Source organism: Streptomyces cavernae (genome assembly GCF_004023625.1).
In the GTDB taxonomy this organism is placed as follows: Bacteria; Actinomycetota; Actinomycetes; order Streptomycetales; family Streptomycetaceae; genus Streptomyces; species Streptomyces cavernae.
Genome location: NZ_RPDJ01000032.1, coordinates 57420 through 115090, shown reverse-complemented (window position 1 = coordinate 115090; position 57671 = coordinate 57420). Strand labels below are relative to the sequence as shown.

Below are 57671 nucleotides of genomic sequence, written 5' to 3'. Positions count from 1 at the left end.
GAGCGCGGCGTCGTCCATGGCGTCGAGCTCGGCCCCGGTCATCAGCCTCGGCTCCCGGTCGGGCCGCGGCTGCAACTCGCCGGCGATCGCGGTGGCGGTGCTGGGGTGGTCTCCCGTGATCATGACGATGCGTACCCCCGCCTGGGCCAGCCGGTTGACGCTCTCGGCGGCGGTGCCCCGGACCGGATCCGCCAGGCCGAGCAGCCCCAGCAGGCACAGCCCGTCCACGTCCGCGTCCTCGAGGTGTGCACCGTGTCCGTCGGGGCCGCCGTCGGCGGGGCCGTCGCGGGTGCCGGTGGGCGGTACGCGTTCGGCGACCGCGAGGACCCGCAGTCCACGCCGGGCGTGCGCTTCGATCTCCTGCTCGATGCGTTCGCGCAGGTCCGCGCCGAAGGACACGACGACGCCGCCGCGGCGGATCTGTGCACAGCGGGCGAGGACGACTTCCGGGGCGCCCTTGACGACAAGCCGCCGTTCGCCGTCGGAGTGGCCGAGCACGGCGTGGTAGCCGCGTCCCGGCTCGAAGGGCAGCTCCGCCGCCCGCTCCCAGGACGCCGAGGGCAGTTCGGCCGCCTGTGCCGGTGTGGTGCCGAGCCGATCGCCGGCGGTGGCGATGGCACGGTCGGTGAGGTGGCTGAGGCCGGAGGCCGGGCCCGGCGGACCCGCGAGGACCGCCGTGGCGACCACGCGGCGCAGCGCCGGGGTGAGCCGGTCGGGCGGCTGCCGGTCCTGGCTGTCGGACACCTGACGGAGGCTGATCCTGCCCTCGGTGAGGGTCCCGGTCTTGTCGAAGCACAACACGTCGGTGCGGCCGAGCGCCTCGATGGTGGGGGCGCTGCGGACGAGGGTGTTGCGGGTGGACAGCCGTCGTGCCGCGGCCAGTTCGGCGACGGTGGCGACGAAGGGCAGCCCCTCGGGAACGGCGGCGACGCACAGGCTGACCGCGGTGCCCAGAGCGGCACCCAGCGGCCGTCCGCGCAGCAGGTCGGCCGCGAAGAGGACGACGCCCGCGGCGATGGACAGCGGCAGGAACCAACGGCCCAGGGCCTTCAGACGGTGCTCGACGCCGGTCTCGGAGGGTTCGGCCTCCGGTGCCCCGAGTGCGGCACTCCCCGCCTCCGTGCCGGCCCCGGTGGCGACGACCACCGCGACCGCGCTGCCGGCCGCCACGGTGGTGCCCTCGTAGAGCATGGAGCGCCGGTCCGCGACCACTCGGGCCGACGTCGGCTGGGGGGACTTCGCCACGGGCTGGGATTCGCCGGTGAGGCTGGACTCGTCCGCCTCCAGGCCCCTCGCGTGTATCACCCGGCAGTCGGCCGGCACCGCGTCGCCGGAGTGCAACTCGATCACATCGCCGCGCACCAGGTGCTCGGCGGTGGTCTCCTTGGTGCCGTCCCGGCCGGCCCGGCGCAGCCGTACCCGGGCCGAGGCCGCCTCGACGAGCCGGTCCGCCGCACGGTCGGCCCCCACCCGCTGTGCTCCGCCGACCAGCGCGTCGACGCCGAGGACACCGCCGATGAGTACCGCGTCCACCACGGAGCCGAGGGCGGCCGCGACCCCGCCGCCGATCGCGAGGACGGGAGTGAGCGGGTTGGCCAGTTCCTCGACGACCCGGCCGGCCAGGGTGACCGCGCCGGTGGGCCCGTTGCCTGTCTCCAGACGGCGGCGCCGCGTCGCCTCAGCCTCGTCGAGCCCCCGGGCCGAGGTACCCAGCCGCGCCACCACCTGACGGACCGTCATGGCGTGCCAGGGGGTGTGCTCCACGGCGGCCGGGACCGGCCGGGCGCGCAGTGTCCACCCCGCCCACAGGCCCGCCGCGGTCCCGGCCGTGGTCACGGCGTCGGCCACCAGGCGGGCGCGGGTCCAGGCGCCCGGGAGGGGGACGGCGAGCGCGAGGCCCGCTGCCGCGAGGGCCCCGGCCGCCTCCATCCGTGCGACCAGCAGGCTCAGCCGGCGTGCCTCGGGCACGGCGCCGAGCAGCAGGTGCGCGAGCTCGGGCGGGCCGGCGACGTCGCAGTCCCACGGCACTCGGCGGCCACCGGCCGTCACCCCGACGCCGAGGTCCGCCCGCGCCAGGGCACGTTCCGCCCGGGTCGCGACCACGGCCACCCCCCGTCCGTCCGCCTGGAGGGACCGGACCAGCGCGGCGGTGCGGGTGCCGCCGGTGGGTGCGGCCTCGTCCAGCCCGAACCGGCGGTGCAGTCCCTCCGGGCCTCCCACGAGCAGTACCCGGCCGCAGTCGCGGGCGGCCCGCACCAGGGGCTCGGCCAGTGGGTGCAGTTCCGGCACCAGTCCGGTGACGGCGACGGGCGTGCCGTATCGGATGACGAGCAGAACTCTGGCGCCCTGCTCGGCCCAGCGCCGGGCCAGGGCCGCCGTCTCCTCGGGCAGGGGCTGCTCGGGCGGGATCCCCTGGGGCAGGGGCTGCTCGGGCGGGATCTCCCGGGGCAGGGCCCGCTCTGACGGGATCCCCCCGGGCGATGGGGCGCCGGCCGCGGTTCTGCCGGGGGCCGAGTCCGAAGCCGGGGCGAGCGGGCGCAGGAGCCAACCGTCGGCTTCCTGGGGGCGGGCCAGGTCGGCGTCGTCGATCAGCTCGTGGATGCGTGCGTGGAGCTCGTCGTCGTCCGGCCCTCCGCCCCCCTCGTCCTGCTCGGCGGCCGGTCCCGGTGGGCCGCCGGCCGGCGTGGTGCGCTCCAGCATCCCGACCGTCCACCGGCCGGTCGCCAGCATCCGGGCGTCCAGGACCACCGTGTCGAGGCGGTCGAGGCGGCGCAGCGCCTCCGGTCGCAGCACCAGCGCCCCGCGTTCGGACGCGGTCCGTGACACGGCCGCCGCGAACGCCTCCCGACCGAACCTGGGGCCCCGGGGCGTGCCCGCGATCAGCAGGGCGAGGGCCCGGTCATGGCTGAGCGGCCCGGCCACCGTGAGCCCGTACGCGGCGAGCGCCACCGGGACCGCCATTTTGGCGTACCGCTCGCCGGCCCCCGGTGGGAGCGCCGCGGGCCGCTCGAAGGCCGGCAGGGCGTCGTGCCGGTACGCCGCCTCACGGGTGCCCAGCCGCCGCGCCCAGTCCTGCCAGGTGGCGTTGCGGGCCCGTACCTCGGCGTACCGGGCACCGGCGAGGACGGCGGACACCGCGGTGCCGACGGGCCGGAAGGTCAGGGTCGTGGCGAGAAGGCCGGCCGTGCCCCAGACGCGGTCCGTGGCAGCGGCGCCGAACCGACGGGCGGCACTCTCCCGCAGCCACGGAGTGGCCTCCGTGATCTGGACCGTGGCCGGAACGAGCGGGGACAGTCCGCGCAGCCGCGCGGCCCGGCCCACCACCGCGACGCCGAAAGCCGTCAGGCCGACAACGAGCTGGAAGGCCGCGCCGATGGTCGCCCGGGGGTCGCCGGGGGAACCGGCCGCTCGGGGCCGGCGCTCCTCGCCCGCACCCGGGCGCCCGTCCGTTGCCCGTCCCGCCGCCGGCTCCGCAGCCGCCGTGTCGGCTTCTGCGACGAGACGTACGACGCCCGCCACGTCGGTCGTGGCGGGGGCGCAGCCGACGTACACACAGCCGAGCGTGCCGTTCACCTCGGCCCGCGCCACCCCGGCCACGTCCGCGGTGAGCCGGGTCTCGAGCTCGCGTGCCGCCCGTGCCGTTCCCGGTCTGCCCAGATGGCGGGTCTCGATCTGCACGCCTCCGGGGGCTTCCCAGAACCGGGGGGTGCGCGACGGCAGGAACACCCCGAGCGCTCTCACCCCGGAGGGAAGCGCGCTCACCGCTCGCAAGGACGTCCGGACCGCTCCCACGGAAGTCCGGACCGTCCTGGCCGGCAATGACCCGATCACACGGCCTCCGCGATGGAGGACAGGGGCAGAGGGGGTGACGCCATGTCATGAGGGCGTCTTGAAGGCGCTCAGTCCCGGACGCCGAGGGGCTCCGGACGCCGAGGCTCAGGACGCCGACGTGGCACGACGTGCTCCGTAACCAGTATGACCGTGGCACGTGGTGCCGTCCTGCTGAGACCGGCCGGAGCCCTCGGAAGCGCGCTCCGGCCGGTGATCCGGGCCGCGGTGGGAGTCGATCGTGCGGCGACCGCCGGCCCGTCGCGCGATGGATGCCGGCCCGCGCAGGACGGACCGTCAGGCGGCGGTACGCGGCCGTCAGCCGAAGCGGCCGGAAATGTAGTCCTCGGTGCGCTGGTCGGAGGGGTTGGAGAAGATCCGGGCGGTTTCGTCGTACTCGACCAGCCTGCCGTGCCGCACGCCCGCCTCGTCGATGTCGGAGGTGAAGAACGCGGTGCGGTGCGAGACGCGGGCGGCTTGCTGCATGTTGTGGGTGACGACGATGATGGTGAACTCCTGCGCAAGGTGCTCCATCAGGTCCTCGATCTTCGCGGTGGCGATCGGGTCGAGGGCCGAGCAGGGCTCGTCCATCAGGATCACCTCGGGTTTGACCGCGATCGTGCGGGCGATGCACAGCCGCTGCTGCTGACCGCCGGACAGGGCCAGCGCGGAACGCTTGAGACCGGCCTTGACCTCGTCCCACAGCGCGGCGTGGGTCAGTGTCTCCTCGACCAGGTCGTCCAGGTTGCCCTTGAAGCCCCCGACCCGCGGCCCGTAGGCGATGTTGTCGTAGACGGACTTGGGGAACGGGTTGGGCTTCTGGAAGACCATGCCGATGCGCCGGCGGACCTCGATGGGGTCGACGTCGCGGCCGTACAGGTCCTCGTTGTGGTAGCGGATCTTGCCGGTGACGCGGGCGGTGGGGATGAGGTCGTTCATCCGGTTGAAGCAGCGGATCATGGTGGACTTGCCGCATCCGGACGGCCCGATCATCGCTGTGATCTGACGGTTCTCGATGGTCATGTTGACGTCGCGGACGGCTTCGTGGTCGCCGTAGAAGACCGACACACCACCGACCTCGAAGACCGGGACGCCGCTGGGCGGGCGGGCGTCGCGGAAGGCGACCCGGGGGGTCCTGCTGTCCGCCGGGCGGTCGGGGGCGGTGGCGGCCGGGCGGGCTCGCGCCGGGGTGGCGGTCGCCGCCTCGTGCGGGGCGGGGTCCGTACCCTCCACGGGATCGGGTCGGTCGGTCGCGTCGGTCATGGCGGTCACCAGCGGTGGGAGTAGTGGTTGCGCAGCCAGATGGCCAGCGAGTTCATCGCGAGCAGGATCACCAGCAGGACGACGATCGCGGCGGATGCCAGCGAGATGAACTCGGCGCGGGACTGGCTGATCCAGTTGAAGATCTGGATGGGGAGCACGGTGAACGGACTGTCCAGACCGCTCGGGTTGAAGGTGATGAAGGCCAGTCCGCCGAGCAGCAGCAGCGGGGCGGCCTCGCCGATGGCCCGGGACAGGGCGAGGATCGAGCCGGTGGCCATGCCGGGCACGGCGGCCGGCAGGACCTGCCGTCGGATGGTCTGCCACCGGGTGGCTCCCAGCGCCAGGGAGGCTTCCCGGATGGACTGCGGTACGGCCCTGATCGCCTCCCGGGCCGCGATGATCACGGTGGGCAGGACCAGCAGCGAGAGCGTGAGGGACGCCGTCAGCACGGTCTGCCCGAAGCCCATGCCCCGGGCGATGATGCCGAGCCCCAGGATTCCGTAGACGATCGAGGGAACGGCGGCGAGGTTCTGAATGTTGATCTCGACCACGCGGTTGTACCAGCGGTGGGGGTCGGCGTACTCCTCCAGATAGATGGCGGTGAGGATGCCGGTGGGCAGGCAGTACAGGGCGGTGAAGGCGATCACCCAGATCGTGCCCATGACCGCCGACTGGGCGCCGGCGTTCGACGGGTCGATGATGTCGGGGAAATGCGTGAGGATCCGCAGGTCGAGACGGGGCCATGCCTCCACGACCACGTAGACCAGCAGCGAGGCGAGGAAGACCACCCCGACGGCGAGCGACGCCCACAGACCCAGTTGGAACAGGCGTTCCCGCCAGGGAACGCCCCGGCCCTCCAGCCGGCGTCCCTCCGGCAGAGCGGCGGCGGTGTCCTCGTCGAGGAGCCCGGAACCCATTACTCGTACACCTCCCGGTATCTGCGCACCAGGCGGATGCTGACCAGGTTCATCACCAGAGTCATGACGAACAGCAGCGAGCCCACCGCGAAGATCGTCTGGTAGCCCGTGGAGCCGGTCGGCAGGTCGCCGATGCCCGCCGCCGCGATGAAGGCGGTCATGGTTTGCATGCCTTCGAGCGGGTCGAAGGAGAGATTGGGCCGTCCGCCCGCGGCCACCGCGACGATCATCGTCTCGCCGATCGCCCGGGAGATACCGAGGACGACGGCGGCGACGATGCCGGACAGCGCGGCGGGGAAGACCACCTTGGTGGACACCTGCATCCGCGAGGAACCGAGCGCGAAGGCGCCGTCGCGCAGGTCCTGCGGTACGGCGCTCATCGCGTCCTCGGACAGCGAGGCGACGGTCGGGATGATCATGATGCCCATGACGAAGCCCGCCGACAGGGCGTTGAAGACCTGTGGGCCGTCGTCGCCGGGCCAGATGTCCTGCAGCAGCGGGGTGACGGCCTTCAGCGCGAAGAAGCCGTAGACGACGGTCGGGATGCCCGCGAGGACCTCCAGCACCGGCTTGAAGACGCTGCGGACGCGGGGCCGGGCGTACTCGCTCAGATACACCGCCGCGCCCAGCCCCAGCGGAACGGCGACCAGCAGGGCGATGACCGTCACCATCAGCGTGGCGGTGACCAGCGGCAGCACACCGAAGTGCGGCGGTTTGAACAGCGGTGACCACTCGGTGCCGGTGATGAAGTCGCCGAAGCTCACCTTCTGGAAGAACTCGGCGGCCGGCGGGATCAGGGCGATGACGATGCCGACGGTGGTGAGCACCGACACCAGCGAGGCGGCGGCCAGGAGCACCATCACGACCTTTTCGCCGTGACGCGGCTGGGACCGCTTCAGAAAGCCGGAACTTCCCGCGGCGGCCCGCTCGCGCCTCCTGGGCCCCGTCATGACCCTTGTTGCTCCTTCAGCCGCTGCAGATCGTCCTTCAGCTGGGTGTTCTGCTGAGGGTTGAGCGGCACGAACAGGGCCTTCTCGGCGATCTCGGCGTTGTTCTCGACGTAGTAGTCCACGAACGCCTCGACCTCGGGCTTGGCCATCGAGGAGGCCTTCGGGTAGATGAACAGCGGCCGGGACAGCGGCTTGTAGGTGCCGTTCTGGACGGTCTGCGCGGTGGGCTCGACACAGCCGTCACCGCCGTCGATCTTGACGACGTTCAGCTCGTCCTTGTTCTCCTCGTAGTACGACAGACCGAAGTAGCCCATGCCGCCCCGGGACCCGGCGATGCCCTGCACGACGACGTTGTCGTCCTCGCTGGGGCTGTAGTCCGTGCGGGAGGCGCCCTCCTCACCGTTGATGGTCTCGGTGAAGTAGTCGAAGGTGCCCGAGTCGGTGCCGGGGCCGAACAGCTCCAGTTCCTCGTCCGGGAAGTCGGGATCGACCTGGTTCCAGTTCTTGATGTCGGAGCCCGGTTCCCAGATCCTGCGCAGCTGCTCCACGGTGAGGCACTTGGCGAAGTCGTTGTCCTTGTTCACCACGACGGACAGGCCGTCGTTGGCGATCCGGAGCTGCTGGTAGGTGATGTCGTTGTCCGCGCAGGCACGCTTCTCGTCGTCCTCGATGGGGCGGGAGGCGTCAGAGATGTCGGTCTCGCCCGCGCAGAACTTCTCGAAGCCGCCGCCGGTGCCCGAGGTGCCGACGGTGACCCTCACCCCGGGATTCTCTCCCTGGAACAGCTGGGCGGCCGCGCTGGTGAGCGGGGCCACCGTGCTGGACCCGTCCACCCTGACGGTGCCGGAGAGCTGCCGGGCGGCCGCACCGTTGCCGCTCGCGTCCGTGCCGGACGTGCCGCAGCCGCTCACGGCCGGCACCAGGGCCGCGGTCAGGGCCGCGGTCACGGCTGCGGGGGCGGTGGTCCGGCGCAAGGGAGTGCGCATGTTCATGTGACTCTCGATCCTTGTGTCTGCCGGAACACCGGCCTTGCGAATAAGGCTCGAATAGCACTATCCGGACATTTAGATCAAAGTGCGCGTGTATGAAGGGAAGGGGTGATATGCGCAATAAAAACATGAACGGCGTCTTATCGCTTCCGGTGTGCGCTCCGTCGCGGAGACGGTTGCCGAACAATTGTGCGACCGCGGTGCGGCGGGGGTGGTCGTGCGCACGGCCCGGCCACCCCCGCCCTGTCGCCTACTGTCCGGCGACCGTCACCCGTTCACCCCCGTGTAGTGCTTCAGGCTCCACGACCACAGCAGCCGCGACAGGAGGTACAGGCCGAGCCCGATCAGCGGCGACGCCGCCGCCAGCCACATCGGCACACCCAGTGCCGAACCGTGCCCGGTCAGCACACCGGCCGGGAAGTACGCCACGAACGCCAGCGGCAGCCCGAACGTCAGCAGCCACGACAGGGCCTTCGGCAGCACGTTCAGCGGATACGACCCGAACGTGCCCAGCAGCTCCTCCAGCCAGCGACTCCAGTACTGCGCGGCCGGATAGCGCAGCGACGCGGACCCCATCGCCGTGAACAGCGCGGCCTCGACGAGCATCCCGCCGAGCACACCGGCGATCAGGAACGCGATCCGCCCGGCCGTCCACTCCTGCGAGCTGCGGACGAGCGCGCCGATGAACAGCGCCACCGCCACCGTCAGGTCACCGATCGCGTTGGTCGGGAAGAAGGAGAGCTGCACCTGCCGGTGCACCGGCATCGGCCGCAGCAGGAAGGCGTCGATCACACCCTCCTGCACCCGGTACGCCAGCGCGTGCATCCGCCCGAGGAACAGCACGAACAGTCCGTGCGCCATCATCCGCATCGCGGCGATCAGCAGCACGTCCGCGCTGTCCCAGCCGCCCATCCCGGAGAACCGGGTCAGCAGCACCGTCGCGAACACGATCACCGACACCTGCCAGATCGCCCCGATGGCGATCATCAACAGGAACTCGGCGCGGTACTCCAGCTGTGCGCGGAAGTTGAGCTTGGTGATGCGCCACGCGACACGCACGGCGTTCCACGGAGCGCTCCTGTGGTCCATGGACTCAGCCTCCCTGCGACACGACACGTAGGGCGGCCCGGTGCCAGACCAGCCGGGTCACCACCGCCAGCAGCACCACCCACCCGGCCTGCAGGGCGAGTTGGGGACCCGCGTCGGCGAGCGGGATACGGCCCACGTACACCGAGAGCGGCACGTTGAGCGTGGCCTGGAAGGGCAGGAAGGCGCTCAGCGTGACGAACCAGTCGGGGAAGTACCACAGCGGCGCGTACACCCCGGAGAGCAGATTCTGCGCGAAGATCAGGATCAACATGGCCGCGCTGTTGCGCAGGGTCCAGAAGCACAGCTGGTCGATGAGCAGCATGATGTAGTAGAGGACCCACTGGCCGAGCAGCAGCGACAGCGCGAACGCCCCCGCCGCGCCCGCCGAGTGCGGCGGCTGGACCACACCCACGGCCAGGCACACCGCGTAGCCGGCCGCCGCCCACGCCAGCCCGTACAACTGGTCGCCCAGCGCCCGCAGCGCGTAGTACCGCCGCGGCGAGACCGGACGCAGGAACCAGTACACGATCGTGCCGAAGTGCATGTGCTGCATCACGGTGTCGCGGCCCGCGTACCGGTCCAGCTCCCGCAGCCGGGTGGCCAGCACCGCCAACACGGCGTAGGTGACGGCCTGTTCACGGCTCAGCCCGGCGGTGGTGGGACCCGTGTCGGCGTACAGTCCCCGCCACAGCGCCACGACCAGCACGGTCTGGATGACGAGCTGGACCGCGACACCCGTCATCCTCGGTGGCGTGAGCAGCTCGCCGAGCGGGGTGATGCGTGCGGTGCGCCAGACACCGGGAACGGCCGTCATGAGCCGGCCCCGCCGCGCACCGCGCTCTCCTCGAGGACGTCACTCGCCTCCAGTGCCGCGCCCTGGTAGGCGGCACGCATGACATCCTCCAGGTCGGCCTCCTCCAGGGCGATGTCGGAGACCTCGTACCGTTCGATGACCTGCTTGAGGGCCTGGTGGACGGTGGGCGCATGGGACCCCTCCGGCCCGAACACGACCCTCGGCCCCTCCCGTTGCAGCACCGCGATCCCGGGCAGCGCCGACACCGCGGCCTCCGGATCGGCGAGCGTCGCCCGCACCAGCCAGGTGTCACCGAACTTCCGCTTGATTTCCTCCAGCGTCCCGTCCATCACCAGCCGGCCGTCGTTGATGAGCACCACCCGCTCGGCGAGCCGGCTCACCTCGGTCATGTCGTGGGTGGTCAGCAGCACCGTCCTGCCGCGCTCCTCGACCTGGTGCTTCAGGAAGCCGCGCACCTGTTCCTTGACCACCACGTCCATGCCGATCGTCGGCTCGTCCAGGAACACCACCGGCGGATCGTGCAGCAGTGCGGCGGCCAGATCGCAGCGCACCCGCTGGCCCAGCGACAGGTGCCGCACCCGGGTGTCCCAGAAGGAGGAGAGTTCCAGCAGGTCGTCGAACTCCCTGAGGCGCGCCTTGTGTTCGGCGTCCGGCACGCCGTAGATGTCGCGCAGGATCGCGAACGACTCTCGGGCCGGCAGGTCCCACCACAGTTGGGTGCGCTGACCGAACACCGCTCCGATGTTGCGGGCGTTGCGCTCCCGCTCCCGGTACGGCACCACGCCCGCCACGCTCACCTCGCCCGCGGTGGGCACCAGGATTCCGGTGAGCATCTTGATGGTGGTCGACTTGCCCGCGCCGTTCGGACCGAGCAGCGCCAGCAGTTCGCCCGGCGCGACGGAGAACGTGACGTCCTCCACCGCGGTCTTGGTCACCCACAGCGGGTTGACCAGCGAACGGAGCGTGCCCAGGGCGCCGGGGCGACGGGTCGTGGTACGGAAGGTCTTGGTCAGAGCACGTACTTGTATGTCCCCGGTTATCCGCGTGTCACCGCTCACCTCGAACTCCCGTCCCTTGCATGGCTGGCGCTCCTTCAAGCGGGCGTGAAAAATGTACAGGACGTACAGAAGCTGGGTGTGTGTTCACCCGGATCTCCCTCAAAACGGCCGCTCTGCGCGTGGCCGCCCCTCAGCCTGCCCTAATTCCCTGCCAATTCGCACGCGTGATTCGCACGACCCCTCGCCCACCCACCGGTCAGCCGGATCAGCCACACGGTCACCAGCAGGCTCGCCCCCGACAACATTGTCAGGAGCCAGGGCACCGCCCGGATCCCGGACGCCTCGATACCCGTCCCGAGCAACGGCGGAGCGGCCACCCCGCCGATCATCGACGCGGCGATCACCCAGGCCCCCGCCCGCCCGGCGCCCGGCAACGCCCGGTTCAGCCACGGCAGTCCGGTCGGGAACACCGGCGCGATGAACAGCCCCACACCCGCGTACGCGTACGGGGCCGCGGCCGGCACCAGCGCCAGCAGCAGGCACGCCGTCATCCCGGCCGCGCACACCGTCAGGATGCGCTCGGGCGAGTGCCGCAGGGTGAGGGGGACGACGAGGAAGCGGCCGACCGTCAGCATCAGCCAGTACACGGAGGTCGCGGAGGCCGCGACGGCCGTGCCGTACCCGACCGTCTCCAGATGGGTGGGCTCCCAGCCGCCGACACCCGCCTCCACCCCCACATTGAGGATGTAGAGGACGAGGAAGCCGAGGAGGATCCGGGAGAAGCCCAGCGAGGAGCGGGAAGCACGGGCGGCCCCGGCTGTCTGCGGGTCCTTCTTCGACTCGTCCCGCACACCGCCCGTGCACAGGATCAGCGCCCCCGCGAGCACCGCACACGCGCCGAACGCGTACGCGTAGTGCCCGGGCCCCGTCCACGCTACGACCGCGGGCCCCAGCACGGCACCGATCCCGAAGTGCGCGTTGAGGACGTTGAGCATCGCGGTGGACCGCTCGCCGAAGCCGACCGCGAAGAGCTGGTTGAGGCCGTAGTCGATACCGCCGAAACCGAGCCCGCCGAGGAAGGCGGCGGCGAGTGCGAGCGGCCAGCCCGGCGCCAGCGCGAAGCCCGCCGCACCCAGCGCCATCAGGGCGTAACTCGCCGCCAGCAGCGCCCTGTTGCTGATCCTCGCATGGATGGCGTTGAACAGCAGTACCCCGACGACCCCGCCCACGAAGTGCAGACTCAGACCGAGCCCGGCACCCGCGGGGGAGAGGCCGAACTCCTCGCGCAGCCCCGGCACGGCAGGCCCGAACAGCGCCTGGAGCATGCCGATGAGGACGAAGGCCACACATGACGCGACCGTGGCCGGCCGGCTGAAGAGCCGGTCGGCCACGGTCGGGTTCGTTGTGTCAGTCATCCGTCGCGTTGAACGTGAAGGAGAACTCGGCGGGACACGCCCGCAGTTGGTACTGCGGCAGTGCGCCTGGACCGCACGACTGCGATCCGATGCCCTGCTGCCCGTGGTCGAGGTTGACCCACACCGTGTCCCCGGGCACCAGATCCGTCAGGTGCGCAGCGGCGTCCAACTGCTCGGTGGTCCAGCGCCGCGCGGTGAGCCAGAACGCGGGCTCGCCCTCGACGCGCAGGCCGCCGAGCTCCGCCCACCGCACGTCCGCGCGGGCGCCGTTCTCCTGCGGCCGGACGTACGGCGTCTGCATCTCGTCCACCGACGACTCCCAGCGCCCCAGCATCGACGCGGCCTTTGTGTCCGGGTACGCCTCGCCGGGGCCGCCGCCGTACCACTTCACCCGGTCCGCCTCGGCGAGCCCGAAGCGGATGCCGAGCCGCGGCAGCGGCAGCGTCCAGTCGCCCTCCGGGGCCACCGACACCGTCAGCCGCAGCCGGGTCCCGTCGGACGTCCAGCGGTACACCGTGCTGAGGCCCACCTCCCACGCGGCGGGCGCCACCCGGGTGCGTACCGTCAGCGCGTCGTCGGTCAACTCGACGGCGTCCAGGCGGTGCCGCATCCGGTGCAGGCCGAGCTTGCGCCAGAGCAGGCCGTAGCGTGCGTCGGGCTGCCAGGGGGCGCCGTCGTCGTTGTCGGTGGGGGCACGCCACACGTCCAGGCGCAGGCCGGTGACGTCGACGGCGCCGATGGTCTTCAGCGCACCGGTCCGGGCGTCGAAGGAGGCCGGGCCGAGGGTGATCAGCCGCTCGCCGAGCACCGGCCGGTCCCCGGTGGCCGCCCGCGCCGACAGCCGTTGCGCCGCGGGCAGTTGGGCCCAGGCCACCTGGTGGTCCTTGCGGCCCCAGGGGGTGTCCTCGGCCAGCAGCGCCCGGACCGTCCACTGTGTCTCGGCGCCCCGGCCGTCCGGGGGCGGCGACGGGAGCTTCACCTCGGCGGACTCGCCGGGCGCGAGTGCCGGTACCGACAGCGCGCCCGCTTCGACGGTCTTCCCGTCGACCTGGTACGACCACTCGAAGGCGAGATGACCGAGGTCCGCGAAGTCGTACCCGTTGGTGATCCGGAGCGTGGTCCCGTCGGGGCCCTCGCCCTCGCCCTCGATCCGGACCGGCTCGATCACCTTCTTGTACTCGTCCAGCCCCGGCGACGGCCTGCGGTCGGGGAAGACCAGTCCGTCGCAGACGAAGTTCCCGTCGTGCAGTTCCTCGCCGAAGTCGCCGCCGTACGCGAACCCGTACCGCGCGTCCTTGATGCCGTGGTCGATCCACTCCCAGATGAAGCCACCCTGGATGCGGTCGTACGACTCGAAGATCCGCTGGTAGTCGGCGATGCCGCCGGGGCCGTTGCCCATGGCGTGCCCGTACTCGCAGAGGATAAGGGGCAGCTGACGGCGTTTCAGGGTGCCACCGTCCAGGCCCAGGCCGATCCGCTCGACCTCGTCGTGCGGCGGGTACATCCGCGAGTACATGTCCGTGTCGCGGCAGTTCCAGTCGCCCTCGTAGTGCACCAGCCGGGAGCCGTCCCGGCCGTGGATCCACTCGGCCATCGCGGTCAGCCCGCGGCCGGTGCCGGCCTCGTTGCCGAGGGACCAGATCACGACGGACGGGTGGTTCTTGTCGCGCTCGACCATCCGGGCCGCCCGGTCCAGCAGCGCCGGCGTCCAGCGGTCGTCGTCGACCGGGTTGTCGCGCCAGTCCTGCTCGACGAAACCGTGGGTCTCCAGGTCGCACTCGTCGATGACCCACAGCCCGTACTCGTCGCACAGGTCCAGGAAGGCCGGGTGCGGCGGGTAGTGCGAGGTGCGGACGGCGTTGATGTTGTGCCGCTTCATCAGCAGCACGTCCTCACGCATGGTCGCGAGGTCGAGCGCGCGGCCCTTCTCCGGGTGCCACTCGTGCCGGTTGACGCCCTTGAAGAGGACCGCCTTGCCGTTGACCTTGATCAGACCGTCCGCCAGCTCCACGGTCCTGAAGCCGATCCGCAGCGGGATCCGCTCGCCCTCCGTGGCCAATACCCCGTCGTACAGCCGGGGCGTCTCCGCCGTCCACGGCTCGACGGGCACGGTGACCGGCTCACCGGTGGAGACATCGATGTCCAGCTCGGGCACGGTCACCCGCCCGGCACGGTCACCATCCACGTCGACGCGCAGGGTGCCGGTGCCGCCGACATGGTCGTAGGAGGCGTGCACGAAGAAGTCCATGGCGCTGCCCGCCGGGCGGTGCAGCAGGGTGACGTCCCGGAAGATGCCCGGCAGCCACCACTGGTCCTGGTCCTCCAGGTACGAGCCCGCCGACCACTGGTGGACCCGGACCGCGAGCACGTTGCCGGACGGCTTCAGCAGCTGCCCGACCGCGAACTCGTGCGCCAGCCGGGAGCCCTTGAACTCGCCGAGGTCCGTGCCGTTGAGCCAGACGCGGGCGCAGGACTCGACACCGTCGAAGCGCAGGACCGCGCCCCCGTCGTCGAGGGCGGGCCAGTCCTCCGGCAGGTCGAACACCCGTAGGTGGTCACCGGTCGGGTTCTCGGTCGGCACGCGCGGCGGGTCGACCGGGAACGGGTAGAGGTGGTTGGTGTAGATGGGCCCCCCGAAGGCGCCGTCGCCCTGGAGCACCCAGTGGCCGGGGACCGCCACCTCCGCCCAGTGTCCGGCGTCGTAGCCCTCCGCGGCGAAGGATTCGTCCTCGGCGTCAGCCGTCGCCGACAGCCGGAAGCGCCATCTGCCGTTCAGCGAGAGGGACCTGGCATCCGAGGACGCATACCAGGCACGTGGCGGCAGAGCCCCGCTGCCGGGGGACACGTCCTCGACGTAGTCGACGGAAGGGGAGGTGCGGAAAGTCATCGGTCTCCTAGCTCAGCCCTTGATGCCGGTCTGTGCGATGCCCTGCACCAGCCAGCGCTGGAGGAAGAGGAACACGAACACCAGGGGCAGGATGGACACGGCCGTGGCCATGAAGATCATATGGAAGACGACGGTCTGGTTGGTCATGTAGCTGGAGAGCGCGACCTGGACGGTCCAGGAACCCGGGTCCTGGCCGATGACCAGCGGCCACAGGAAGGCGTTCCAGCCGGCGATGAAGGTGATGGTCGCCATCGCCGCGAAGAAGTTCAGCGAGTTGGGCACCACGATGCGCCAGTACGCACCCCAGTAGCCCAGTCCGTCCACGCGCGCCGCCTCCTCCAGCTCCTTGGGGAACCCCAGGAAGTACTGCCGGAACAGGAAGCAGGTGAAACCACTGAACAGCCCCGGAATGATGAGACCCCGGTAGGTGTCCACCCAGCCGAGCGACGACACCAGCACGAAGCTCGGTACGAAGGTCACCGCGGTCGGGACCATCAGGGTGCCCAGGACCGCGTAGAAGACCTTGTTCGCGTGCTTGTACGGGATGCGGGCGAGCCCGTAGCCGGCGAGTGAGCACACGAACAGGACACCGACGGTGTGCAGGGTGGCCACGACCGCCGAGTTCCACAGGGACTGGGCGAAGGGGACCGTCTCGTCGGTGAACAGCTCGCTGATGTTGCCCCACTGGATGTCCGTGGGGAAGAACTTCCAGTTCTCTCCGGTGATCTCGGCGTCGGTGGAGAGGGCGTTGCGGACGAGGATGTAGAACGGGACAAGGAAGAGGAAGGCGGCGACGCCCACGGCGACGTAGAGGCCGGTGGAGCTCATCACGCCGCCGCCGCGCCTGACGCGCGCGGGCTTGTCGGCAGAAGGTGCGGATTTCCGCACCTCGGGCATGGTGGTGGTCACTTGGACTCGTCCCCCCTTCCGAAGCCCATGATCTTGCCCTGGAGCAGGGTCACGGCACAGATCAACACGGTCAGGATGAGGGCTCCCGCGCTGCCGGCGCCGTAGTCCTGGCTCTCGCCCAGGGCCTTGTAGTACAGCTCGACCAGCGGCGGGCGGCCCCACGTGGTCTTCGACAGCAGGTTGAAGAACTCGTCGAAGGCCTGATACGCGGCGACGAGCAGCAGCAGGATCACCGCGGTGGACGTGGCACGCAACTGCGGCAGGGTGATGTGCCGGAAGGTCTGCCAGCCCGGCTTGGCGCCGTCGATGGCGGCGGCCTCGTACAGCTCGTCCGGGATGTTCTGCAGCGCCGCGATGAACAGGATCATGTAGAAGCCGGACTGCAGCCACAGTCGGGCGGTCACGATGACCAGCCAGTACCACGGCGGGTTCGGGTCGATCAGCCAGGCGATGTTGTCGATCCCGAACCAGCCGAGGACCGTGTTCATCAGGCCGAAGCGGACGCCGCTGAAGATGGACATCTTCCAGATCAGCGCGGCGGCCACATAACTCACCGCGGTCGGCAGGAAGAAGACCGAACGGAAGAACGCCCGCATGAAGCGCAGCCGGTTCACCAGCAGGGCCAGGCCCAGTGAGAGCGCCCAGGTGGTGGGCACGATGAACGCGGCGAAGACGGTGAACGTGACGAGCGAGCCGACGAAGTCCTCGTTCGTCAGCATGTACTTGTAGTTCTCGAACCCGACGAACTTGTCGGGTGTGACGGTGAAGCGGGCCTCGAAGAAGCTGAGCCACAGGCTCCACAGGATCGGCGCGTAGACGAAGATCGCCAGACCGATGAGGAACGGCCCGGTGAAGAGCCAGAAGTTGAACGTGGGGCTGCCCCGCAGACCCCGCCGCGGCTTGGCCGATGAGGCCTTCGCCGGGGCGGGGCGCGCGAGGTCGCGCGTCGTGGTCGTCGACATGTCGTGGTCCGTCCCGCGGTCTATCCGAACAGCTTCTTGAGCTCGCGGTTGACGGCCGCGTCGGCCTTGTCGAGAGCCTTCTCCGGGTCCATGTCCTTGCGGACGGCGTTGGCGAAGACGTCCTCGAGGGCGGTGATCATCGCCTGGGTCCAGCCGATGTTGTCGAAGTGCCCGAACTCGGTGAAGAGCTTGACGCCCTCAGCGGCGTTGCCCGACTTCAACTTGGTGGCGGACTGTGCGAGCGAGGTGCGCGGCGGGATGTGGAAGCCGTAGGAGGTGGCCCAGTCCTCCTGGTACTCCTTCTGGTCGATCCACAGCCACTTCACGTATTCCTTGGCCGCCTCGACGTTCTTGCCCTTGGCGTTGACGAACATCGACCAGCCGCCGTTGTAGACCGACTGCTTGCCGGAGTCGATGGTCTTCGGGAACGGGAAGACGCCCCAGTCGTCGCCGAGCGCGTCCTGGATCTGCGGCATGGCCCACATACCGCAGAACTGGATGGCGCACAGGCCCTGGTTGAGCGAGGAGGGGTCCCAGGACTCGGTCGGGGCGCCGAGGAGAAGGTTGCCGCTGGTGAACAGCTTGCGCATCTTCTTGATGCCCTCGATGACGCCGGGCGTGTGGTAGGCGATCTCGTTCTTCTCGTTGAGGGTGTCCGCGCCGGCGGACCAGATCATGGGGTTGATGACCGAGTGCAGGTCGTTGCCCATGTACAGGCCCTTGACCTTGCCGGTGGTGAGCTTCTCCGCGGCCTCCGCCAGCTCGTCGAGCGTGGTCGGCACATCGACCTTGGCCTTCTCCAGCATCGACTTGCGGTAGAAGAAGAACTGCGGGTCGTCGATCATCCGGACGCCGTAGATCTTCCCGTCGACCGTGTGCGACTTGATGTCGGCCGGGTTGAAGTCGTCCTTGACCGGGTCGATGATGTCGGTCAGGTCCGCCACCTGGCCGCTCTTGATCATCTGGATCTGCGGGTGGAACTCGAAGAGGTCCGGCGCGTTGTCGGTGAGCAGGGCCGAGAAGAGCTTGCTCTCGAAGTCCGCGCTGGTGATCCACTGCGTGGTCACATTGGCGTCCTTGTAGGCCTTCGCGTAGCGCTTGATGGCCTGCTCGGTGCCCTGCTCGCCGTACGCGTGGAACATCTGGGTGAGCTGCTTGCCCGAGCCGCCACCGCTCGGCCGGCCGGTGTTGCTGCCGCACGCCGACAGGGCGCCCGCGGCGGCCAGTCCCGCGGCGGCCCGGAATATCGAACGGCGGTCCCAGTTGCTGTTCATTGCCGACATGGTGACGTCCTTGTCTCGAAGTGTGCGGCTGCCGCTCCACGGCTCAGCGGCGAGGTGGCTCAATTGGTGCTGCGGTGCGGGACGTTAACCTTCGGCTAAGGCTTCGGCAAGGGGTTGGACGAAGTCTGCATGAAGCGTTGTACGGCGTTCGGTATGCCGGACGCGGGTGGGGTGCCGTGGCGAGGGCACGGAAACGCGCGGGCCGCCGCACGGCCGCCTGCATTCCCCGACGGTGTGTTATCGAAGGTCTGTCAGCGCACGGTCGACGGCGCGAAGTCCGTGGTCACGGGGACGGCGCGATACGGCTCCGGGCGGACTTGGCGCCCCTCGCGGTGGGGCCGGTGCGCAGCGCGGCGGTTCGGCCCGTGGCCGGTTTGGACGCCTTGCCGGGCTTCTGGCTCACCGACGACAGGGCGCCCTCCAATGCGAACGTCGCGGCCCCCAGGCACACCGGGTCGGTGGGAATGGGGGAGAGGACGATCTCGGTGGCGTCCAGCGGCCGGTGCAGGGCGTGCCGGGCGACGGCCTCGCGCACCTCGGCGAGCAGTGGCTCGCCCAGCGTGGCGGCGACCCAGCTGCTCAGCACGATCACCTCGGGATTGAGCAGATTGACCAGGTCGGCGATGCCGGCGCCGAGATACCGCGCGGTGTCCCGGACCACCGTGAGCGCCACCTCGTCCTGGGCCGCGACCCCGCGCGCCAGGGCGTCGATGGTGGCCGTCTGGTCCTCGGAGTGCAGCAGGGTGCTGTCGGGGGCCAGCTCCCGCAGGTTCAGCATGATCCCGGGCGCGCCCACGTAGGTCTCCACGCACCCGTGGTTGCCGCAGTGGCACGGCCGGCCGTCCAGCACCAGCGTGGTGTGCCCCCACTCGCCGGCGCTGTTGCTCACGCCCCGGTGCAGCCCGCCGCCGAGCGCCAGCCCGGCGCCGACACCGGTGCCCAGGTTCACCACCACGGCGTCCCCCCGGCCGCGTGCGGCGCCGAACCACAGCTCGGCGACCGCACAGGCGCGCAGCGGATTGTCCAGGTGCAACGGGTAGGCGATGTACTCGGCGAGCATGTCCAGCAGGGGCACGTCGTGCCAGTCCCAGTTCGGCGCGTACTCGCAGATCCCGCTCTCGCGGTCCACCTGGCCGGGCACGCTCACGCCGACGCCGAGGACCCGTGCGCCCTCGACCCCGGCCTGGGCGACGACCGAGCCGACGGCCGCCGCGACATGGCCCACCACCTGCTCGGGACGGCTCTCGCCGGGGCGCACGTCCTCGTCCGCGCGGGCCAGCACGTCCAGCGCCAGGTCGAACAGCTCGACCCGGACATAGGTCTCCGCTATGTCGACGCCGATCAACGCGCCCCCCGACGCGTTGACGGCCACCAGGCCCCGTGGCCGGCCGCCCGCCGAGTCCTCGAACCCGACCTCCGTCAGCAGCCCGAGTTCGAGCAGCTCGCCCACGAGGGTGGCGACCGTGGCCAGGCTCAGCCCGGTCGCGGCCGCCAGCTCCTGGCGTGATGTGGGAGACTCGGCGATGATCTGACGAAGCACCTCATATCGGTTCGCGGTGCGGATGTCGCGTGATGTGCGCTTCATCACCGGAGTCTCCCCATCGTCCCTTCGGCCCGCCGCCGACCGGTGACACGGCCGACGGTGCGGCCCGTGGCACGGGTCGTCCCGGCTCCGGTCGCTGGTCGGCCGGGTCCGGGCACGGGCGTCGGGCCCTGGCGAGGCGCAAGGCTATGGCCTGGAAAGACTTTCGACAAGGGGTTAGGAAAGGGGCTGGAGAAAGTCCCCCAGGAAAGCGTTTGTGAAGGTACCGGCCGGGTCGACCTCCGCCACCAGCGCCGAGAAGGCGGCGGCCAGCGGATACCGCTCGCGCAGGTCCGCGAGCGGGACGGCGAACACCTTGCCCCAGTGCGGACGCGGATCGAACGGGGCCAGGGCCGCCTCGACGAGCCGTACGACCGGCAGGACGGCCGCCGCGTCCTCGATCCAGGTGAAGTGGAAGGCGACACTGTCGCGGCCGTACGCCGGGCTCAGCCACTGCGCGTCGGCGGCGACGGTGCGGACCTCGCAGACCCGCAGAACGGGAGCGATCCTCTCCCGGATCCCGTCCAGCGCCCGCAGGGCCTCCATGGCGTACGGGCGCGGCAGCAGGTACTCCGACTGGAGCTCCGCGCCGCTGCTCGGCATGAACTCGGCGCGGAAGTGGGGCAGCCGCTCGTGCCAGGGGCCGGGCGTGCCGAGCTGCTCGGTGCAGTTGACCGCGGGCATCCCCGGCACCGGGTGCACCGGCTCGGTGGCGGCCGGGGCCCGGGGGAAGGCGGGCACGGGCCGGTCGGTGCGGCGCTTCAGCCAGACCTGGGTGAAGCGCGGGGCGCGCCAGTCCGTGAACAGGCTGACGCTGTACGCGAGCCCGGCCACCGTCTCGAAGTCGAGGTCGGCGAGCGGCAGTCCCAGGTGCACGTGCTGGGCGACCTCGAAGTGGGGGACCAGGTCGAGGGTGAGCGCCGTGACCACGCCGAGGGCGCCGAGGGAGGTGACCGCGCCGTCGAAACGCGGGTCGTCGCGGCCGATGACCGTGAGGGACCCGTCCGCGGTGACCAGTTCGACCTCCCGTACGGCGGAGGCCAGTGAGCCGTTGGCGAGCCCGGAACCATGCGTGCCGGTGGCCACCGAACCCGCCACGGAGATGTGCGGCAGCGATGCCATGTTGTGCAGCGCCAGACCGTGCTCGTGCACCCGCCGGGCGAGTTCGGCGTAACGGACGCCGCCCGCGACCCGCACGGTGCGGGCCGCGGTGTCCACGTCGATGACGGGCGGCAGCCCGCTCAGCGACACCAGCATGCCTTCGCTGTCCGCGAGGGTGTTGAACGAGTGCCCGCTGCCGAGCACGCGCACCTTCTCGCTGTCCGCGACCAGCGCCCGCAGGGCGTCCTGCGAGTGCGGCCGGTGCAGCTCCTTCGCCGCGTAGGTTATGTTGCCCGCCCAGTTGGTGATGGGACTCGTCGTCATCCCCGCCGCCCCTCCTCAGGATGTGGTCACCCGGCGCGTCTCATGTTCCTCTATCGCTCGGCGCCCGCTCCCGCCGCGTGCGCCACCGCATTGACCTGCTCACCCGGCCGCACCTAGCGTAGAAACCGTTTGCTATATCCAATTCGCCGAGCCGGAAGGCCACTTCGTTGTCCGAACGTCCCCTGGCACTGTTCGCGACCACCCCGGCGTTCGTGCCCCGGATCTTCCCGCCCGGGGTGCTGGAGCGGCTGCGGGGCGCCGTGGACATCGATCCCGCCCTGGTGGCCGAGGACTTCACCGCCCCCCGGGTACGGGAGGTGCTCGCCGCGGCGGAGGTCCTCGTCACCGGATGGGGCTGCCCGCGGCTGGACGCGGAGGTCCTCGACGCGGCGCCCAAGCTGCGCGCGGTGCTGCACTCCGCCGGCTCGGTCAAGGGCTTCCTCACCCCCGCCGTCTTCGACCGCGGCATCACCGTGTCCTCGGCGGCCGACGTCAACGCGCTGCCCGTCGCCGAGTACACGCTCGCCATGATCCTGCTCGCGGGCAAGGACATCTTCGCCCGCCGCGAGCGCCTGCGCACCGAACGGCGCCACCCCGGCTGGGGCATCACTGACGGCGTCGGCAACTACGGCCGCCGGGTCGGCATCATCGGCGCCTCCCGCATCGGCCGCCGACTGATCGAACTGCTCCGCCCCTTCGACCTGGAACCGGCCCTCTTCGACCCCTACGTCGACGAGTCCGAGGCGACCGCGCTCGGCGTACAGCTGCTGCCGCTCGACGAACTCCTGCGCACCTGCGACATCGTCACCGTCCACGCCCCGCAGACCCCCGAGACCCTGCGTCTCGTCGGTCGCCGGGAACTGGCCCTGATGCCCACCGGAGCGGTCCTCATCAACACCGCGCGCGGCGCCCTGGTGGACCACGAAGCGCTCACCGACGAACTGCGCACCGGGCGGCTGAGCGCGATCCTCGACGTCACGGACCCCGAACCCCTGCCCGCCGACTCGCCCCTCTTCGACCTCCCCAATGCCTTCATCACCCCGCACCTCGCCGGCTCGCAGGGCAACGAACTCGCCCGGCTCGGCCGCACGGTCGCCGAGGAGGCCGAACGGCTCGCGGCGGGACGGCGGCTCGAGCACACCGTCGACGCCGGCGCCTGGGAGCGCATGGCGTGACGTGAGCAGTTCCGCTACGCCGCCGACCGGGGCGGGCCGAGGCCGTCCGGCGTCACCGGCCGGCGGATCGTGTCCGCGTCCGGCGCCGGGTGCGGGGCCGCGGCGTGCGCCGGCTCCTCGTCGTCGAGGAGTTCCGTCGGCCGGGCCGCTGAATCCTGGGGTGGCTTGCGGGTGCGGTCCGCACGGAGGGGTCCGGGTCCGGGGCCCGGGGGTGAGCCGGTCCACGGCCGACGGCCCGGTCTCCGGATCGCGCGCGGCCGGGGCCCGGACCTCGGGGGCCGTGTGGGGTCGGTGTGAGTGGCCAGTCGGCAAGGGTCCGCTGGTCGGTGTGAGCGGCCAGTCCGCCGGGCATGCGTGGTCGGTGTGAGCGGTCCCGTCGGCCGGGTCCGCGTGGTCGGCGTAGGCGGCCAGTCCGCCGGCACAGCATTCCGGCACAGCATTCCGGCGCAGCAGCGGGTGCCCGAGCAGGCGTCCCGGCGTACTGCCGGGGGGCGACCCCGCGCGACCCGCCACGCGGGGCTCGGCCTCTGCGCCGGCAGCTCTCGCTGACCGTGATCCGAGGGCGCACCGGTGCCCGGTCCATCGCCGCACCGGGGCACGGTGCCGCCGGGCAGGCACCGTGCCGGCGGAGCACACCGCGCGGCGCGCAGGGACCCGGCACGGCCGAGTGCCGGGCGGGGACATACGGTGGAGAGTCGACGACTCGGTCCGCAGGCGAGTCGGCCGAAGCGAGTCGGGAGCGAGGAGAACGGGATGGGCAGCCGCACCGCGCTGGTCGAGGATCTGATGGAGCGCTTCCCGCACGTGCCGAGGGAAGCCGTCTTCAAGGAGGACCTGCTCCGGGGAGGCGTGGCCTTCGACCAGTCCGCCCTGAGCGACAACGAGAAAGGCGACGTCAAACCCAAGTCGTACTTCATCTTCTCCTTCGACCACGGCACCCTGCCCGAACTCGGGGAGGCCGCTCTCCGGCGTCCGCCCGAGGAGATCATCCTCACCGGTGGGCCCTACGACCTGCGCCGGACCGTCGTGTCGGTGCGCGTGAACCCGTCCTCGCCCTACCGCGTCGCGGCCGACGAGGAGGGCATGCTCGGGCTCTACCTCGACGGCACGCGCATCGCCGACGTCGGCGTACCACCGATGCCCGAGTACTACCGGCACACCCTCTCCAACGGGAAGTCCGTGATGGAGGTGGCCCCGACCATCCAGTGGGGCTACCTGATCTACCTCACCGTCTTCCGGGTCTGCCAGTACTTCGGCGCCAAGGAGGAGTGCCAGTACTGCGACATCAACCACAACTGGCGCCAGCACAAGGCGGCCGGGCGGCCTTACACCGGTGTGAAGGACGTCGAGGAGGTCCTGGAGGCGCTGGAGATCATCGACCGGTACGACACCGCGAAGACGTCCACCGCGTACACCCTCACCGGAGGCGCGATCACCTCCAAGGTCGCCGGACGCGACGAGGCCGACTTCTACGGGCACTACGCCCGGGCCATCGAGGAGCGCTTCCCCGGCCGCTGGATCGGCAAGGTCGTCGCGCAGGCGCTGCCCCGTGACGACGTGCAACGGTTCAAGGACTACGGGGTGCAGATCTACCACCCCAACTACGAGGTCTGGGACCGGCGGTTGTTCGAGCTGTACTGCCCCGGCAAGGAGCGTTACGTCGGCCGTGACGAGTGGCACCGGCGCATCCTGGACTCGGCGGAGGTCTTCGGCGCGCGCAATGTGATCCCCAACTTCGTGGCGGGCGTGGAGATGGCCGAGCCCTTCGGGTTCACCACGGTCGACGAGGCCATCGCCTCGACCACGGAGGGGCTGCGCTTCTTCATGTCGCACGGCATCACACCCCGCTTCACCACCTGGTGCCCGGAGCCGACCACCCCGCTCGGCAAGGCCAACCCACAGGGCGCCCCGCTGGAGTACCACATCCGCCTGCTGGAGGCCTACCGCGCCACCATGGAGGACTTCGGTCTCTCCTCGCCGCCCGGCTACGGCCCGCCCGGCCCCGGCCGCGCGGTCTTCTCCGTCAGCTCCTTCATGGACAGTCTCCCGGCGGAGCACGCCGACGTGATCCCCGGCTGAAACCGGCGCGCCCCTTCGGCTCACAGGACCCCGGTCGAAGCGGGCGCGTTCCCCGGATAAAAAGTCGGCGGGAAAATCCGGCGGGAATCGATACGTTCCCGCCGTCCGTCCGTACAACATGCCGAGCGCCGTGTCAGGCGGTGCCACCGCGGTGATTCGTGATTCAAGTTACGGCTTGTCAGTTGTGTTGTAACCGTGAAAAGCTCGGGGCCGTCGCGAGACCACCCCCAACTCTCACGTATCAAACGGCGAGTTGACCTTCGCTTGTACGAGTAATACGAGTAAGTCCGAATACGTGGGTATGGGGACACGGGGGCGTCACATGTGCAAGTTGACGAAGACGCATCAGTGAGGAAGCCTGCATGCCCGACCTGCCGACCCCTCAGAACGCCGCCGAGGCAGCACTGCTCTCCGAATGCTGGGACGCGGTTCTCTCGTACGCCGATCTGTGCACGGCCGGTTCCGGTGCCACGAGGCAGCTGGCCACCGAGGCGTTCACCCACGGCATGGTCGAGATACAAGACGCCCGGCTCGAGGCCGAGAAACCCGAACGCGGGCGCCGCACCCCCCATCTGCCCATGATCCCGCTGCTGCTCTCGTCGGTCCGCAACACCGCCGCCGACTGGGAGTCCCGTGGCCACGGCCACCGGCTCGACCCCGAACTGCGGCTCTGGCTCAACTCCGAGAAGGCCGCCCGCTACACCGGACCGCCGCTGCAACGCCCGCTGGCGCTGCGCGGACTGCGCGACATGCAGGAGGCCGATGCGGCGCTGCTGTGGTGGACCGAGGTGGAGGCACTGCCCCTGACCGACGTCGCCCGCAGACTCGGGCTCGACCCCGCCGGGGCCGCGGAGGAACTCGCCCAGGTGCGCGCGGTGTTCCGGGACCGTTGCCACCGCAACCACCTGGACACCCCGCTGGACGCCGAGTGCCGCAAGTACGCCCGGCTGCTGGACGCGTTGACCCGCTCCTCCGGGGCCGAGACACCCGAGGACCTGTCCCGGCACCTCGCCCATTGCGTGGAGTGCGCGGAGGCGGCCGGCTGCCTCCAACTGCACGGCGCCGGACTGCCCGCGGCACTCGTCGGCGGGGTGGTCGGCTGGGGCGGTCTCGCCTACCTCGAGCGGCGGCACCGCGCGGTCGACGCGGGTCTGTCCGGTGGACGCGCCGGCGGCGGCGGGGACCGTGGCTTCAGTGGCCCGGAGCGGAAGCCCTCCGGGCGGATCAACCGGGCCGGGATCCTGGCCGGCGCGGCGGTCGTGTCCGGTCTGGCGCTCGCGGTGTCGCTGGCGCCGTTCAGCGGCTCCGACGAGCCCGCGGGAAGGCAGACGGTCGCCGACCCGGCGCACTCCCCCTCCGACCTGGCACCCATACGCTCCGGCTCCTCCGGGGCGATACCGACCCCGACGCTGAAGCCGCCGGCCACGGCCCGTGTCGAGCCCGCCGACTCCGATCCCGGTCCGGAGGCGCAGGGCAAGTCCTCCACCTCCGTCGACGAGCCCGAGGACGGCGAGACAGGGAGCGGCGACGAGAAGCCGCAACGGTCCCAGTGCAGCGCCCAGTACAAGCTGGTCAACGAATGGCCGGACGGCTTCCAGGGCACGATCACCTTCACCTCCCGACAAGCCCTGACGGACTGGCGCCTGACCTGGAAGTTCCGCAACGGCCAGCAGGTCCAGCAGATCTGGAACGCCGACTTCAGACAGAGCGGCGGCACGGTCACGGCGTCCGCGGCCGACTACAACCGGAGGGTCGCCGCGGGCGGTTCGGTGGAGGTCGGCTTCCTCGCCTCCAAGAACAACGGCAACGCGGCCCCCTACGGGTTCACGCTGAACGGGAAGGGCTGCGCCTAGGGGTGCCGCGCCGACCGGGTGCGATCCGGTGGGACGTACGACCAGGGGTGCGAGTGGGGCCGTCATCCACCCACCCGCCCATCGGTTCAGTCCCTGTCTCACGCCTACTTGATGAGGTCCTTGAGCTTGTAGTAGGCGCCCGCGAAGGGCAGGAACCAGGGAGGGGCTGGTCGTCAAGATCCCCTTCCGCGGGGCGTTCGTCGTAGAGGTCAGTGCTCGCGGCGCCGCGATTTCAACACAGCCGGGCCCGACACGGGATCACGAAGTCAGGTGCCCCGTAATTCGGTGGCGGGGTGCGTGGTCCCCGTCTACAGTGGGCGCCGATCGTGCGGGTCCGGTGCTGCCGGGCCCGCCGCTGTCGCCGAGTATCAGAAGCAGGGAGGTGTGACCGATGGCTGTCGTCTCGCTGAGTGCTGCGCGCGCTCCGAAGCCCATCTCATCCACCTCTGTGGCCGGCGGCTGACCTTTCGCCGCGCCAGGCCACATCCTCGAAGGGCCTGACTTCCCTTGTCTTTCTCCTCCGCAGCTTCGGCTGCCGATGCTCCTTCCGATGCCTGTGATTCTTCCGCTGCTTCCAGCGGTGCCGCTGATCCTGCCGCTTCCGCACAACCCCTCGCCGCCTACGGCTGGGACGACGCGTGGGCGCACGAGTTCGCCCCCCATGTGGCGGAGGGGCTGCTGCCCGGTCGGGTCGTCCGCGTGGACCGCGGACAGTGCGACGTCGTCACCGCCGACGGCGTCATCCGGGCCGACACCGCGTTCGTCACCCCGCACGACCCCCTACGGGTGGTGTGCACCGGCGACTGGGTCGCCGTCGAACCCACCGGCAACCCCCGGTATGTGCGGACGTATCTGCCCCGCCGCACCGCCTTCGTGCGCTCCACCTCGTCCAAGCGTTCCGAGGGACAGATCCTCGCGGCCAACGTCGACTTCGCGATCGTCGCGGTGTCGCTCGCCGTGGAACTCGACCTCGGACGCATCGAACGGTTCCTCGCGCTCGCCTGGGAATCGGGCGCCCAGCCATTGGTCGTGCTGACCAAGTCCGATCTGGTACCGGACCCGGTGACCCTCGCACACCTGGTGCAGGACGTGGAGACGACGGCGCCCGGGGCGCAGGTCCTAGCGGTCAGCTCCAGCCTCGGCGACGGCATCGACGTCCTCACCGCCGTCGTCTCCGGCGGCACGTCCGTACTCCTCGGACAGTCCGGCGCCGGGAAGTCCACGCTCGCCAACGCCCTGCTCGGCGAGGAGGTGATGACCGTGCAGGCCACACGCGACGTGGACGGCAAGGGCCGGCACACCACCACCACCCGGAACCTGCTCGTCATGCCGGGTGGGGGAGTGCTCATCGACACGCCCGGACTGCGTGGCGTGGGCCTGTGGGACGCCGAGTCCGGAGTGGGCCAGGTCTTCTCGGAGATCGAGGAGCTCGCCGCCGACTGCCGCTTCCAGGACTGCGCCCACACCACCGAACCCGACTGCGCGGTCCTCGCCGCCGTGGCGGCCGGCACGCTGCCCGAACGCCGTCTGGACAGCTATCGCAAGCTGCTCCGGGAGAACCAGTACATCGTCGCCAAGACGGACGCGAGGCTTCGGGCGGAGCTGCGACGCGAATGGAAGCGGAGGGGGGCGGAGGGGCGCGCCGCGATGGAGGCGAAACGCGGACGCCACCGGTAGGTCCGGCGGCGGCCGATCCACGCCATGGGCACCCGGCGCCAGGTGGGTCCGGCGGGGGGCAGGGGCTGCCGGTGGGTTCGGCGTCGGGTGGGCGCCTGCCGGTGGGTCGGTGTCGGGCGGGCGCCTGCCCGTGGGTTCGTGGGTTCGGCGTGCGTCTTGGATGCCATCGGCGCGGTGGCGTCCGGCGGCGGCCGATGCACGCCGATGGGCAGGCGGCGCCAGGTGGGTCCGGCGGCGGGCAGGGGCTGCCGGTGGGTTCGGCGTCGGGTGGGCGTCTGCCGGTGGGTTCGGCGTTGGGCGGGCGTCTGCCGGTGGGTTCGGTGGGTACGCCGACGGGCAGCGGTCGCCGGTAGGTGGCGGCCGATCTCCCGGCGCCTCGCCGCGCCTGGTGTTCCCGCCCACCGTCATGTCCGATTCCCGCCAGACCGGCCCCCGCCCCCGGCGCACACTGGAACCGTGATGGACGAGGACACCAGGTACGAGGCCGTGCGCAGCAGGGACTCCCGGTTCGACGGGGAGTTCTTCTTCGGCGTGCGGACCACCGGGATCTACTGCCGGCCGAGCTGCCCGGCGGTGACCCCCCGGCGGCGGAACGTCCGCTTCTTCGCCACCGCGGCCGCCGCCCAGGGCGGCGGCTTCCGGGCCTGCCGCCGCTGCCGTCCGGACGCGGTGCCCGGCTCCGCCGAGTGGAATGTGCGCGCCGACGTCGTGGGCCGCGCGATGCGGCTGATCGGCGACGGCGTCGTCGACCGCGAGGGCGTCGCCGGGCTCGCGCTGCGGCTCGGTTACAGCGCGCGCCAGGTCCAGCGGCAACTCACCGCGGAGGTCGGGGCGGGTCCCGTCGCTCTGGCCCGAGCCCAGCGCGCGCACACCGCCCGAGTGCTGCTGCAGACCACGGACCTGCCGATCACCGAGATCGCCTTCGCGGCCGGATTCGCCAGCGTGCGCCAGTTCAACGACACCATCAGGGCGGTGTACGCGGCCACCCCCAGCGAACTGCGGGCCGCGGCCCCTCGCCGTACCCCGGCCGCGGCATCCACCGCCACGACCTCCGCCCCGTTCACGGGCATCCCGCTGCGCCTGGCGTACCGGGGCCCGTACCAGGCGGGTGCCGTCTTCGACCTGCTGGCGCGGGAGGCGGTCCCCGGCGTCGAGGAGTTGACGGGTGAGCGCGGCAACCGTACGTACCGCCGCACCCTTCGGCTGCCGTACGGGACCGGCGTCGCCGCCGTCGAGGAGCGGGCGCCGCGCACCGGGAGCGGCCCCTCCGGCGGCTGGCTCGACGCCCGGCTGCACATCTGCGACCCCCGTGACCTCACCTCCGCCGTGCAGCGGCTGCGGCGGCTCTTCGACCTCGATGCCGATCCCTACTCCGTCGACGAGCGGCTCGGTGCCGATCCGCGGCTCGCGCCGCTCGTGTCCGCCCGGCCCGGGCTGCGCTCGCCGGGGGCCGCCGACCCGGAGGAGTTCGCCGTCCGCGCACTCGTCGGGCCGGAGGAGGCGGGGCGGCTCGTGCGGTCCTACGGCAAGACGCTAGACGCGCCGTGGGGGAGCCTGACGCGTCTCTTCCCGGAGCCGGCCGTGCTCGCCGGGGCCGAGGGCGGTCCGCTCGGCGCCCTGGCCACCGCCCTCGCCGACGGCGCGGTCCGCCTCGACCCCGGCGCCGACCGCGACGCGGCGCACACCGCGCTGCTCGCCCTGCCGGGCATGGACGGTGCCACGGCCGCCGCCATCCGCACCCGCGCCCTCGGCGACCCCGACGTCGCCCCGCCCGGCGAAGGAGCCCCCGACTCCTGGCGGCCCTGGCGGTCCTACGCCCTGCGGCACCTGGAGACGTGGGAGAGCCGGCCCGACCGCACTCGGGCCCGGCACCACGGCGTCACGTCGCGGGCAGCCCCCAGCGAGGTGCCGGCCCGTTCGGCCTGACCGGCGCGATGCGCAGATCCGGGCGGTCGCCCCTGGCGGTGATCAGCGCCGACTCGCCCTTGCGCAGGGCGACTCGGATCGTCCCGTCGTCGACCGTCTCGTGCCGCAGCCGGCGCCCCAGACCGTCCCGTACGTCGACGGGCCCCGCCATCCCGTGCCGTACGACGCACGGGGCGCCCGCCTCGCTCACCAGTCGCACCCAGCGGGTCACCCCACCCTCGCGCACCGCGCTCAGCAGGAAGGCGCCCTCCGTACGGAAGTTGTGGACCGTCAGATCCGCCCACGCGGCGGGCAGCGCGGGGAAGACACGCACGATGCCGCCCCAGGACTGGCAGACCATGTCGTGCAGGGACTGCGAGGCGGACAGCGGGGTCTCGATGACCGGACCGGTCTCCTTGTACATGGTGTTGGGCAGGATGAACCGCGTCATCAGCTCGTTGAGGTACTTCAGCGCGTCCTCGCCCTTGCCCAGCAGTGCCGATATCGAGGCCGCGCCGGTGAAGGTGTAACCCTGCAGGGCGCCCTCGAAGCCGACCCAGTGCGCCAACGACTTCTCGATCAGGGCCCGTTCGTCCGGGGTGCGGCCGGTGACCTCGTACAGCGGGTAGACGGCCAGCAGATGCGAGTAGTGCCGGTGCGACTTGGCGAAGGGGACGTCCGCGCCGATCATGTAGCCGTTGGCGTCGGTCGGGTACGCCACCCGCTTGGCCAGCACCTCGCGCCAGCGCGGGGCCAGGTCGTCGTCGATGCCGAGGAGTTCGGCGGTCTCCAGCAGCGTCTTGCAGCCCCAGGTGAGCAGCATCAGGTCGTAGTTGCAGTCGCGGGAGTCGACGCCGTACTCGGGCGAGAAGGTGGCCGGCAGGTGCAGTTTGCCGTCCGGGCCCGGCTGAAGGAAGTGCAGGTAGTAGTTGATCGCCTTGCGCAGGAGGGGGAAGAGGACGTCGCGCAGGATCGACCTGTCCATGGTGTGGCGGTAGCTCAACCACACGTTGTGCAGCGCCCAGGCCAGATTGCCGACCTCGGGGACGGGCGGGTTCTGACCCGGTATGCCGACGCCGTAGCCCATGACGGGGCTCTGCGCGCCGTTGATCAGCTGCGGGTCCGTCGTGCGCGGGATACCGAGCGAGTCACCGCGGTACGGTTGCGGTGTCTCCTTCGCCAGATTGTCCCGGAACTCGCTCAACGCCCTGGTGATCGCGTCGAGTTCGAGGTGGTTGGAGCCGTGGATCAGCCAGTACTCCAGTTGCGCGTTGAGGTTCCACCAGGTGTTGGGCCACGGGGTGGACTCCAGCCAGGGTCCGAAGGTGGCCATCACGGGGGCGTCACGGCGGGCCGCGGAGGCCAGCTTGTACAGCTGGATCCAGTAGAAGCGCTGCATGCGGGCGTCGGGCAGCGACAGGAAGCTCTTCCGGTAGAAGCCGTCCCACCACGCCCGGTGTGTTAACGCCAGCCCGTCGTACGGCAGCGCCGATGTGGTGCGGATCGTCTTCAGCGCGCGGTCGCGGGCGGTGCTCCGCGGATACGAGTGGGCCACGTGCGCGTACAGCGTCCGTACGGAACCCCGTGCGCGCTCGCGCCAAGCGGTGACGTGCTCGCCCCCCGCCAGCAGCGGCTGGACGGCCGCGGACACGCCGTCGTGCTTCTCGACCCGCGCCGGCGGGTTGGCCTGGTAGCCGTCCGGCAGCGGACGGAAGTCGGCGCGCGGGCTGATCGCGACGGCGGGGTGGAACACCCACTTGAAACCGCGCTCACCCGCGCTCGGCGTCACCTCGACGGCGAGCACGGAGCGGGAGGTGTGCACCAGAGCACGGATCGAGAGGGTGCCCTTGTCGGTGGTGAGGGTGCCGGTCAGCTCCGCGTTCCGCAGCCCGAGCCGCCAGTCCAGCCCGGTGATCGTGCCCACCGGCTCCAGCGTGAAGTGACCGATCGGCAGCCGGGCCAGACCGAAGAGCGAGCCGAACTCCGGCCGGTGGTCCTGAACTTCGGAGTGCTGGACGTTGAAACGGATCGCCCGGACGGCGCCGGTGTCGTCGGCCGGCTCGGCGTAGATCCCGGAGCCGAGGAATCCGTTGCCGAGGTACGGGCCCTCGTACCAGGTCTTCGGCAGCTTCTGCCAGACCATGTCCGCGTCGTCGAGTACGGTCCGCCAGGGATCCGGACGCCCGAGGAGGCCGGCTTCGTCCGGTGCCGCCGCGGCCGCGGCGGGGGCGGCGAGCCCACCGGCGATCAGCGTCCCGCCGAGGGCGGAGCCGGTGGCGAGGACGGCACGTCTGGACGGGCTGGACGGGCTGGACGGGCCGGATGGGCCGGATGGGCTGGATGGGGCTGTCGGGCAGCTCCAAGGGGTGGGCGGGCTGGATGGGCTGCAGGGGGCCGGCTGGCTGGATGGGCTGCTGGCTTGGGCGGACGGGGTGGACGGGGTGGACGGGGTGGACGGGGTGGACATCGGGCCTCCCGGCGGCTCACCGCTATCGACGATTCATCGGAGCTATCCAAAGCCGCAAGGTAGGGTTGGCGCGGGAGATCGTCAACAAGTCGGGAGAGATCCGATGTGTTTGGTGGGGGGTCAGCCCCAGATAACAGCCCCGGACCAGGCCCCCGCGATCAGCAGGCAGGCGAAGAGTTCGGTCAGCACGCTCCAGCCGCCGGCTCGCATCGCTGTCCGCACCGCCGCCCGGGCCGCTCGGTGGCTGCCCAGCCGCAGCCGCTCCGACAGATAGATCCCGCCCACGAACCCGGGGATCGCTCCGAGCACCGGCACGACGACGAACCCGATCAGTGCGCCCAGTCCCGCGTACACGCCCATCCGCGGCGTGGCCCCGCTCTCCCTCAGCCGGCGTGGCGGCAGCTGCCAGCGCACGGCCAGGGAGAGGAGCAGCACGCCGGTGGCGCTGACCAGCACCACCCACGAGAGCCCCGACTGGTCCTCCAGCGCCCACCAGGCGACCGCGGCCCACACCAGCCACGACCCCGGCACGCCGGGCACCAGCACCCCGCTCAGGCCGAGCAGCATCACTACTCCCACCAGCAGGAGCTCCCACACTCCCATGGGGTCAAGGGTGCCGGAGCGGCGGGGAGCGCGCAGGTTCGCGTGCCCGCCCTGTGGCGCCTGCCCGCCGGTCCGCCGGTGGGGGTTTTCGGGCCTCAGAGTGCGGCGGGCGGCGCGCTGCGGGCGGCTGCGGCGGGCTGCGGCGGGCGGCGCGGCCCGGGTGCGGAGGCCCGGGTGCCGGTCGATTCGGCGTGCTGCTGCGGGTACTGGGCCGAGGTGCTGCTGCGAGTAGTGGGGCCGGGTGCTGCCGGGGATCCGGGGCGTGGTGCCGCTGTGGGGTGTCGCGTGGGCTGCTGTGGGCTGCTGCTGTTGGGTCAACCGGCCGTTGACGGGCGCTCCCGCGCCACCCAGCCGCGTTCATACGCGTGCCAGCCGAGCTGGAGCCGTGTCGTCACCCCGGTCAGCTCCATCAGCCGCTTCACCCGGCGTTGCACGGTGCGCAGCCCGAGGTCGAGTTGTTTGGCGACGCTCGCGTCGGTGAGGCCCGCCAGCAGCAGGGAGAGTATCTCCAGGTCGGTGGAGTCGGGCCCGTCCGGCCGCTGCTCGCCGACCACGCCGGCCGCGTCGAGCCGCAGCGGCAGCGCCTCCCGCCACACCGCCTCGAAGAGTCCCGCCAGCGTCTCCAGCAGCCCGCTGGCGTGCACCACCAGCGCCGCGGGCCGCGCGGAGCGGGAGGCCAGCGGCAGCATGGCCAGTGTGCCGTCGGCGATCACCAATTTGGTGGGTACGGCGTCGACGACCCGGACCTGCTCCTCGCGACCCAGCGCGGCCGACAGCTCGACCATGCCGGTGGGGCGGTTCAGGACAGCCCGCTCGACGACCACGCGGTAGTGCACTCCGCGGGCCACGGCCTGTTCCTCGGCGTGGTTGTCCAGCGCGGACACGGCGAGCGGGACGCCGGTGACCAGGGCGCACACCTCCTTGTCCGCGGTGAGCTGGAGCTGGAGGAACCGCTGGGCGATGGCCGCCGTACCGGTCACCACCTCGACCAGGTCGTGCACATCCGGCTCGATGGCACGGGCGCGGTACTCCTCGGTCAGCCGGGCGACCGTCCGTTCCGCCTGCTCCAGGTCGTGGCGCTGCTGGGCGAGCAGCGCGCCGAGCGCGGCGTCCGGCGGAGCGGCGACCCAGCGGCCGGGGCGCGACGACGACCGCGCCGCGAGCCCGTGCTGTTCCAGGCCGCGCAGCGTGCGCTCGGTGTCGTACTCGCCGAGCGTGAGCCGGCGCGCGAGATCGGGCACGTCGGCGGCGCCCAGCGCCACCAGTGCGCGGTACGCCGCCTCGTGCGTCTCGTCCAGACCTAGCGCTGCCAGCATTCGACCACTGCCCTTCCCCGGGCTTCCGGTGGTCCGCGGCGGAGAACGGCCACGGCGTGAACCCGTTCTCACCCATCATTCCCGCACCACCCGCCACTCTGCCAACGAGGTGTCACCTCGGGGTCGAAGAGCGGTGACAGGGCGGAGGCTATGTCGTCGCGGGGGAGTCGCAGGGGAGCTGCGAGGCAGTTGCGGGAGAGTTACGGGCGCCCTGGGCAGAAGCGTTGCGCGGGGGGCGCTCGGCAGGGCGCTCGAGGGGTGGCAACGGTGGCCGGTTTTCCGGATGCCCCGTTTTCGTACGGCCCGTGCGGTGGACAATAAGGGGCATGAGCCAGCAGGGGGAGAGGCCCACCGGTCACGAGGACGACTGGTGGCGGCAGTTGTACGACGACCCCACCGACGACACGGGCCCCGCACCGGTGGCCGATTCCCTCGACGATCGCTTCGCGTCGGCGGCGGGGGTGTCGGGTGGGGAGGGCTTGACCGACCGCGACCTGAACGATCGGGGCTTGAGCGGCCGGGGGTTGAACGATCGCCGCTCGAATGATTCTGGCCGGGCCGATCGGGGCTCGAATAATTCTGGCCTGAGCGATCGCCGCTTGAATGATCCGGGCTCGATCGATCCCGGTGCCGCTGCTGCGGCACTGCGGTCGACTCCGGCCGCGCCGACCGCGCGTCAGGGGGTGCCCCCGGCAACGGGCCCGGACCGTCCCGCTGCCGGATCCGCCCCTTCCGACTCGAACTTCGCCTGGCACGGTTTCACCCCGAGGTCGCCCGCCGCGGCTCCCGGCCCGGAGGCCGACGCCGACCGCGGGGGCACGGCGGCGGAGCCCCTCGCGAGTGCGAGTGCGAGTGCGGGCGCGGGTGCGGGACGCGGGTCGTACGAGGACGAGCTGGAGCAGGACCGCCGTCGGCGGGAGCGTACGCTCCGGCGCAGCGGACTGGAACGCCAACCCGCCCCCTGGGAACCCCCGGACGAGCACCCGCGCGGGCCCGTGAGCTTCCCTCCGGGCCCCAAACCGCCGGGCTACCGCGCGGAGTCCGCCCCGCCGGATTCCCGGGCCGGGGCGGTCCCGCCGGGCGCCCCGGCGGAACCCACGGTTTCCGGTGGCGGCCCGTTCTCCGGGGGGTCGGGGGATTCCGGGCTTGCAGGCGGTTCCGGGGTGTCGGAGGGCTCTGGGCTTGCTGGGGGTTCCGGGGCCGGGAGTTCCAGGGCTTCCCGGGTCTCCGGGCGTGCGGGGGCCGGGGTTTCGGGGCTTGCCGAAAGGTCCGGCGTTTCCGGGGGCTCCGGGCGGGCCGGGGGGTCCGGCGGTGAGGCCCCCGCGTTCGCCGAGCCGCCGACTGACGGGCCCTCGGCCGTGCCGGACGGTGCGCGGACCGCGGTGCGGAGTCCAGTCCGGTCGGCGCGTGACGACGCGTCCGCCGACTACGTGGGCGACGGGCCGCCCACGTACGACGCCGAGCCCACCGCCCTCCCGCCCGCCGATCCGGACGACCTCGACGACCTCATGGCGGACACCGTGCTGGACGGCGCCCGGTACGGGGCGTGCACCCTGCGCGCCGTGTCCGTACGCGGGGACTCGGCCCGCTACCGGGGCGAGCCCCGTCGGGACTCCCTGCTCACCGCCCGTTTCGGCAGCGGCGAGGACGCGCTGGTGCTGGTCGCCATGGCCACCGGCGCCCGCGCCACCCCGGGCGCGCACCGGGCCGCCGCCGAGGCCTGCCGGTGGATCGGCCGGGCCGTCGGCCGCAGCCACGCACGGCTCGTCGAGGACATCCGCGCCGCGCGCCGCGGCGAGTTGAAGTCGGGCCTGCACCGCCTCACCGACCGCAGCCTCGGCAAACTCCGTGCCAGCGCCGCCGAACAGGGCCTACCGCCCGAGGAGTACACCGCCGGCCTGCGCTGCCTGCTGCTCCCGGCCGACCCGGAGTGCCGTACCCGCGTCTTCTTCGGCGTGGGCCCCGGCGGACTGTTCCGGCTGCGCGACGGCGAGTGGCAGGACATCGAACCGCGCGTCAAGGATGCCGCGGGCGAACCCGTCGTCGGCTTCGGCTCGTTGCCGCACGAGACCCCCGAGGGCGACCGCCTCACCATGGACCTCGGCATCACGACGCCTCCGAGCCCGTACGAGCCCGCGCCGGAACCGCCGCGGGAACCCTTCCGGTTCCGTGCCTCGGTGGCACGCCCGGGCGACACCCTGCTGTTGTGCAGCGGCGGCCTCGCCGATCCGCTGCGCGGGGAACAGCGCCTCGCCGATCTGCTGACGGCCCGCTGGTCCGGCAGCCCCGCTCCGGGTCTCGCCGAGTTCCTCGCGGACACCCAGGTCCGGGTGAAGGGCTACGCCGACGACCGCACGGCCGCCGCCGTCTGGGAGGCCTAGTGCCGCAACAGACAACGTTCGCCCCGTCGCGACGCCCGGCACTCCCCCCTGCTCGGAGAGCTTGGGGGAGCGTGCATGGCGTCGCGCGGCAGACGGGAATTTGACGACAGGGCCTAGCCCTTGAGATTCCCTCAGGACTCGTTCGGGACAGATCTCCGGACGTTTCTCGAGACGCCTTCGAGACGCCACCTGGGGCGCCCCTCGAGACGACTTTCTCGCCTCTTTCTCGCCCCGATGGCTGATTGACGCTTCCACATGAGTGCTCCGATCAGGGCGGGGCATGCATCCCGTGAACGTGTTCGAGCCGGGGGAAACGAGAATCGACACACGGGCGGGGGTCATGACGAGGCAGGCACGGCGAGGCGGTCCCATGACGATGGGAGCCACCTCGGCGAACGCACCGGAAGAGACGGCCGAGACCACGACGGACCAGCAGGACTTCCCACAGCTCAGGCGCCGACTCGGGCGATCCGATCTCCGGGCCGTGTCCGAGGTTCGCCGGGCCCTGCGCGAACTCCTGCGACAGTGGGGAAGGCCGGACCGGTCGGAGATAGCGGAACTGCTCACCAGCGAACTCGTCACCAACGCTCTGGTGCACACCGACCGTGACGCGGTGTTCACGGCCACCGTGGAACCGGACGGACTCCACGTGGAGGTACGGGACTTCACCGCCCGCAGCCCCACGGTGCGGGTGCCGGGCGCGGACGAGAGCACCCATGGCCGCGGGCTGCTGCTGGTGCAGTCCCTCGCGGACGCCTGGGGTGTGCGGCCGCACGCGGTGGGCAAGTCGGTGTGGTTCGAACTGAACGGGGGTGCGGCGTAGTTCACCGCACCCCCGGATGGCTGCCGGTCGGTTCGGCCCAGTGGGGCCGAACAACTCGCCCGGACTCAGCCGAACTGCTGCTCGAGATCCTTGAGCTTCTGCTCCAGGGAGTCCAGCCGCGGCAGCGCCATCGTGTCGTCCTCGGCGGTCAGATCCACCGTGCGGGACTCACCGGCGCTGCCACTCCCGAGGGCCGTGAGGGAGGGACGGGCGGCGCGCATGGGCAGTGGATCCTTCGTCGCTATGGCAGGCTCCGCGGCAGCCTGTGCGGGCGCGACGGCCTGTTCCACCTGAACCTCGACCTGCCGGCCGCCCCGGTGCCCGATCAGCCCGGTGCGGTTGCCGCGGCTGATCGCGCGCAGCTGGGCGCGCTCCAGCTTCTGCTGGTCGCGCCGGCGCGTCCTGGCGATCTCCTTCTGCCGCTTGTCCTCGCGGACCTCCTCGACGGCCTCGTCCAGGGTGCGCACGCCCTCGAGCAGCATCAGCGACCAGGCGCCGAAGGTCTCACGCGGGGCGCGCAGCCAGCGGACCACCCGGATCTGCGGCAGCGGGCGGGGCACCAGGCCCTGCTCGCGGAGGGCGGCCCGGCGGGTCTGCTTCAGCGCGCGGTCGAACAGGACGGCGGCCGACAGCGACATGCCGGCGAAGAAGTGCGGTGCGCCCGCGTGACCGGCGCCGCGCGGCGCGTGGACCCAGTTGAACCAGGCGGCGGCGCCGGCGAAGGTCCACACGAGTATGCGGGAGCCGAGGGCGGCGTCACCGTGGCTGGCCTCACGGACGGCGAGCACCGAGCAGAACATGGCGGCGCCGTCCAGGCCGAACGGGACCAGGTACTCCCAGCCGCCGCTGAGACCGAGGTTCTGCTTGCCGAAGCCGACCAGACCGTGGAAGGAGAGGGCGGCGGCGACGGCGGCACAGCAGAAGAGCAGGACGTAGGAGGCGGTTCCGTACAGGGCCTCCTTGCGCCTGCGGCGTTCCTCACTGCGTTCCCACGAGTCGTCGGCGCTCGCCGCCTTCTCCCCGGCGCGCTTGCCGCGCGCGAGCACCGCAACCGCCGCCAGCATGCCCAGGAGTAGTACGGCGCCCGGAAGCAGCCAGTTCAGCGATATGTCGGTCAGTCTCATCAGGGATCCCTTGCATCGCGGTAGGGCGTAACGGCCGCCATAGTGGCTCAATCCCGTGGGCCCTCAGGGGGTTTCGGGGCAAGAGGCCGCCATTGGAGTGCAAGGGACTGCGCAGGGCGGCATTCTGCTCGAACTGCCGCTTGAGGGACGGAAGTTGAGTGCGAATTAGACTACCCGTACAGGTGGTGTTGCGGAAAGTGTTTGCGCCTGGTGGGGAAGTTGTGCATGTTGCAAGTTGGTTTCGGCCTTCATCGGGCCGCGCCACTCGCCAGGAGCCGCGCGACACGGTCGGTGTCGAGGGCCCTCGGACAGGTGTCGCACATCTCGTCGGGGTCGCCAGGGCGCAGCGTATAGGACAGACAGCAACTCGCCCGATCACGAGTGGGCAACAACTCGCCGCACGGGCCCTTCAATTCCCGGAAACCCGCCGAGCCGACGTACGGACTGGTCGTGCCCGGCAGCAGCAACGACAACTCGTGCTTGGCCCGTTCCTCCTCGCCGAGGAGCCCGGCGGCGTACCAGAGGCTCTCCACGATTTCGTCCGTCACCATGCCCCACAGGGCCCGCCCCCGGCGCCGCATCCGCGGTCCGAACCCCCGCAGCACGGGCTCGAGATGCTCGGCGACGGCTATGCGCACCTCGGCCCGCAGTGCCTCCGCGTCCGGTACGACACGGGCGCCGGGCAGGGTCGCGGCGGGGTCGTCGGGCAGGCAGGCGAACGCGCCGACGCGTACGGCCCAGCGCCCTTCGGTGCGCCGGTGCGCTACCTGCCGCACCGGGAAGCGGGGGACCCGCCGGTCGAGGAACCAGGGCACCGTGAACAGCAGGCAGGCCGGCCAGGCGTAGCGGTGCAGGCCGAAGGTGGCGATGACGTCCGGGCGGCCCGGGTGCCCGTAGTCCCGGCGCACCTGCTCCTCGTCCCAGGCGAGGAACGCGTCGAGGTCGGGACCCGCCGCCGCGAGCCCCTCGGCGGTCACCCAGTCGCCGCCGGAGGGGGCCGGCCGCCCCGCGGTGAGCTCCGTGACCGCGAACCGGGGATAGAGCTCGGTGAGCCGGGCGTACCCGCCGGTGAGTGGGGAGGTGGCCGTGCGCGCCGGCCCGCTCGAGCGCGGACGAGGTATGGGGAGGGTCCCTGCGCTGGTCGTGGGCATGCGAAAGACCCCGCGATTCACGATAGTTGGCAAGTAAGGCTTACCTTACCTGATGTGATCAGGTTTGAACTGCCGCATTTTCAGCCTATGGTTTTGGGTTACGGTCACAACGGACGCAATGACCACAAGTAACGCGTAACAGCGAGGGGAGCCCTTTCAGTGGACCAGGCCAGGCCTCGTGTCGTGCAGGGTTCCACCGGGGCGCCCGCGACGTCGGCCGCGGAAGCGGCACGCGTACCCGCCCAGTCCGGCGCCCGGGACGACGCGGGACGCTGCCACGAACCGAACGGCACGGCGCACTCCGCGCAGGCGCGCGGGGAACACACCCACAGCGAGCCCCCGATCTGCGGGGCGACCGGTGAGCACCTCCCGCGGGCTCGGTCCACCGTTCAACGCGCGTCGATCCGTGGGCAGATCGTCGACGCGCTGCGAGCCGCCCTCATGGACGGCGAGTTGGTGCCCGGCGAGGTGTACTCCGCGCCCGCCCTCGGCGAGCGGTTCGGGGTGTCCGCCACGCCCGTGCGGGAGGCGATGCAGCAACTCGCCCTCGAAGGCGCGGTCGAGGTGGTGCCCAACCGGGGGTTCCGGGTCGTCGAGCGCGGCGCCCGCGATCTGGCCGAACTCGCCGAGATCCGGGCGCTGATCGAGGTGCCCGTCATGCTGCACCTGGCCCGTACGGTGCCGTCCGCGCGCTGGGCGGAACTGCGGCCGCTGGCCGAGGCCGCGGCACTGGTCGCGGCCGGCGGCGACCGCGCCCGCTACGCCGAGTCCGACCGCGCCTTCCACCGCGCCGTGCTCGCCCTCTCCGGCAACCAGCAACTGGTCCGCATCGCCGACGACCTGCACCGCCGCGCCCAGTGGCCGCTGAGCGAAGGCCCGGCCGCCCGCTGCCACTCCGACCTGGTGGCCGACGCCGCCCAACACAAGGCGCTGCTGGACGCGTTGGCCGCGCAGGACCTGACGATGGTGCAGGCCCTGGTGCGCGGCCACTTCGCGGGCGCGTAACCCGTAACCCCTGCGAACGGACGCGTACCGGCGCTCCCCGGCTCAGGGAGCCCCCACCGCCGGTGGCGGTGCCGTGGGCGCTGTCGTCAGTTGCTGGGCGAGCCATTTCGGTACGCCTCCCAGCAGCCGGAACAGCCGCCCCGCCTCGGCTCGCAGCCGGGACGCCTCCGGCTCGGTCTCGGCGTCCGCGAGCGAGGCCAGCGCCGGCGCCGTGCCGACCAGATACCCCAGCTCCTCGCGGATCCGCAGCGACTCGGCGAACCCGTGCCGGGCCTCCGCGAGTTCCCCGTCGCGCAGCGCGAGTCCCGCGAGATGCCGCCAGGTGAACGAGAGCAGCAGCGGATCGCCGTGCGCCGTCGCACCGGCGTGCGCGCGGCGGTACGCGGCGCGCGCCGCCTGCGGGGAGCGCGCGAGGTTCTCCGCGAGCAGTCCGCGCCGGTAGTCCAGCAGCGCCCGCGCCGGAGCGCTCGGCGCGATCAGCGCGGCGGCCCGGCCCAGCGCGGCCCGCGCCTCGTCGGCCCGGTCCCGTACGCCCAGCAGGGTCGCGGCATAGGCGAGCTGTCCGCGCTCACAGGCCGCGGCACCCCGCTCGACGTCGCTCTGCGCCAGCGCCTCCGCCGTGCGCAGCGCATCCTCGGCGTCCTCCCAGCCCTGTTCGGTGTAGAGGCAGCGCTCGACGAGGAGTGCCGCGCGTTGCAGCGCGGTGTCGGCCGCCCTCGGTTCGAGCAGCGCCGCAGCGTCGGCCCAGCAGGCGCGCGAGCGCAGCCGCCATACCGCGGTCTGGAGCGGATCGTTCCCAGCGTTGGTTCCGGTACCAGACATGGCGGGATACGCCACGTTGCCCTCCCCTAGCACACCATTGAGCAGTTGAGTGGTGGCCGCATCTCAGCACGAATCCTTCCGCCCGGCCAAGAGCTTGGGTGAAAGTTTTCACATGCTCGGGGGACAGGGCGTGCGCCGGTTGCCGCGCTCGGGCGTGCCCACCAGGCCTCAGCTCATCCGCAGCGCCAGGAAGAAATCCAGCTTGTCCTCCAGCCGGGACAGATCCCGGCCCGTGAGCTGTTCGATACGGCCCACGCGGTAGCGGAGGGTGTTGACGTGGAGATGGAGCCGCGTGGCGCAGCGCGTCCAGGAACCGTCGCAGGCCAGGAACGCCTCGAGGGTGGGGATCAGCTCGGCGCGATGGCGGCGGTCGTAGTCCCGCAGCGGGTCGAGGAGACGGGCCGTGAACGCGCGCCGGACGTCGTCCGGGACGAAGGGCAGGAGCAGCACGTGCGAGGCCAGCTCCTGGTGCCCCGCGGCGCACACCCGCCCGGGCCGCGCCGCGGCCACCCGACGCGCGTGCCGGGCCTCCTCCAGCGCCCCGCGCAACCCCTCCGCCGAGTGCACCGCCGCGCTCACTCCGAGGGTCACCCGCCCGTCCCCGTCGAGCCCAGCCGACAGCGGCGCCCGTACCATCTCCAGCAGCGTCTCCGCGAGCAGCCCGGACTCCGAACCGTCGTGCTCCGCGGACACCGCCGGCAGGGCTACGAGCGCGACCGCCTCCTCACCGGTGTGCGCGACCGCGACCCGGTCCGACGGCTCGGGGCCGGGCACCGGCGGGCCGACGAGGATCTCCTCCAGCAGCGCCTGCGCCACCGGCCCGCCGTCGATCCCTCCCGCCCGTCGCCCGGCACCGCCCTCGGCCGAGGACCCTGCGGGCGCTCCGGGTACGTCGTCCCACTCCACCCGGCCCACCACCACCTGCCAGTGCGGCGCGGCACCGAGCCCCGGCAGCAGCACCGGCGCGGCCACCCGCAGCCGCGCCGCGACCTCGGCCGACGCCGCGCCCGCCTGCACCAGCTCCAGGACCTCCTGCGCCAGCCGCCGCCGCACCGTGCGCGCCGCGTCCCGCCGCTCGCGCTCCACCGCGATCAGCTGGGTCACCCCGTGCAGCAGGTCGAGCCGTTCCTCCGCCCAGTCCCCGGCGTCCGCCTCCACCGCGAGCAGCCAGTCCGACAGCACCGTCTCCCGGACGTCGCGCCGCCCGCCGCCGCGGACCGGGAAGAGCGAGTACGTCGTCGTCCCCACCATCACCCGGTGCGGACCGCGCCGTCCGCTGCGGGACGCCGACAGATGCTCGGCGGCCAGCTTGGCGCACACGTCGGCCGGTAGCCCGGCCGATCCCGCGACGATCCGCCCGGCCGGGGACAGCACCCAGGCCCGCAGATCGAGATCGGAGCCGAGCAGGTCCAGCACCACCTCCGGTCCGCCGCCCGCGGGCCCGGCGGTCATCATCCGCCGGTGCCGGTCCACCACCGCCGCCAGGTCCCCGGCCCGTTCACCCGAGACCTGGCGCACGACGTGCTCGGTGATCGTCGCGAACGACACCTCCTCGCGCACCGCGAACAGCGGCAGCCGGTGCCGGGAGCAGGCCAGCACCAGATCGTCCGGGACGTTCCCGAGCTCCGCCTCGCCGGCCGCCAGCGCCACCACCCCGGCGCCCACGAGGATCCGCACGAACGGCTCGGAGTCCCCGGGACCGCGGCGCCAGGCCAGCCCGGTGAGCACCAGTTCGCCGCCCGAGAGATAGCGGCTGGGGTCCCGCAGATCCGTCGTCATCACACCGCGCACGGTGCGGTTCAGCTCGTCCTCGCCGCCGAGCAGCCGCAGCCCCAGCGCATCGGTGTCCAGCAGTGCGCGCAGCCGCATCTCGTCGCCGCCGTTCTCGAAAGCATCGTTCGGTAGAGGTAGTAGGAGTCGAGGTTGTGTGTATTGGCTGACCGGGTGCCGTGTCCCAGGTTTCCGCGAGAAAACGGCGGGGTTTCCGGGGGCCTCGATTCATATGAATCTACAAGAGGTGCCGCTCTGCCAGCCAATTCCTTCATGGTTTCGGTGACTGACCCGGATGGAGGCGCGCCTGTGTACTGACTCCACCCCCTGTGAATACACCTGGACGATCCCTGCTGGATCGGATGAAACAGTCATACGTCGCACGACGTCGAACGAGGAGAGGAAGAGAGCCGGCCCATGGACTTCCTTCGCCCCGCCACGTGGGAGGAGGCGCTCGCCGCGAAGGCCGAGCATCCCTCCGCGGTACCGATCGCGGGCGGCACCGACGTGATGGTCGAGATCAACTTCGATCACCGCCGGCCGGAGTACCTCCTCGACCTCACCCGGATCGGCGATCTTCAGACATGGGACACCGTCCCGGGCGGCGACGCCGTGCGGCTCGGGGCGTCGGTCCCCTACACCAGGATCATGGAGAACCTGCGCGGCGAACTTCCGGGCCTCGCGCTCGCCGCGCACACCGTCGCCTCGCCGCAGATCCGCAACCGCGGCGGCGTCGGCGGCAACCTCGGCACCGCCTCCCCGGCCGGCGACGCCCACCCGGCGCTGCTCGCCGCCGGCGCGGAGGTGGAGGCCGAGTCCGTGCGCGGCACCCGGCTCATCCCGATCGACGACTTCTACACCGGCGTCAAGCGCAACGCGCTCGCCCCCGACGAGCTGATCCGGGCCGTCCGCGTCCAGAAGGCCGACGGCCCGCAGCAGTTCTCCAAGGTGGGCACCCGCAACGCCATGGTGATCGCGGTCTGCGCCTTCGGTCTCGCCCTGCACCCCGAGACCCGCACGGTCCGCACCGGCATCGGCTCCGCCGCGCCCACCCCGATCCGGGCCCGGACCGCCGAGGAATTCCTGAACGCGGCACTGGAGGGGGGCGGGTTCTGGGACAACGGGAAGATCATCACCCCCTCGGTCGCCAAGCGGTTCGCGGAGCTGAGCGCCGCCGCCTGCAACCCCATCGACGACGTCCGGGGCACCGCCGACTACCGCCGCCACGCGGTCGGCGTGATGGCCCGCCGCACCCTGATGTGGACCTGGGAGGCGTACCGCGCCACGGGCCGCGACGCACACCGGAAGGGAGAGGTCGCGTAATGCGCGTCCGTTTCACGGTCAACGGCCGTCCGCAGGAGGCCGACGACGTCTGGGAGGGCGAGTCCCTGCTGTATGTCCTCAGGGAGCGCCTGGGCCTGCCCGGCTCGAAGAACGCCTGCGAGCAGGGTGAGTGCGGTTCCTGCACGGTCCGCCTGGACGGTGTGCCGGTGTGTTCCTGCCTGGTCGCGGCCGGGCAGGCGGAGGGCCGCGAGGTCGTGACGGTGGAGGGCCTCGGCGAGGGCGGGGAACTCGCCCCCGTCCAACAGGCCTTCATCGACGCCGGCGCCGTCCAGTGCGGGTTCTGCACACCCGGTCTGCTGGTCGCCGCGGACGACATGCTGCAGCGCAACCCCAACCCCACCGACGAGGACATCCGCGAGGCCCTCTCCGGCAACCTCTGCCGCTGCACCGGCTACGAGAAGATCATGGACGCGGTCCGCCTCGCGGCCGCCCGGCAGTCCGAGGGAGTCTGACCATGGGCACGACGGGTCTGCCGGCCGGCATCACCCAGGGGTCCCGCACCAAGGGCGGCATCGGCGAGTCCACGCTCCGTCCCGACGGCACCCTGAAGGTCACCGGGGAGTTCGCGTACTCCTCCGACATGTGGCACGAGGACATGCTGTGGGGCCAGATCCTGCGCTCCCCGGTCGCGCACGCCGAGATCGTGTCGATCGACACCGCCGAGGCCCTCGCCACGCCCGGCGTCCACGCCGTGCTGACCTACGACGACCTGCCCACCGAGGTACGGCACTACGGACTGGAGATCCAGGACACCCCGGTCCTCGCCCACGGCAGGGTGCGCCACCACGGCGAGCCGGTCGCGGTGGTCGCCGCCGACCACCCGGAGACGGCACGCAGGGCCGCCGCGAAGATCAGGGTCGAGTACCGGGAACTGCCGGTCGTCACCGACGAGGCCTCGGCCGTCGCGCCCGACGCGCCGGTCCTCCACGAGAACCGCGGCGACTCCCACGCCCCGCACGTCCCGCACCCCAACATCGTCCACCGCCAGCCGATCGTCCGCGGGAACGTGACCGAGGCGCGCAGGCGCGCGGACGTGATCGTCGAGGGCGAGTACACCTTCGGCATGCAGGACCAGGCGTTCCTCGGCCCCGAGTCGGGGCTCGCGGTCCCCGCCGAGGACGGCGGCGTCGACCTCTACATCGCCACGCAGTGGCTGCACGCCGACCTCCGTCAGATCGCGCCCGTCCTCGGCCTGCCCGAGGACAAGGTCCGGATGACCCTGGCCGGAGTGGGCGGCGCCTTCGGCGGCCGCGAGGACCTGTCCATGCAGATCCACGCCTGCCTGCTGGCCCTGCGCACCGGCAGGCCCGTCAAGATCGTCTACAACCGCTTCGAGTCCTTCTTCGGCCATGTCCACCGCCATCCGGCGAAGCTGTACTACGAGCACGGCGCCACCAGCGACGGCAGGCTCACGCACGTGAAGTGCCGCATCGTCCTCGACGGCGGCGCCTACGCCTCCTCCTCCCCGGCGGTCGTCGGCAACGCCGCCTCGCTCGGCATCGGCCCGTACGTCGTCGACGACGTCGACATCGAGGCGATCGCCCTCTACACCAACAACCCGCCCTGCGGCGCCATGCGCGGCTTCGGCGCCGTACAGGCCTGCTTCGCCTACGAGGCCCAGATGGACAAGCTGGCGGCGAGGCTCGGCCTCGACCCGGTGGAGTTCCGGCAGCGCAACGCCATGGCGCAGGGCGCCGTCATGCCGACCGGACAGGTCGTCGACTCCCCGGCACCGGTCGCCGAACTGCTGCGCCGCGTCAAGGCGCGGCCCATGCCGCCGGAGCGCCAGTGGGAGACCACCGAGGGCGTGGACGTACGGCAGCTGCCGGGCGGACTGTCCAACACCACGCACGGCGAGGGCGTGGTCCGGGGCGTGGGGTACGCGGTCGGCATCAAGAACGTCGGCTTCTCCGAGGGCTTCGACGACTACTCCACCGCCCGCGTCCGGATGGAGGTCGTCGGCGGCGAGCCGGTGGCCACCGTGCACACGGCCATGGCGGAGGTCGGCCAGGGCGGGGTCACCGTGCACGCCCAGATCGCCCGCACCGAGCTGGGCGTCACCCAGGTGACGATCCAGCCCGCCGACACCCGGGTCGGCTCGGCCGGCTCGACGTCGGCCTCCCGGCAGACCTATGTCACCGGCGGGGCCGTCAAGCACGCCTGCGAACTCGTCCGGGAGCGGGTGCTGGAGATCGGGCGGCGCAGGTTCGGCCCGTACCACCCGGCGTGGGCCACGGCCGAGCTGCTGCTGGAGTCGGGCAAGGTCGTCACCGACGGCGGCGAGGTGCTGGCCGATCTCGTCGACGTGCTGGAGGACGAGGCCGTCGAGGTCGAGCGGGAGTGGCGGCACCGGCCGACCGAACCCTTCGACCTGCGCACCGGCCAGGGCTTCGGCCACGTCCAGTACAGCTTCGCGGCACACCGCGCGGTCGTCGAGGTCGACACCGAACTCGGCCTGGTCAAGGTCATCGAGCTGGCCTGCGCCCAGGACGTCGGCAAGGCGCTCAACCCGCTGTCCGTGGTGGGCCAGATCCAGGGCGGCAGCACCCAGGGGCTGGGCGTCGCGGTCATGGAGGAGATCGTGGTCGACCCGGTGACCGCGAAGGTGAAGAACCCCTCCTTCACGGACTACCTGATCCCCACCATCCTCGACACCCCCACCATCCCGGTCGACGTCCTCGAGCTCGCCGACACCCACGCCCCCTACGGTCTGCGCGGAGTGGGCGAGGCCCCGACCCTGTCGTCGACCCCGGCCGTCCTGGCGGCGATCCGGGCGGCGACGGGCCTGGAGCTCAACCGGACGCCGGTGCGGCCGGAGCACCTGACGGGTGCCGGGCCTGCCGGCTCCTCCGGCGGTTGAGGAGTGGGGGCAAAGGACTCTGGCGGGATCCGCGGGTGGAGCCCCTTGGCGGGTTCGGGGGCTTGGCGCCCTGGCGGTGGTCCGGGCCGGGCCCCTGGCGAGGTTCATGGACTAGGCCCCCGGCGAGGGTTCAGGGGACGGTTTCGCCCCGTGGCGGTGGTCCGGCGGCTTGGCCTCGTACCGGGTCCGGGGCGGAGACCCACGGAGGGGCCGGAACGGAGACCCGGGGGGCCGGGGCGGAGGCCCACGGAGGGGCCGGAACGGAGACCCACGGAGGGGCCCGGGCGGAGACCCATGGAGGGGCCGGAATGGAGACCCGGGAGGGCCCGGGCGGAGGCCCGGGGAGGGGCCGGAACGGAGACCCGGGAGGGCCCGGGCGGAGGCCCACGGAGGGGCCGGAATGGAGACCCGGGAGGGCCCGGGCGGAGGCCCGGGGAGGGGCCGGAACGGAGACCCGGGAGGGCCCGGGCGGAGGCCCGGGGAGGGCCCGGGGCGGAGACCCACGGAGGGACGGGTGGGGCGGAGAGGGCGGGGCGACAACCGCGTTGGCCCTCCGGGACCGTCCGCCCAGCACATCCGCGAAGTCAGGGAGAGGCGCAAGATGCTGGACATCGCCGAGGAGTTGGACCGCTGGGTGGCCGAGCGCCGCGATTTCGCGGTGGCCACCGTGGTGGCCGTCGGCGGCAGCGCGCCGCGCCGCCCGGGTGCCGCGCTCGCCGTGGACGGCGACGGCACGGCGATCGGCTCGGTCTCCGGAGGCTGTGTCGAGGGCGCGGTCTACGAGCTGTGCCGGCAGGCGCTCGAGGACGGGGAGCCGGTCCTCGAACGTTTCGGCTACAGCGACGACGATGCCTTCGCCGTGGGGCTGACCTGCGGCGGGGTGATCGACGTCCTGGTAACCCCGGTGCGGTCCGGCGATACGGCCCGCCCCGTGGTCGCGGCGGCGGTGGCGGCCGCCGCGCGGGGCGGGACGGCGGCGCTCGCCCGTGTCGTGTCGGGGCCGGCGGAACTGCTCGGCCGTGCCCTGCTGGTTCGCGCGGACGGTTCGCACGAGGGCGGCTTCGGCGCCCACCCGGAACTGGACCGCACGGCGGCGGAGGAGGCCCGCGCCTTCCTCGACGCCGGTCGCACGGGCACCTTGGAGATCGGAGAGCGGGGCTCTCGTTGCGGAGCACCGCTCACGGTGCTGATCGAGTCCACCGTCCCGCCACCCCGCATGATCGTCTTCGGTGCGATCGACTTCGCGTCGGCGCTGGTACGGGTCGGCAAGTTCCTCGGCCACCACGTGACGGTGTGCGACGCCCGCCCGGTCTTCGCGACGGCCGCGCGCTTCCCGGAGGCGGACGAGATCGTCGTGGACTGGCCGCACCGGTACCTCGAGCGCACCCGGGTCGACGCCCGCACGGTCCTGTGCGTGCTCACCCATGACGCCAAGTTCGACGTGCCGCTGCTGGTGCGGGCGCTGAAGCTGCCGGTCGCCTACGTGGGCGCCATGGGCTCCCGCCGCACCCATCGGGACCGCGTCGCACGGCTGCGCGAAGCCGGTGTCACGGAGCTGGAGCTGGCCCGTCTCAGGTCCCCCATCGGCCTGGACCTCGGCGCTCGCACGCCGGAGGAGACGGCGCTGTCCATCGCCGCGGAGATCGTCGCCGAACGGCGTGGCGGCAGCGGAGTGCCGCTCACCGGCACGCACACGCCGATCCATCACGACGGGGCGCGGACGCCCGTGGGCGGTATCGGTTCGGTGGCCTGACCGCGGCCCTCCGTATCTCCTGGGGCCAGTGGGGCATATGTGGCGAAAAGCTGGCTTTACTCCTAGTTTGTGAATGACCGCCTCACTTCGTGGACAGGACGGCGATGGACGCTCCGCGCGTACTTGTGATCGAGGACGACCCGGACGTGAGCGCCCTGTTGAAACGGCACCTCAGCGGGCTCGGGTGCCAGGTGAGCGTCGCGGACTCGGGAGAGCAGGGCCTCGACCTCGCCTTCACCGATCCCCCGGACATGATGATCATCGACATACTGCTGCCCGGTATCGACGGGCGGGAGGTCATCCGGCGGCTACGGGCGGACGAGCGCACCAAGAGGTGCCACCTCGTCGTCTCCTCCGTGCTCGACCCGGAGGACCTCGTCGAACTCGCCACGGACGAGCTGCTGGCCAAGCCGTTCCGACAGTCGACGGTGGCCCGGCTCCTTGACTCCTACCGGAGTACCGCATCGCAGGAGGAGTAATGGCTCGTGTCCTGATTGCCGACGACGACGCCGACATACGGGACCTGGTGGCGTTCAAGCTCCTCCAGAGCGGCCACGAGGTCACCGCCGTGGAGGACGGCATGGCCGCGCTTCGGGCCCTGCGCGAGCAGCCGCCCGACCTCGCACTGCTGGACATCCGGATGCCGGGAATGTCGGGCCTGGACGTCTGCCGGGAGCTGCGCGCCGCACCGGAGACCGCCACCCTCCCGGTGATCATGATCACCGCCCGGTCCCAGGAGGGCGACGTCGAAGTCGGCTTCGCGGCCGGCGCCGACGACTACATCATCAAGCCCTTCAGCCCCCGGGAACTGTCCAGCCGGGTCAACGCGGTACTGAACCGGGTCGAACGGTGATCGCGCCCGAGGTGGTCACCGGGGCATTCGTGTGCCTGATGGCCGTCTTCGTCGCACTGTGCGTGCTGATCGCCGGTATCCGCGGCGCCCGCGGATACCGGAATCGCAGACGTGAGCGGATCGCCGCGCCGGTGCGGCCCCTCCTGCTGGAACTGCTCTGCGCCGACGAGGCCGAACAGGGCTGGCCGCTGCTTCGCCTGGCGGAGATGGACCGACGCACCTGGAAGGCCCTGGAGCCCACCCTTGCGGAGATGCTGGGCAAGGTCTCCGGCACGGCCCGTAGCGGCCTGGTCCGCCTGTACGAACTGCGCGGCGCCACCGAGAACGCGGTGTGTGAGCTGGGCAGCCTCAGAGCCAACCGGCGCGGTCGCGCAGCGCAGGTGCTCGGCCGGCTCGGGCACCGCCCGGCGGTCCCGGAGCTGTGCCGGCTGCTGGCCGACCACGACCCCGAGGTACGTCTGTCCGCGGCCCGTGCGCTGGGCCGCGTCGGGGACGCGCGGGCCGTGCCGTACCTCCTGGAGTCCCTGCGGGGATCGCGGGCCGTGCCGCCCGGCACCGTCACCCGCGCGCTGACCCTGCTCGGACCGGAGGCACTGCGCGGGATCGCAGCGGGCCTTGAGCACTCGGAACCACTCGCCAGGGCCGTGTCGATCGAGGTCCTCGGAGCCACCGGCGCCGTCTCCCGCACCACCGAGATCGCCCGTGCCCTGCGCGACGACCCGCACACCGAGGTACGCATCAAGGCCGCCCGCGCGCTGGGCCGGCTCGGAATGCCCGACGGACTGGAGCCGCTGATGGAGGCCGTCCGCCCCGGGCATCCGGTCGGCCTGCGCATCGTCGCGGCCGGCGCGCTCGGCAGTCTCGGGGCGCTCGCCGCGACCGGCCCGCTCGGGCGCCTGCTCGGCGACCCCGACCCGCATGTAGCGGCCACCGCGGCCCGCGCGCTGCTGCGGCTCGGGCTGGCGGGGGAGGACACCCTGCGCGCGGCCGCCGACGACCCCGCCGGCGGACCGGCCGCCGCGCACGCCCGGGCCGCGCTCGCCGAGGCATCCGTCGGGTCGCGGCTCGACGTCCGGGTGGAGGTGGCACTTTGACCGCGGCCGGCGACGGGGCATGGGAGTGGCTGGTGGGCCCGGCGCACCTGCTGATCAAGGCGTGCGACATCGGGATCATCATCTACTTCCTGGCCATCAACACCGCCTACCTGGTGCTGATCCTCATCGCCGTCGGCGAGTTCGTCAGAAGGATGCGCCGTGCGTCCTTCGCGGGCTACGACGACGCCGCCACCAGCCCGTTCACCCCGCCGGTGTCGGTGGTCATGCCCGCGCACAACGAGGCGGCGGGCATCATCGAGGCCGTCCGGGCCATGCTGCTGCTGCGCTATCCCGTGTTCGAGGTCGTGGTGGTCGACGACGGCTCCACCGACGGCACCCTGGAGGCCCTGCGGGAGGCCTTCGACCTCGCCGAGGTCGAGTACGTGGTGCCCGAGGACGTCCCGGTCCGCGGCCGGGTCACCTCGGTCAACGTGCCCCGGGGCGGCCCGGTGCCCCTCGTGGTGGCCCGCAAGGAGAACGGCGGCAAGGCCGACGCCCTCAACGTCGGCATCAACCTGGCGCGCTACCCGCTGGTGTGCATGGTGGACGCGGACTCCATCCTCGACTCCCAGGCGCTGCTCGCGGTGGCCAAGCCGTTCAGCGACGATCCGATGCGGGTGGTCGCCACCGGCGGTGTGGTGGGCCTCGCCAACGGGTGCACGGTCGTGGCCGGACGCGTGGTCGAACCGCATGTCCCCGCGGACCTGCTCGGACGCGTCCAGGTCGTCGAGTATCTGCGCGCCTTCTTCCTCGGCAGGACCGGATGGTCCAAGGTGGGCGGCCTGCTGATCATCGCCGGTGCCTTCGGGCTGTTCCGCCGCGATGCGTTGGTGGCGGTCGGCGGGATGGACCCGGACTGCATCGGCGAGGACGCCGAACTCGTCATCCGCCTCCACCGCAAGCTGCGCGAGGAGGGCCGCCCCTACCGCATCGCCTTCGTCACCGAGCCCATCTCCTGGAGCGAGGCGCCCTCGCAACTCAAGGTCCTGGCCCGCCAGCGACGACGCTGGCACCGAGGTCTGACGGAGATCCTGATCAAACACCGACGCATGATCGGCAATCCCCGGTACGGCCTCATCGGCACGCTGGTCCTGCCCTTCTACGTGGTTTTCGAACTGCTCGCACCGGTGGTGGAACTCGCCGGTCTCGTCCTGGTGCCCCTCGGTGTGCTGATCGGCGCGGTGGACCTGGACTTCCTCTGGAAGTTCATGATCGTCGCCTATGCCTACGCCGTGGTGGTCTCCCTCGTGTCGGTCGCCGTCGAGGAGTACGCCTTCCACCGGTTCACCCGGTGGCGGGACGTGTGGGGCGCCGTCGTCGGCGTGGTCGCCGAGAACATCGGATACCGCCAGCTGACGGCGTGGTGGCGACTGCGCGGCATGTGGGACGCGCTCCACCGGTCCCCGCAGGAGTGGGGCGCGATGACCCGCACCGGCTTCGGCTCGCCCGGCGGCGTGACCGACGTGACCGACGTCGACGCCGTGCTGGACGTGCGGGACTCGAAGGAGGACGGAGGCGATCGCGCATGAGCGGTGCCATCCTGCGGCGCGGTGACAGCACGGCACGGCGGCTCGGTACGGCCTTCGGGCTGCTGATCGCTCTCCTGCTCGCCCTCGGGGCGGGCGCGCTGACCTGTGCGCTGTGGGTGGACAGTACGCACCACGAGGTCATCGAGGAGCTGGAGCCGGCGCAGGACGCAAACGTGTACCTGCACAGCCGGGCGGCCATCATGCACCGGTCCCTGCGCACCTATCTGCTTACCGGCGACCGGAACGAACTCGAGTCCTACGACGTCGCCCGCGCCGACACCTTCGCCGCGCTCAGCTCCGCGCAGCGCCATGCCACCGGCATGTCCCGTGCCAGCTTCGCGCGGCAGGTCGACCAACTGCAGTCGTACGTACGCCTTGTCGACCAGCAGGCGAAGGCCGAGCCCCGGAGCGAGGAGGCGGTCCGGCTGACACCCGAGGCCGCCCGGAGGTTCGACGCGTTCGAGGCGACCAACCTCAAACTGGACGCGCAGCTCATCGAGCACATCGAACGCGTGGAGAACCGCGCCGCCGCGGTCCTCGAAGGCAGCACGGCGGCGATCGGCGTGCTGCTGGCCCTGGCCGTCCTCGTGGGCGTCTCCACGGCGTTGAACACCACCCGGGCGCTCACCCGCCCGCTCGGCAACGTCGAGCGGACGCTCGGCCGGCTCACCGCCGGCGACCGGATGGCCCGGGCCCGGGAGGAAGGACCGCTGGAGATCAGGGCGGTGGCCCGGTCCGTGAACGAGCTCGCCGACGAACGGGACCGGCTGCGCGCGATCGAGGAGGAGCGGGAGAGGCTTTCGGAGACGGCGCGGCGCACGGGCGTCGCGGTCCGCGAGCACCTGGATGTCGACCACGTCCTCGACACGGCCTGCGTGGGGATCGGCGAAGGGCTCGACGCCGACTACGTCTTCGTCATGCTCACCGAGGAGAACAGCCCCCTGGTTCCGGTGGCACGCGCGTGGAGTGCGCGCAGGGGTCTGCTCCCGCCGGGGGAGCAGACCATTCCGCCGGTGCCCGGGGAAGTCGTCCGCGAACACTACCGCCGGGGCGAGACCTGGTCCCTCAACGGCTTGAACGCTCAAGTCGCCGACGGCGCACCTCTGCCCGGGGCACCCGGCTCCTTCGGCAGCAGCGGCCTGCCCCCTCAGGCCCGGGCCGCGGCGGAGGACCTGGGCCTGGTCTCCGTGGTGGTCACCCCGATCGGAGTCGGCGAGGATCCGCTCGGCGCCGTCTTCCTCGCCCGCACCCGCCCGGACAAGCCCTGGCGTCCGGTGGAGATCGAATTCGCCGAGTCCATGGCCACCGGCGTCGGACGGGCACTGCACTCGGCGGTGCTGTACGAACAGGAGACCCATCTGGTGGAGAAACTGCAGGCCCTGGACCGGGCGAAGAGCGACTTCATGTCCACCGTCTCCCATGAGCTGCGCACCCCGCTGACCAGCATCGTGGGATACATCGAGCTGCTGAAGGACGAGGACACCGGTCCGCTGTCCCAGCCCCAGCGGCACATGCTCGACGTCGTCGACCGCAACGCGAACCGGCTGCGGTCGCTGATCGAGGACCTGCTGACCCTCTCGCGCATCGAGTCGGGCGCCTTCACCTCAAACATGGCAGCGGTCGATCTGCGCGAGCTGGTGGGCTCGGCGACCGACGCCATCAAACCGGCCGCCGAGGCCGCCTCGGTCGAACTGGAGACGCACTGTCCCGAACAGCCGCTGATCCTGCACGCGGACGGCGAGCAACTGGACCGGGTCCTGATGAACCTGCTGTCCAACGCGGTCAAGTTCACCCCGGAGGGCGGACGGGTCAGCGTACGGGCCGACCGGCGTGACGGGGAGGCGGTACTGAGCGTCAGCGACACCGGCATCGGCATCCCGGCGAAGGAGCAGGAGAAGCTCTTCCAGCGGTTCTTCCGCGCCTCGAACGCCACCGACGCGGCCATCCCCGGCACCGGCCTCGGGCTGACCATCGTCCGCACCATCGTGGCCAACCACGGTGGCGAGACGGAGGTGCAGTCCGAGGAGGGCCGGGGCACCACGATCACCGCACGGCTGCCGATCGCCGTCACCCACGACGCGACCGGCGGTCCCTGAACCGGGTCACCGGCTCCCGGGGATCAGCCGGCCGTGGCTCAGACGGTGTCCTCGAAGGTGACACCCGCCGACCGGTAGGCGGCGACGGTGGTCTGCACCTGAGCCGGCGTCAGCACCTGGTCCTTGGCGTAGTAGACGTAGTCGATCTTCTCTTCGTACGCGCGCGTCTTCCCACTGGTCACGCCCGTCAGGTCGATCAGCCACTGGTTGAAGCGGATGTCCATCAACGACTCCGGCAGGTACGGCTCCGAGTGCGTCGCGAAGAGCTGGCCGTCGACGTAGTACTTGATGTTCGTGTTGTCCACGGTGATGACCAGGTCGCGCCAGCCGACGTAGCTGCCGTTCGCCTGCGTGGTGACGCTGACGGCTTGCCAGGGGCTTTCCTGGTAGGTCTCCCACGAGGTGGCGAGCAGGGCGCTCGAGGGGATACCCCAGCCGCCGTTGGGCAGGTACTCGAAGTCGAGTTCGCTGTAGTTGGGGTCCATCGGGAAGCTCAGCGGCGAATACGTGAAGAACGTCTGCACGATGTGGTCGCCGTCCGGTCCGAAGATGGGGGTGTCCCTGAAGTAGACCCGGGCGGCGTAGGTGCCCTTGAGGAACTTGCGTTCCTGGTAGATCTCGCTGTGCTCCGTGCCGGCGGCCGTACCGTTGGAGACGGAGCGCAGGACCATGACCTTGTTGCCGAGCTCGGTGGCGAAGGTGATGTTCGCCGGCTTGTACGTGGCACCCGGCACACCGGGCCCGGCCTGACCGGACTTCAGGGTCCAACCACGCTGAGTGAGCAGCGTGTCGGTGTAGTAGGTGTAGTTGAAGTCGTCGAAGAACTCCGGGTCGACCAGGGCCCGGGTCGCTGCCGCGCTCTGCCTGTCCGCTCCCGTGGCGCGCCGCTGGTCGGAGGCGGCACCGGCCGGTCCGGCGAAGACCGCGCAGACCAGCCCCGTCACGGCGAGCGCGACGGCGGTTCTGGTGCGGGAGAGCAGGGCGAATCTGATCATCTGTGGGGGCCTTTCATACAGCCGCTGGGGCACGCGTCGTGCGGACGCGGTGATGGGCGTCGTCCGGACGTGGTGGTCGGCGTCGTTCGGACGCAGGGTCGTGCACGTCAGTCCCGGGACGGCGTGGCGGCGAAGGGCCGCGCAGGGCTGACTTAGCGTCAGCAGACTGGCACAGCAGGTGATGGCGGCGACAGTTACGGGCAGCAGGACCCCTCGAACGGAGCATTGACGTGAGCATGAAACATGCGCCCTCTCGGGTGGGAGCGCTCCCGCAAGGTGTCCGAGTCCCTTGCGCGTCAAGACGTCCGAGTCGTGTCGCGGACGTTGCCGGGGCGTGGATGTCGCCGGGGTCGCGGATGGCCGGTCGCCGGCGCGCACCCGCCTCTATGTACCCGACGCTGCGTCGCGGACTCAGGTCCGGTGGTGCCGGTCGCCGCGGTTCTTCGCCTGCGGCGCGGAGCGTTGCTGGGGCTTCTCCGGGCGGTGCCGGGCGGTGCTCACGCGGGCCGGTTCTGCTGTTCGATGTATTGCCTGACCACGGAGAGCGGGGCGCCGCCGATGGTTCCGGCGAAGTAGGACCCGGACCAGAGCTTGTTGGCTCGCCAGTAGTGGCGCACCAGGTCGGGGAACTCCTGGCGGAGGCGGCGGGAGGAGACGCCGTTGAGGGAGTTGACCAGCTTGGTCACGGCGACCTTGTGCGGGAGTTCACCAGCAGGTGGATGTGGTTGGTCTCGCCGTTGAACTCCACCAGGTCGCAATCGAAGTCCGTGCACACCGACCGCATGATCTCCTCCATCCGCCTCAGGTGTTAGCGCTGTCGAAGTGGGTGCCGTCGTACGACCAGAACCAACCGCCGTCGCCCAGCGCGCACTTCGGGCCTACGGACGGCGCCTGCACGGCTTCAGCCAGGAGGCCCTCGGCGCGGGGCGATGCTGCTCGCCACGGCCGCCTTCCTGACCACAGTCGCCAACGCGCCGCGGCACATCCCTCGAAGCGCATCCGCCGCTCGTCCATGGGCCCGCGGTGAACAGGGCCGCGAATAGGGTCGATTCGGCCCGCAGCGAATCGTTGTACGCCGTTACGCGGCGTCGTTAGCCTAGTCGTCGGTTTCAGCGTCCCTAGTCGCACCTTCCGACGGAGATCCAGATGCAGGTGGATGTTGCCCGGATTTGGGATACATTGGTCGACCGGCAGTTGGTTCCGGAAAGCTGTCAGGCGTCCTTTCTCGTCGGATCGTCCGCCAACGGCTGGGGTAACAACAAGAGCGATCTCGACATCTGCGTAGTGAGCACGGAACCGTGGACGGGACCCGACTGCGTCGAGACCTCGGTGCTCCTTGAGCCCTCGGTCGTCTACTGGCACACCTTCCACTCCGACAACCGCGACTGGGACCTCGCCTACTGGGTGGACACCCAGTTCGACCAGCTGCTCGCCAAGCTCTCCTGGTCCAGCTACGACCAGGTCCGCGCCAACAGCGGTGACGTGCTTCCGCCGCGGGAAGAGGTGCTCCTGGGACGGCTGGCGACGTGCCGGCCGTTGTTCGGTGAGGACTGGGTGCTGCGACGTCGCGCCGAACTGGACGCTTCCGCCTTCCGGTCTATCCTCGTCGCCCGATCTCTCGGCGAAGCGGACCGGGCCATCGAGGACAGTCTCGGTCAGTTGGAGGCCGGGGATCTGAACAGTGC

The 57671-nt window shown here is 71.5% G+C and carries 41 protein-coding genes and 1 pseudogene (2 of these 42 cut by a window edge); 18 read left to right on the top strand and 24 right to left on the bottom strand.

Features of this window, described 5'->3' with window-relative positions; translation table 11 throughout:
• From EF387_RS34895 to EF387_RS34825, 15 genes are all read right to left on the bottom strand, one after another.
• Positions 1 to 3762 carry the 5' portion of a cation-translocating P-type ATPase gene (locus EF387_RS34895; RefSeq protein WP_238431862.1) on the bottom strand. The gene continues 882 nt to the left of window position 1, outside the view, so the window shows 3762 of its 4644 coding nt (coding positions 1-3762); its start codon is at positions 3760 to 3762; its stop codon lies beyond the left edge, outside the window.
• Positions 3763 to 4146: 384 nt separating this feature from the next.
• The gene (gene pstB / locus EF387_RS34890) at positions 4147 to 5091 is read right to left on the bottom strand and encodes a phosphate ABC transporter ATP-binding protein PstB (RefSeq protein WP_128380599.1); all 945 of its coding nucleotides are present in this window, start codon (positions 5089 to 5091) and stop codon (positions 4147 to 4149) included.
• A gap of 5 nt (positions 5092 to 5096) precedes the next feature.
• Positions 5097 to 6008 carry a phosphate ABC transporter permease PstA gene (pstA, locus tag EF387_RS34885; protein WP_128380598.1) on the bottom strand — a complete coding sequence of 304 codons (912 nt, stop codon included), beginning with the start codon at positions 6006 to 6008 and terminating at the stop codon, positions 5097 to 5099.
• Positions 6008 to 6958, bottom strand: coding sequence for a phosphate ABC transporter permease subunit PstC (pstC, locus tag EF387_RS34880; RefSeq protein WP_128380597.1), 951 nt, complete (start codon positions 6956 to 6958; stop codon positions 6008 to 6010). The genes pstA and pstC overlap by 1 nt, the downstream gene beginning before the upstream one ends.
• Entirely contained in the window at positions 6955 to 7950 is a 996-nt protein-coding gene (locus EF387_RS34875; RefSeq protein ID WP_128380596.1) for a PstS family phosphate ABC transporter substrate-binding protein, read from the bottom strand. The genes pstC and EF387_RS34875 overlap by 4 nt, the downstream gene beginning before the upstream one ends.
• Positions 7951 to 8214: 264 nt before the next feature.
• Positions 8215 to 9036, bottom strand: coding sequence for an ABC transporter permease (locus tag EF387_RS34870; RefSeq protein ID WP_128380595.1), 822 nt, complete (start codon positions 9034 to 9036; stop codon positions 8215 to 8217).
• A 4-nt stretch (positions 9037 to 9040) separates the two neighbouring features.
• On the bottom strand, positions 9041 to 9850 hold the full coding sequence (locus tag EF387_RS34865) for an ABC transporter permease (RefSeq protein ID WP_128380594.1): 810 nt from the start codon (positions 9848 to 9850) through the stop codon (positions 9041 to 9043).
• Entirely contained in the window at positions 9847 to 10890 is a 1044-nt protein-coding gene (locus EF387_RS34860) for an ABC transporter ATP-binding protein (protein ID WP_128380643.1), read from the bottom strand. Before EF387_RS34860 ends, EF387_RS34865 begins: the two co-directional genes overlap by 4 nt.
• 158 nt (positions 10891 to 11048) lie before the next feature.
• Positions 11049 to 12263 (bottom strand): MFS transporter, encoded by a 1215-nt coding sequence (locus tag EF387_RS34855; RefSeq protein WP_128380593.1) that lies wholly within the window; start codon positions 12261 to 12263, stop codon positions 11049 to 11051.
• Positions 12256 to 15150: a glycoside hydrolase family 2 TIM barrel-domain containing protein gene (locus EF387_RS34850; protein WP_128380592.1), complete on the bottom strand. Its 2895-nt coding sequence runs from the start codon at positions 15148 to 15150 to the stop codon at positions 12256 to 12258. Before EF387_RS34850 ends, EF387_RS34855 begins: the two co-directional genes overlap by 8 nt.
• A 12-nt stretch (positions 15151 to 15162) precedes the next feature.
• A complete protein-coding gene (locus EF387_RS34845) occupies positions 15163 to 16059 on the bottom strand; it encodes a carbohydrate ABC transporter permease (RefSeq protein ID WP_202918461.1) in 897 nt (298 codons plus the stop codon).
• Positions 16056 to 17021, bottom strand: a complete 966-nt coding sequence (locus EF387_RS34840) for a carbohydrate ABC transporter permease (RefSeq protein ID WP_128380591.1) — start codon at positions 17019 to 17021, stop codon at positions 16056 to 16058. The genes EF387_RS34845 and EF387_RS34840 overlap by 4 nt, the downstream gene beginning before the upstream one ends.
• Before the next feature lie 20 nt (positions 17022 to 17041).
• On the bottom strand, positions 17042 to 18304 hold the full coding sequence (locus tag EF387_RS34835; RefSeq protein ID WP_128380590.1) for an ABC transporter substrate-binding protein: 1263 nt from the start codon (positions 18302 to 18304) through the stop codon (positions 17042 to 17044).
• Positions 18305 to 18587: 283 nt separating this feature from the next.
• Complete coding sequence (locus EF387_RS34830; protein WP_238431861.1) at positions 18588 to 19889, bottom strand: ROK family protein; 1302 nt, start codon at positions 19887 to 19889, stop codon at positions 18588 to 18590.
• Positions 19890 to 20063: 174 nt separating this feature from the next.
• Positions 20064 to 21311 carry an FAD-binding protein gene (locus EF387_RS34825; protein ID WP_128380589.1) on the bottom strand — a complete coding sequence of 416 codons (1248 nt, stop codon included), beginning with the start codon at positions 21309 to 21311 and terminating at the stop codon, positions 20064 to 20066.
• A 167-nt stretch (positions 21312 to 21478) separates the two neighbouring features.
• Here EF387_RS34825 and EF387_RS34820 point away from each other — a divergent pair, with 167 nt between their 5' ends.
• From EF387_RS34820 to EF387_RS34795, 5 genes are all read left to right on the top strand, one after another.
• A complete protein-coding gene (locus tag EF387_RS34820; protein ID WP_128380588.1) occupies positions 21479 to 22486 on the top strand; it encodes a hydroxyacid dehydrogenase in 1008 nt (335 codons plus the stop codon).
• Positions 22487 to 23239: 753 nt separating this feature from the next.
• Complete coding sequence (locus EF387_RS34815) at positions 23240 to 24565, top strand: radical SAM protein (RefSeq protein ID WP_128380587.1); 1326 nt, start codon at positions 23240 to 23242, stop codon at positions 24563 to 24565.
• A 362-nt stretch (positions 24566 to 24927) separates the two neighbouring features.
• Positions 24928 to 26418 carry a cellulose-binding domain-containing protein gene (locus EF387_RS34810; protein ID WP_128380586.1) on the top strand — a complete coding sequence of 497 codons (1491 nt, stop codon included), beginning with the start codon at positions 24928 to 24930 and terminating at the stop codon, positions 26416 to 26418.
• Positions 26419 to 27081: 663 nt separating this feature from the next.
• On the top strand, positions 27082 to 28095 hold the full coding sequence (gene rsgA / locus EF387_RS34800) for a ribosome small subunit-dependent GTPase A (RefSeq protein ID WP_238431871.1): 1014 nt from the start codon (positions 27082 to 27084) through the stop codon (positions 28093 to 28095).
• Between the two features lie 459 nt (positions 28096 to 28554).
• Positions 28555 to 30021 carry an AlkA N-terminal domain-containing protein gene (locus tag EF387_RS34795; protein ID WP_128380641.1) on the top strand — a complete coding sequence of 489 codons (1467 nt, stop codon included), beginning with the start codon at positions 28555 to 28557 and terminating at the stop codon, positions 30019 to 30021.
• On the opposite strand, the gene EF387_RS34790 is transcribed toward EF387_RS34795, so the two are convergent.
• From EF387_RS34790 to EF387_RS34780, 3 genes are all read right to left on the bottom strand, one after another.
• Positions 29975 to 32467, bottom strand: a complete 2493-nt coding sequence (locus EF387_RS34790; protein WP_238431860.1) for a glycosyl hydrolase family 95 catalytic domain-containing protein — start codon at positions 32465 to 32467, stop codon at positions 29975 to 29977. The genes EF387_RS34795 and EF387_RS34790 overlap by 47 nt on opposite strands.
• A 120-nt stretch (positions 32468 to 32587) precedes the next feature.
• Positions 32588 to 33070 carry a DUF456 domain-containing protein gene (locus tag EF387_RS34785; protein WP_128380584.1) on the bottom strand — a complete coding sequence of 161 codons (483 nt, stop codon included), beginning with the start codon at positions 33068 to 33070 and terminating at the stop codon, positions 32588 to 32590.
• Between the two features lie 314 nt (positions 33071 to 33384).
• The gene (locus tag EF387_RS34780) at positions 33385 to 34386 is read right to left on the bottom strand and encodes a helix-turn-helix transcriptional regulator (RefSeq protein ID WP_128380583.1); all 1002 of its coding nucleotides are present in this window, start codon (positions 34384 to 34386) and stop codon (positions 33385 to 33387) included.
• 1382 nt (positions 34387 to 35768) lie between these two features.
• Between EF387_RS34780 and EF387_RS48730 the strand changes: the two genes are divergently transcribed.
• Complete coding sequence (locus tag EF387_RS48730; protein ID WP_420802652.1) at positions 35769 to 36767, top strand: protein phosphatase 2C domain-containing protein; 999 nt, start codon at positions 35769 to 35771, stop codon at positions 36765 to 36767.
• 376 nt (positions 36768 to 37143) lie between these two features.
• Positions 37144 to 37590, top strand: a complete 447-nt coding sequence (locus EF387_RS34770; RefSeq protein ID WP_420802655.1) for an ATP-binding protein — start codon at positions 37144 to 37146, stop codon at positions 37588 to 37590.
• A gap of 65 nt (positions 37591 to 37655) precedes the next feature.
• Here EF387_RS34770 and EF387_RS34765 read toward each other — a convergent pair whose 3' ends face one another.
• Together EF387_RS34765 and EF387_RS34760 are read right to left on the bottom strand one after the other, a co-directional pair.
• Positions 37656 to 38714: a DUF2637 domain-containing protein gene (locus EF387_RS34765; RefSeq protein ID WP_128380580.1), complete on the bottom strand. Its 1059-nt coding sequence runs from the start codon at positions 38712 to 38714 to the stop codon at positions 37656 to 37658.
• A 248-nt stretch (positions 38715 to 38962) separates the two neighbouring features.
• On the bottom strand, positions 38963 to 39865 hold the full coding sequence (locus EF387_RS34760; RefSeq protein WP_128380579.1) for a (2Fe-2S)-binding protein: 903 nt from the start codon (positions 39863 to 39865) through the stop codon (positions 38963 to 38965).
• Between the two features lie 159 nt (positions 39866 to 40024).
• On the opposite strand from EF387_RS34760, the gene EF387_RS34755 reads away from it, so the two are divergent.
• Positions 40025 to 40870, top strand: coding sequence for a GntR family transcriptional regulator (locus EF387_RS34755; protein ID WP_128380578.1), 846 nt, complete (start codon positions 40025 to 40027; stop codon positions 40868 to 40870).
• A 42-nt stretch (positions 40871 to 40912) separates the two neighbouring features.
• Here EF387_RS34755 and EF387_RS34750 read toward each other — a convergent pair whose 3' ends face one another.
• The gene (locus tag EF387_RS34750) at positions 40913 to 41692 is read right to left on the bottom strand and encodes a hypothetical protein (protein WP_202918459.1); all 780 of its coding nucleotides are present in this window, start codon (positions 41690 to 41692) and stop codon (positions 40913 to 40915) included.
• Positions 41693 to 41860: 168 nt separating this feature from the next.
• On the bottom strand, positions 41861 to 43561 hold the full coding sequence (locus tag EF387_RS34745) for a PucR family transcriptional regulator (protein ID WP_128380576.1): 1701 nt from the start codon (positions 43559 to 43561) through the stop codon (positions 41861 to 41863).
• 318 nt (positions 43562 to 43879) lie between these two features.
• Here EF387_RS34745 and EF387_RS34740 point away from each other — a divergent pair, with 318 nt between their 5' ends.
• From EF387_RS34740 to EF387_RS34700, 9 genes are all read left to right on the top strand, one after another.
• On the top strand, positions 43880 to 44785 hold the full coding sequence (locus EF387_RS34740; RefSeq protein WP_128380575.1) for an FAD binding domain-containing protein: 906 nt from the start codon (positions 43880 to 43882) through the stop codon (positions 44783 to 44785).
• Entirely contained in the window at positions 44785 to 45258 is a 474-nt protein-coding gene (locus EF387_RS34735; protein ID WP_128380574.1) for a (2Fe-2S)-binding protein, read from the top strand. The genes EF387_RS34740 and EF387_RS34735 overlap by 1 nt, the downstream gene beginning before the upstream one ends.
• A gap of 2 nt (positions 45259 to 45260) precedes the next feature.
• Complete coding sequence (gene pucD, locus EF387_RS34730; RefSeq protein WP_128380573.1) at positions 45261 to 47666, top strand: xanthine dehydrogenase subunit D; 2406 nt, start codon at positions 45261 to 45263, stop codon at positions 47664 to 47666.
• Between the two features lie 601 nt (positions 47667 to 48267).
• Complete coding sequence (locus EF387_RS34725) at positions 48268 to 49419, top strand: XdhC family protein (RefSeq protein ID WP_128380572.1); 1152 nt, start codon at positions 48268 to 48270, stop codon at positions 49417 to 49419.
• Positions 49420 to 49523: 104 nt separating this feature from the next.
• Complete coding sequence (locus tag EF387_RS34720) at positions 49524 to 49898, top strand: response regulator (RefSeq protein WP_128380571.1); 375 nt, start codon at positions 49524 to 49526, stop codon at positions 49896 to 49898.
• Positions 49898 to 50272, top strand: a complete 375-nt coding sequence (locus tag EF387_RS34715) for a response regulator transcription factor (protein ID WP_128380570.1) — start codon at positions 49898 to 49900, stop codon at positions 50270 to 50272. The genes EF387_RS34720 and EF387_RS34715 overlap by 1 nt, the downstream gene beginning before the upstream one ends.
• Positions 50269 to 51366, top strand: coding sequence for a HEAT repeat domain-containing protein (locus EF387_RS34710; protein WP_128380569.1), 1098 nt, complete (start codon positions 50269 to 50271; stop codon positions 51364 to 51366). The genes EF387_RS34715 and EF387_RS34710 overlap by 4 nt, the downstream gene beginning before the upstream one ends.
• Positions 51363 to 52895, top strand: coding sequence for a glycosyltransferase family 2 protein (locus tag EF387_RS34705; protein WP_202918458.1), 1533 nt, complete (start codon positions 51363 to 51365; stop codon positions 52893 to 52895). The genes EF387_RS34710 and EF387_RS34705 overlap by 4 nt, the downstream gene beginning before the upstream one ends.
• On the top strand, positions 52892 to 54991 hold the full coding sequence (locus EF387_RS34700; RefSeq protein ID WP_128380568.1) for a sensor histidine kinase: 2100 nt from the start codon (positions 52892 to 52894) through the stop codon (positions 54989 to 54991). The genes EF387_RS34705 and EF387_RS34700 overlap by 4 nt, the downstream gene beginning before the upstream one ends.
• A gap of 38 nt (positions 54992 to 55029) precedes the next feature.
• On the opposite strand, the gene EF387_RS34695 is transcribed toward EF387_RS34700, so the two are convergent.
• Together EF387_RS34695 and tnpA are read right to left on the bottom strand one after the other, a co-directional pair.
• Entirely contained in the window at positions 55030 to 55986 is a 957-nt protein-coding gene (locus EF387_RS34695) for a glycoside hydrolase family 16 protein (protein ID WP_128380567.1), read from the bottom strand.
• A gap of 497 nt (positions 55987 to 56483) precedes the next feature.
• Positions 56484 to 56794: pseudogene (gene tnpA / locus EF387_RS34690) on the bottom strand (IS200/IS605 family transposase); the annotation flags it as partial.
• A 476-nt stretch (positions 56795 to 57270) separates the two neighbouring features.
• On the opposite strand from tnpA, the gene EF387_RS34685 reads away from it, so the two are divergent.
• Positions 57271 to 57671, top strand: partial view of a hypothetical protein gene (locus EF387_RS34685; protein WP_128380566.1) — the 5' portion only. The gene runs 247 nt beyond the window's last position; the window shows 401 of its 648 coding nt (coding positions 1-401); it begins with the start codon at positions 57271 to 57273; its stop codon lies off the right edge, out of view.

Bases quoted from the DNA above. Each gene is read 5' to 3' on its own strand.
- pstB (WP_128380599.1), bottom strand. From the start codon at position 5,091: ATGACCGACGCGACCGACCGACCCGATCCCGTGGAGGGTACGGACCCC.
- pstA (WP_128380598.1), bottom strand. From the start codon at position 6,008: ATGGGTTCCGGGCTCCTCGACGAGGACACCGCCGCCGCTCTGCCGGAG.
- pstC (WP_128380597.1), bottom strand. From the start codon at position 6,958: ATGACGGGGCCCAGGAGGCGCGAGCGGGCCGCCGCGGGAAGTTCCGGC.
- EF387_RS34875 (WP_128380596.1), bottom strand. From the start codon at position 7,950: ATGAACATGCGCACTCCCTTGCGCCGGACCACCGCCCCCGCAGCCGTG.
- EF387_RS34870 (WP_128380595.1), bottom strand. From the start codon at position 9,036: ATGGACCACAGGAGCGCTCCGTGGAACGCCGTGCGTGTCGCGTGGCGC.
- EF387_RS34865 (WP_128380594.1), bottom strand. From the start codon at position 9,850: ATGACGGCCGTTCCCGGTGTCTGGCGCACCGCACGCATCACCCCGCTC.
- EF387_RS34855 (WP_128380593.1), bottom strand. From the start codon at position 12,263: ATGACTGACACAACGAACCCGACCGTGGCCGACCGGCTCTTCAGCCGG.
- EF387_RS34850 (WP_128380592.1), bottom strand. From the start codon at position 15,150: ATGACTTTCCGCACCTCCCCTTCCGTCGACTACGTCGAGGACGTGTCC.
- EF387_RS34840 (WP_128380591.1), bottom strand. From the start codon at position 17,021: ATGTCGACGACCACGACGCGCGACCTCGCGCGCCCCGCCCCGGCGAAG.
- EF387_RS34835 (WP_128380590.1), bottom strand. From the start codon at position 18,304: ATGTCGGCAATGAACAGCAACTGGGACCGCCGTTCGATATTCCGGGCC.
- EF387_RS34830 (WP_238431861.1), bottom strand. From the start codon at position 19,889: ATGAAGCGCACATCACGCGACATCCGCACCGCGAACCGATATGAGGTG.
- EF387_RS34825 (WP_128380589.1), bottom strand. From the start codon at position 21,311: ATGACGACGAGTCCCATCACCAACTGGGCGGGCAACATAACCTACGCG.
- EF387_RS34815 (WP_128380587.1), top strand. From the start codon at position 23,240: ATGGGCAGCCGCACCGCGCTGGTCGAGGATCTGATGGAGCGCTTCCCG.
- EF387_RS34810 (WP_128380586.1), top strand. From the start codon at position 24,928: ATGCCCGACCTGCCGACCCCTCAGAACGCCGCCGAGGCAGCACTGCTC.
- EF387_RS34795 (WP_128380641.1), top strand. From the start codon at position 28,555: ATGGACGAGGACACCAGGTACGAGGCCGTGCGCAGCAGGGACTCCCGG.
- EF387_RS34790 (WP_238431860.1), bottom strand. From the start codon at position 32,467: ATGTCCACCCCGTCCACCCCGTCCACCCCGTCCACCCCGTCCGCCCAA.
- EF387_RS34785 (WP_128380584.1), bottom strand. From the start codon at position 33,070: ATGGGAGTGTGGGAGCTCCTGCTGGTGGGAGTAGTGATGCTGCTCGGC.
- EF387_RS34780 (WP_128380583.1), bottom strand. From the start codon at position 34,386: ATGCTGGCAGCGCTAGGTCTGGACGAGACGCACGAGGCGGCGTACCGC.
- EF387_RS34770 (WP_420802655.1), top strand. From the start codon at position 37,144: ATGGGAGCCACCTCGGCGAACGCACCGGAAGAGACGGCCGAGACCACG.
- EF387_RS34765 (WP_128380580.1), bottom strand. From the start codon at position 38,714: ATGAGACTGACCGACATATCGCTGAACTGGCTGCTTCCGGGCGCCGTA.
- EF387_RS34760 (WP_128380579.1), bottom strand. From the start codon at position 39,865: ATGCCCACGACCAGCGCAGGGACCCTCCCCATACCTCGTCCGCGCTCG.
- EF387_RS34750 (WP_202918459.1), bottom strand. From the start codon at position 41,692: ATGTCTGGTACCGGAACCAACGCTGGGAACGATCCGCTCCAGACCGCG.
- EF387_RS34745 (WP_128380576.1), bottom strand. From the start codon at position 43,561: ATGCGGCTGCGCGCACTGCTGGACACCGATGCGCTGGGGCTGCGGCTG.
- EF387_RS34740 (WP_128380575.1), top strand. From the start codon at position 43,880: ATGGACTTCCTTCGCCCCGCCACGTGGGAGGAGGCGCTCGCCGCGAAG.
- EF387_RS34735 (WP_128380574.1), top strand. From the start codon at position 44,785: ATGCGCGTCCGTTTCACGGTCAACGGCCGTCCGCAGGAGGCCGACGAC.
- pucD (WP_128380573.1), top strand. From the start codon at position 45,261: ATGGGCACGACGGGTCTGCCGGCCGGCATCACCCAGGGGTCCCGCACC.
- EF387_RS34725 (WP_128380572.1), top strand. From the start codon at position 48,268: ATGCTGGACATCGCCGAGGAGTTGGACCGCTGGGTGGCCGAGCGCCGC.
- EF387_RS34720 (WP_128380571.1), top strand. From the start codon at position 49,524: ATGGACGCTCCGCGCGTACTTGTGATCGAGGACGACCCGGACGTGAGC.
- EF387_RS34715 (WP_128380570.1), top strand. From the start codon at position 49,898: ATGGCTCGTGTCCTGATTGCCGACGACGACGCCGACATACGGGACCTG.
- EF387_RS34700 (WP_128380568.1), top strand. From the start codon at position 52,892: ATGAGCGGTGCCATCCTGCGGCGCGGTGACAGCACGGCACGGCGGCTC.
- EF387_RS34695 (WP_128380567.1), bottom strand. From the start codon at position 55,986: ATGATCAGATTCGCCCTGCTCTCCCGCACCAGAACCGCCGTCGCGCTC.